Annotated in this window: 49 protein-coding genes (2 of these 49 only partly in view); 18 read left to right on the forward strand and 31 right to left on the reverse strand. The window is 67.8% G+C overall.

Features of this window, described 5'->3' with window-relative positions:
- Positions 1 to 1036 carry the 5' portion of an LCP family glycopolymer transferase gene (locus ACWGE0_RS11405; protein ID WP_452260783.1) on the reverse strand. Its footprint begins 749 nt before the window's first position, so the window shows 1036 of its 1785 coding nt (coding positions 1-1036); its start codon is at positions 1034 to 1036; the stop codon falls past the left edge of the window.
- 266 nt (positions 1037 to 1302) lie between these two features.
- Between ACWGE0_RS11405 and ACWGE0_RS11410 the strand changes: the two genes are divergently transcribed.
- Positions 1303 to 4233 carry a glycine--tRNA ligase gene (locus tag ACWGE0_RS11410; protein WP_452260848.1) on the forward strand — a complete coding sequence of 977 codons (2931 nt, stop codon included), beginning with the start codon at positions 1303 to 1305 and terminating at the stop codon, positions 4231 to 4233.
- A gap of 65 nt (positions 4234 to 4298) precedes the next feature.
- Here the strand turns inward: ACWGE0_RS11410 and ACWGE0_RS11415 are convergent, their stop codons facing one another.
- From ACWGE0_RS11415 to ACWGE0_RS11440, 6 genes are all read right to left on the reverse strand, one after another.
- Positions 4299 to 5087: a chitosanase gene (locus tag ACWGE0_RS11415; protein WP_452260784.1), complete on the reverse strand. Its 789-nt coding sequence runs from the start codon at positions 5085 to 5087 to the stop codon at positions 4299 to 4301.
- A gap of 240 nt (positions 5088 to 5327) precedes the next feature.
- Positions 5328 to 6116 carry a chitosanase gene (locus ACWGE0_RS11420; RefSeq protein ID WP_452260785.1) on the reverse strand — a complete coding sequence of 263 codons (789 nt, stop codon included), beginning with the start codon at positions 6114 to 6116 and terminating at the stop codon, positions 5328 to 5330.
- A gap of 177 nt (positions 6117 to 6293) precedes the next feature.
- Positions 6294 to 7079, reverse strand: coding sequence for a chitosanase (locus ACWGE0_RS11425; RefSeq protein ID WP_452260786.1), 786 nt, complete (start codon positions 7077 to 7079; stop codon positions 6294 to 6296).
- 114 nt (positions 7080 to 7193) lie between these two features.
- The gene (locus ACWGE0_RS11430) at positions 7194 to 8642 is read right to left on the reverse strand and encodes an alpha/beta hydrolase (protein ID WP_452260787.1); all 1449 of its coding nucleotides are present in this window, start codon (positions 8640 to 8642) and stop codon (positions 7194 to 7196) included.
- 64 nt (positions 8643 to 8706) lie between these two features.
- A complete protein-coding gene (locus tag ACWGE0_RS11435; RefSeq protein ID WP_452260788.1) occupies positions 8707 to 9423 on the reverse strand; it encodes a MerR family transcriptional regulator in 717 nt (238 codons plus the stop codon).
- Positions 9424 to 9594: 171 nt separating this feature from the next.
- Positions 9595 to 11301 carry a S8 family serine peptidase gene (locus ACWGE0_RS11440; RefSeq protein ID WP_452260849.1) on the reverse strand — a complete coding sequence of 569 codons (1707 nt, stop codon included), beginning with the start codon at positions 11299 to 11301 and terminating at the stop codon, positions 9595 to 9597.
- Between the two features lie 228 nt (positions 11302 to 11529).
- Here ACWGE0_RS11440 and ACWGE0_RS11445 point away from each other — a divergent pair, with 228 nt between their 5' ends.
- On the forward strand, positions 11530 to 12633 hold the full coding sequence (locus tag ACWGE0_RS11445; protein ID WP_452260850.1) for a sugar ABC transporter substrate-binding protein: 1104 nt from the start codon (positions 11530 to 11532) through the stop codon (positions 12631 to 12633).
- A 12-nt stretch (positions 12634 to 12645) separates the two neighbouring features.
- Here ACWGE0_RS11445 and ACWGE0_RS11450 read toward each other — a convergent pair whose 3' ends face one another.
- Both ACWGE0_RS11450 and ACWGE0_RS11455 read right to left on the reverse strand, forming a co-directional pair.
- Positions 12646 to 13350 (reverse strand): hypothetical protein, encoded by a 705-nt coding sequence (locus tag ACWGE0_RS11450; RefSeq protein ID WP_452260789.1) that lies wholly within the window; start codon positions 13348 to 13350, stop codon positions 12646 to 12648.
- 73 nt (positions 13351 to 13423) lie between these two features.
- On the reverse strand, positions 13424 to 13675 hold the full coding sequence (locus ACWGE0_RS11455) for a hypothetical protein (RefSeq protein ID WP_452260790.1): 252 nt from the start codon (positions 13673 to 13675) through the stop codon (positions 13424 to 13426).
- A 207-nt stretch (positions 13676 to 13882) separates the two neighbouring features.
- On the opposite strand from ACWGE0_RS11455, the gene ACWGE0_RS11460 reads away from it, so the two are divergent.
- From ACWGE0_RS11460 to ACWGE0_RS11480, 5 genes are all read left to right on the forward strand, one after another.
- Positions 13883 to 14089, forward strand: coding sequence for a cold-shock protein (locus ACWGE0_RS11460; protein ID WP_045310925.1), 207 nt, complete (start codon positions 13883 to 13885; stop codon positions 14087 to 14089).
- Positions 14090 to 14196: 107 nt separating this feature from the next.
- Positions 14197 to 15081: a glutamate ABC transporter substrate-binding protein gene (locus tag ACWGE0_RS11465; RefSeq protein ID WP_452260791.1), complete on the forward strand. Its 885-nt coding sequence runs from the start codon at positions 14197 to 14199 to the stop codon at positions 15079 to 15081.
- Positions 15078 to 15692: an amino acid ABC transporter permease gene (locus ACWGE0_RS11470; RefSeq protein ID WP_452260792.1), complete on the forward strand. Its 615-nt coding sequence runs from the start codon at positions 15078 to 15080 to the stop codon at positions 15690 to 15692. The genes ACWGE0_RS11465 and ACWGE0_RS11470 overlap by 4 nt, the downstream gene beginning before the upstream one ends.
- Entirely contained in the window at positions 15692 to 16459 is a 768-nt protein-coding gene (locus tag ACWGE0_RS11475; RefSeq protein WP_452260793.1) for an amino acid ABC transporter permease, read from the forward strand. The genes ACWGE0_RS11470 and ACWGE0_RS11475 overlap by 1 nt, the downstream gene beginning before the upstream one ends.
- Positions 16440 to 17342, forward strand: a complete 903-nt coding sequence (locus tag ACWGE0_RS11480) for an asparaginase (RefSeq protein WP_452260794.1) — start codon at positions 16440 to 16442, stop codon at positions 17340 to 17342. The genes ACWGE0_RS11475 and ACWGE0_RS11480 overlap by 20 nt, the downstream gene beginning before the upstream one ends.
- Here the strand turns inward: ACWGE0_RS11480 and ACWGE0_RS11485 are convergent.
- Positions 17336 to 17788: an ester cyclase gene (locus tag ACWGE0_RS11485; RefSeq protein ID WP_452260795.1), complete on the reverse strand. Its 453-nt coding sequence runs from the start codon at positions 17786 to 17788 to the stop codon at positions 17336 to 17338. The two genes, ACWGE0_RS11480 and ACWGE0_RS11485, sit on opposite strands and share 7 nt — an antisense overlap.
- A 68-nt stretch (positions 17789 to 17856) precedes the next feature.
- Between ACWGE0_RS11485 and ACWGE0_RS11490 the strand changes: the two genes are divergently transcribed.
- Positions 17857 to 18492, forward strand: a complete 636-nt coding sequence (locus ACWGE0_RS11490) for a TetR/AcrR family transcriptional regulator C-terminal domain-containing protein (RefSeq protein ID WP_452260796.1) — start codon at positions 17857 to 17859, stop codon at positions 18490 to 18492.
- Here ACWGE0_RS11490 and ACWGE0_RS11495 read toward each other — a convergent pair.
- Positions 18489 to 20501 carry an NPCBM/NEW2 domain-containing protein gene (locus ACWGE0_RS11495; RefSeq protein ID WP_452260797.1) on the reverse strand — a complete coding sequence of 671 codons (2013 nt, stop codon included), beginning with the start codon at positions 20499 to 20501 and terminating at the stop codon, positions 18489 to 18491. The genes ACWGE0_RS11490 and ACWGE0_RS11495 overlap by 4 nt on opposite strands.
- Positions 20502 to 20618: 117 nt before the next feature.
- Positions 20619 to 22328 carry an acyl-CoA dehydrogenase family protein gene (locus ACWGE0_RS11500; RefSeq protein WP_452260798.1) on the reverse strand — a complete coding sequence of 570 codons (1710 nt, stop codon included), beginning with the start codon at positions 22326 to 22328 and terminating at the stop codon, positions 20619 to 20621.
- Positions 22329 to 22448: 120 nt separating this feature from the next.
- On the opposite strand from ACWGE0_RS11500, the gene ACWGE0_RS11505 reads away from it, so the two are divergent.
- Both ACWGE0_RS11505 and ACWGE0_RS11510 read left to right on the forward strand, forming a co-directional pair.
- The gene (locus ACWGE0_RS11505) at positions 22449 to 23528 is read left to right on the forward strand and encodes a WD40/YVTN/BNR-like repeat-containing protein (protein WP_452260799.1); all 1080 of its coding nucleotides are present in this window, start codon (positions 22449 to 22451) and stop codon (positions 23526 to 23528) included.
- A complete protein-coding gene (locus ACWGE0_RS11510; RefSeq protein ID WP_452260800.1) occupies positions 23525 to 23809 on the forward strand; it encodes a MoaD/ThiS family protein in 285 nt (94 codons plus the stop codon). Before ACWGE0_RS11505 ends, ACWGE0_RS11510 begins: the two co-directional genes overlap by 4 nt.
- 522 nt (positions 23810 to 24331) lie before the next feature.
- Here the strand turns inward: ACWGE0_RS11510 and ACWGE0_RS11515 are convergent.
- Both ACWGE0_RS11515 and ACWGE0_RS11520 read right to left on the reverse strand, forming a co-directional pair.
- Positions 24332 to 25309, reverse strand: coding sequence for a zinc-binding dehydrogenase (locus ACWGE0_RS11515; RefSeq protein WP_452260801.1), 978 nt, complete (start codon positions 25307 to 25309; stop codon positions 24332 to 24334).
- A gap of 106 nt (positions 25310 to 25415) precedes the next feature.
- Positions 25416 to 26882, reverse strand: coding sequence for an aromatic amino acid ammonia-lyase (locus ACWGE0_RS11520; protein ID WP_452260802.1), 1467 nt, complete (start codon positions 26880 to 26882; stop codon positions 25416 to 25418).
- 30 nt (positions 26883 to 26912) lie between these two features.
- Here ACWGE0_RS11520 and ACWGE0_RS11525 point away from each other — a divergent pair, with 30 nt between their 5' ends.
- Both ACWGE0_RS11525 and ACWGE0_RS11530 read left to right on the forward strand, forming a co-directional pair.
- Positions 26913 to 29888, forward strand: coding sequence for a DEAD/DEAH box helicase (locus ACWGE0_RS11525; protein WP_452260803.1), 2976 nt, complete (start codon positions 26913 to 26915; stop codon positions 29886 to 29888).
- A complete protein-coding gene (locus ACWGE0_RS11530) occupies positions 29881 to 30717 on the forward strand; it encodes an SWIM zinc finger family protein (RefSeq protein ID WP_452260804.1) in 837 nt (278 codons plus the stop codon). The genes ACWGE0_RS11525 and ACWGE0_RS11530 overlap by 8 nt, the downstream gene beginning before the upstream one ends.
- Here the strand turns inward: ACWGE0_RS11530 and ACWGE0_RS11535 are convergent.
- The 6 genes from ACWGE0_RS11535 to ACWGE0_RS11560 all read right to left on the reverse strand — a co-directional run bounded on the left by ACWGE0_RS11535 (position 30714) and on the right by ACWGE0_RS11560 (position 37387).
- Entirely contained in the window at positions 30714 to 31046 is a 333-nt protein-coding gene (locus tag ACWGE0_RS11535; RefSeq protein WP_452260805.1) for a hypothetical protein, read from the reverse strand. The genes ACWGE0_RS11530 and ACWGE0_RS11535 overlap by 4 nt on opposite strands.
- An 11-nt stretch (positions 31047 to 31057) precedes the next feature.
- On the reverse strand, positions 31058 to 33142 hold the full coding sequence (locus tag ACWGE0_RS11540; protein ID WP_452260806.1) for an esterase-like activity of phytase family protein: 2085 nt from the start codon (positions 33140 to 33142) through the stop codon (positions 31058 to 31060).
- Positions 33143 to 34186: 1044 nt separating this feature from the next.
- Positions 34187 to 34462: a GlsB/YeaQ/YmgE family stress response membrane protein gene (locus tag ACWGE0_RS11545; protein WP_452260807.1), complete on the reverse strand. Its 276-nt coding sequence runs from the start codon at positions 34460 to 34462 to the stop codon at positions 34187 to 34189.
- Positions 34463 to 34525: 63 nt separating this feature from the next.
- Complete coding sequence (locus ACWGE0_RS11550) at positions 34526 to 35008, reverse strand: hypothetical protein (RefSeq protein WP_452260808.1); 483 nt, start codon at positions 35006 to 35008, stop codon at positions 34526 to 34528.
- A gap of 50 nt (positions 35009 to 35058) precedes the next feature.
- Positions 35059 to 36303, reverse strand: a complete 1245-nt coding sequence (locus ACWGE0_RS11555; protein WP_452260809.1) for a TolB family protein — start codon at positions 36301 to 36303, stop codon at positions 35059 to 35061.
- A gap of 40 nt (positions 36304 to 36343) precedes the next feature.
- Positions 36344 to 37387 (reverse strand): DUF2786 domain-containing protein, encoded by a 1044-nt coding sequence (locus ACWGE0_RS11560; protein ID WP_452260810.1) that lies wholly within the window; start codon positions 37385 to 37387, stop codon positions 36344 to 36346.
- A 62-nt stretch (positions 37388 to 37449) separates the two neighbouring features.
- Between ACWGE0_RS11560 and folP the strand changes: the two genes are divergently transcribed.
- The 3 genes from folP to ACWGE0_RS11575 are packed head-to-tail and all read left to right on the forward strand — an operon-like array spanning position 37450 to position 39564.
- On the forward strand, positions 37450 to 38274 hold the full coding sequence (gene folP, locus ACWGE0_RS11565) for a dihydropteroate synthase (protein ID WP_319969126.1): 825 nt from the start codon (positions 37450 to 37452) through the stop codon (positions 38272 to 38274).
- A 15-nt stretch (positions 38275 to 38289) separates the two neighbouring features.
- Positions 38290 to 39231 (forward strand): hypothetical protein, encoded by a 942-nt coding sequence (locus ACWGE0_RS11570; RefSeq protein ID WP_452260811.1) that lies wholly within the window; start codon positions 38290 to 38292, stop codon positions 39229 to 39231.
- Between the two features lie 48 nt (positions 39232 to 39279).
- A complete protein-coding gene (locus ACWGE0_RS11575) occupies positions 39280 to 39564 on the forward strand; it encodes a hypothetical protein (RefSeq protein WP_452260812.1) in 285 nt (94 codons plus the stop codon).
- Here ACWGE0_RS11575 and ACWGE0_RS11580 read toward each other — a convergent pair.
- Positions 39521 to 40573 carry a cytochrome P450 family protein gene (locus ACWGE0_RS11580; protein WP_452260813.1) on the reverse strand — a complete coding sequence of 351 codons (1053 nt, stop codon included), beginning with the start codon at positions 40571 to 40573 and terminating at the stop codon, positions 39521 to 39523. The genes ACWGE0_RS11575 and ACWGE0_RS11580 overlap by 44 nt on opposite strands.
- Positions 40574 to 40657: 84 nt before the next feature.
- On the opposite strand from ACWGE0_RS11580, the gene ACWGE0_RS11585 reads away from it, so the two are divergent.
- The 3 genes from ACWGE0_RS11585 to ACWGE0_RS11595 are packed head-to-tail and all read left to right on the forward strand — an operon-like array spanning position 40658 to position 44393.
- Complete coding sequence (locus tag ACWGE0_RS11585) at positions 40658 to 42931, forward strand: helix-turn-helix transcriptional regulator (protein WP_452260814.1); 2274 nt, start codon at positions 40658 to 40660, stop codon at positions 42929 to 42931.
- Positions 42932 to 42963: 32 nt separating this feature from the next.
- On the forward strand, positions 42964 to 43878 hold the full coding sequence (locus tag ACWGE0_RS11590) for a 3'-5' exonuclease (protein WP_452260815.1): 915 nt from the start codon (positions 42964 to 42966) through the stop codon (positions 43876 to 43878).
- Positions 43875 to 44393, forward strand: a complete 519-nt coding sequence (locus tag ACWGE0_RS11595; protein ID WP_452260816.1) for a hypothetical protein — start codon at positions 43875 to 43877, stop codon at positions 44391 to 44393. The genes ACWGE0_RS11590 and ACWGE0_RS11595 overlap by 4 nt, the downstream gene beginning before the upstream one ends.
- On the opposite strand, the gene ACWGE0_RS11600 is transcribed toward ACWGE0_RS11595, so the two are convergent.
- The 10 genes from ACWGE0_RS11600 to ACWGE0_RS11645 all read right to left on the reverse strand — a co-directional run.
- Entirely contained in the window at positions 44377 to 48156 is a 3780-nt protein-coding gene (locus ACWGE0_RS11600) for a TIGR02680 family protein (RefSeq protein WP_452260817.1), read from the reverse strand. The genes ACWGE0_RS11595 and ACWGE0_RS11600 overlap by 17 nt on opposite strands.
- Complete coding sequence (locus ACWGE0_RS11605) at positions 48149 to 49228, reverse strand: TIGR02678 family protein (RefSeq protein ID WP_452260818.1); 1080 nt, start codon at positions 49226 to 49228, stop codon at positions 48149 to 48151. Before ACWGE0_RS11605 ends, ACWGE0_RS11600 begins: the two co-directional genes overlap by 8 nt.
- Complete coding sequence (locus ACWGE0_RS11610; RefSeq protein WP_452260819.1) at positions 49225 to 50625, reverse strand: TIGR02677 family protein; 1401 nt, start codon at positions 50623 to 50625, stop codon at positions 49225 to 49227. The genes ACWGE0_RS11605 and ACWGE0_RS11610 overlap by 4 nt, the downstream gene beginning before the upstream one ends.
- Before the next feature lie 55 nt (positions 50626 to 50680).
- Positions 50681 to 50887, reverse strand: coding sequence for a hypothetical protein (locus ACWGE0_RS11615; protein ID WP_452260852.1), 207 nt, complete (start codon positions 50885 to 50887; stop codon positions 50681 to 50683).
- Positions 50841 to 51128, reverse strand: coding sequence for a DUF2397 family protein (locus ACWGE0_RS11620; protein WP_452260820.1), 288 nt, complete (start codon positions 51126 to 51128; stop codon positions 50841 to 50843). Before ACWGE0_RS11620 ends, ACWGE0_RS11615 begins: the two co-directional genes overlap by 47 nt.
- Complete coding sequence (locus ACWGE0_RS11625; protein WP_452260821.1) at positions 51125 to 54370, reverse strand: type ISP restriction/modification enzyme; 3246 nt, start codon at positions 54368 to 54370, stop codon at positions 51125 to 51127. Before ACWGE0_RS11625 ends, ACWGE0_RS11620 begins: the two co-directional genes overlap by 4 nt.
- 652 nt (positions 54371 to 55022) lie before the next feature.
- The gene (locus tag ACWGE0_RS11630) at positions 55023 to 55463 is read right to left on the reverse strand and encodes a DUF6346 domain-containing protein (RefSeq protein ID WP_452260822.1); all 441 of its coding nucleotides are present in this window, start codon (positions 55461 to 55463) and stop codon (positions 55023 to 55025) included.
- On the reverse strand, positions 55460 to 56758 hold the full coding sequence (locus tag ACWGE0_RS11635; protein WP_452260823.1) for a WXG100 family type VII secretion target: 1299 nt from the start codon (positions 56756 to 56758) through the stop codon (positions 55460 to 55462). The genes ACWGE0_RS11630 and ACWGE0_RS11635 overlap by 4 nt, the downstream gene beginning before the upstream one ends.
- The gene (locus tag ACWGE0_RS11640) at positions 56755 to 57063 is read right to left on the reverse strand and encodes a hypothetical protein (RefSeq protein WP_452260824.1); all 309 of its coding nucleotides are present in this window, start codon (positions 57061 to 57063) and stop codon (positions 56755 to 56757) included. The genes ACWGE0_RS11635 and ACWGE0_RS11640 overlap by 4 nt, the downstream gene beginning before the upstream one ends.
- Positions 57060 to 57287, reverse strand: the 3' portion of a protein-coding gene (locus ACWGE0_RS11645; RefSeq protein ID WP_452260825.1) for a YbaB/EbfC family nucleoid-associated protein. Its footprint extends 225 nt past the window's final position; the window shows 228 of its 453 coding nt (coding positions 226-453); its start codon lies beyond the right edge, outside the window; it ends in the stop codon at positions 57060 to 57062. The genes ACWGE0_RS11640 and ACWGE0_RS11645 overlap by 4 nt, the downstream gene beginning before the upstream one ends.

Raw genomic sequence — 57287 nt, forward strand, 5'->3', positions numbered from 1 at the left:
GCCGCTGCCGGACGAACGCCAGCGCGTTGCGGCCCTCGATGGTCTGCGGGCCCGCCTTGAAGTTCGCGCCGGAGAAGCTGTCGCGGACGTTCTTGTTGAGGCAGACGTCGATGCCGCCGATGGCCTTGGTGATCTCGTAGAAGCCCACCAGGTTGACCTCGGCGTAGTGGTCGATGTTCGCGCCGGTCAGGCCCTGGATGGTTTCGATCAGGTTCTTCGCGCCCGCCTTGCGGGTCTCCATCTCGAGCTCCTGCGGGCTCTTGCCGCTGCCCTGCAGCTTCTCCGCGGCTTGACCCTTGGCGTAACCGTAGGCAGAGTTGATCTTGTGCCGCCCGAAGCCGCCCGCGATCTTCACGTAGGAGTCGCGGGGGAACGACACCGCGAACGCCTTGCCGCTGTCGTTCGGGATGTGCAGCAGGATCAGGGTGTCGGTGTTGAAACCGCCGTCGTCGCTGCCGCCCGCCTGCAGTTCGTTGAGGATGTTCTGCGGCAGCGGGTTGCCCTTGGAGTCGGTGCGGCTGTCCATGCCGACCAGCAGGATGTCGATCGCGCCGTCGGCCGGCTTCTCGCCCGCGTCGGCCAGGCCGAAGTCCTGCGTGGTCAGGTTGTCGGTCAGCGCGGTGTAGTTCTGCCAGCCGATGCCGGTGACCAGCAGGATCACCGCGGACAGCATGCTGACGAAGATCTTCGTGCCGGTGTACGTGCCGCGCTTGGCCGCGCTGGGACGGCGGGCCGCGGCGGGCCTCGGTCGCGGCCGGGCCGGTGCGGGCGTCTTCGCCTTGGCCGGGGTGGTGCGGACCGTCGGGCGGTCGGCCACCGGACGCGGGCGCGGGGCGGACGACGTGGCGCGGGCGGGCTGCTCACGGCGCGGGGACTCCCGGCGCGGGGTTTCCCGGCGGGGTGGCTCGCTGCGGCTCGCGGACTCGCGGCGCGGGGTCTCCCGGCGCGGCGGTTCGGCGCGCTTCGGGGGCTCCCGCCTCGGCGGTTCCTGCTGGCGCGGTTCGCGGCGCGGGGGCTCTGCGCCGCGCGGCGGCACCTGGGGACGGCGGGGTTGCCCCGTCTGGGGTCGCGGGGTGGCGGAGGGTCGCCCAGAAGGAGACCGACCAGGAGATCCACTCGGGTCTCCAGGCCGCGGCGGCCGGTTGTCCACACCCACTCCTCTCAGCACTTCCGGGTACACCAAGTAGACGTGCGGGAACTCCACTCGGTTGTGCAAAGCGTGACACAGTGGCGAACGCCACCAGACGCAGGGGCCGTGACCAGCGGTTTTGCCGGTTTCGTAGACTCTTGGCCGTGTTGACGATGCAGGACGCGCTGCTCGCGCTGACCAAGTACTGGACCGACCGAGGTTGCATCGTGGTGCAGCCGTTCAACACCGAGGTCGGGGCGGGAACGCTGAACCCGGCCACCGTGCTGCGCGTGCTGGGTCCCGAGCCGTGGCGCGTCGCGTACGTGGAGCCGTCCGTGCGGCCCGACGACGCCCGCTACGGCGAGAACCCGAACCGGCTGCAGACGCACACCCAGTTCCAGGTGATCCTCAAGCCGGACCCGGGCGACCCGCAGGAGCTCTACCTCGGTTCGCTGGAGGCGCTGGGCATCGACGTCCGCGGGCACGACGTCCGGTTCGTCGAGGACAACTGGGCCTCACCTGCGCTCGGCGCCTGGGGCCTCGGCTGGGAGGTCTGGCTCGACGGCCTCGAGATCACCCAGTTCACCTACTTCCAGCAGGCCGGCGGCATGACGCTCGACCCGGTGTCGGTGGAGATCACCTACGGCATCGAGCGGATCATGATGGCGCTGCAGGGCGTCGACCACTTCAAGAAGATCGCTTACGCGCCCGGCATCTCCTACGGCGAGGCGTTCGGCCAGGCCGAGTACGAGATGTCGCGGTACTACCTCGACGACGCGGACGTGGAGGCGAACAAGCGCCTCTTCGAGGAGTTCGCCGTCGAGGCGCGGCGGATGCTCGACGCCCGCCTGCCCGTGCCGGCGCACAGCTTCGTGCTGAAGTGCTCGCACATCTTCAACGTGCTGGACGCGCGGGGAGCGATCTCCACGACCGAGCGCGCCCGCGCGTTCGGCCGGATGCGCGGCCTGGCCAGGGAAGTCGCCGGTCTGTGGGCCGAGCGTCGTGCCGAGCTCGGGCATCCGCTCGGCGTGGCCGAGCTTCCGGCCGCCGTCGCGGCCCCTTCGTCCTTCGAGGACGTGGTGGCGCCGGCGACCCTGCTGTTCGAGATCGGTACCGAGGAGCTGCCGCCGCACGAGGTGCTGCGGACCGTTGACGCGGTGCGTGAGGCCGTCACCTCGAAGCTGGGTGCGACTCGCCTGACGCACGGCTCGGTGACCGTGCACGGGACGCCGCGCCGGATCGTCGTGCTGGTGCCCGCGGTGTCGCCGCGTGAGCCGGATGCCGAACGCACTGTGCGTGGTCCGCGTGTTTCCGCCGCGTTCGACGGCGACGGCAACCCGACGAAGGCCGTGCAGGGCTTCGCGCGTGGCCAGGGCGTCGACGTCGCCGCGCTGGGACGCGTCGAGGAGAACGGCGTCGAGTTCGTCGCGCTGACCAAGACCGACGCCGGGCGCGGTGCCGTCGAGGTGCTGAGCGGGCTGCTGGGTGAGGTCGTCTCGGACCTGCGCTCCGAGAAGAACATGAAGTGGAACGACCCGAAGCTGTCGTTCACCCGGCCGATCCGCTGGCTGCTCGCACTGCTCGGGTCCACGCCGGTGCCCGTCGCGGTGTCGTCGCTGGCTTCCGGCACCGTCACGCGCGTGCACCGCACGGCTGACGCGCCGGTCGTCGAAGTGTCCACTGCGGACGGTTACCTGGAGTTCCTGGAATCGCACGGCATCCAGGCCGATGCCTCGGTTCGCTCCGCTTCGATCGTGGCCGCCGCGCAGGAGCTCGCGGCGTCGGTCGGCGGTGTCGTGGAGGTCGACGGGCTGCTGGACGAGGTCACGAACCTGGTCGAGTGGCCGACGCCGATCCTCGGCTCGTTCGAGGAGCGGTACCTGGAGCTGCCGGGCCAGATCCTCACGACCGTCATGCGCAAGCACCAGCGCTACCTGCCGGTGCGGTCGTCCGACGGCGCGCTGCTGCCGCACTTCGTGGCCGTGGCGAACGGTTCCATCGACGCGGACCTGGTGCGGGCGGGCAACGAGGCCGTGCTGCGCGCGCGGTACGAGGACGCGGCCTTCTTCTGGCGTGCGGACCTCAAGACCCCGCTGGAGGAGATGAAGTCGGGCCTCGCGAAGCTCACCTTCGCGGACAAGCTGGGCTCGATGGCGGACCGCGCGGCTCGCATCGCCACGCTGGCCGGGCGGTTCGCTTCGGTCGTCGACGTCGACCGCGAGACGCTCGGCCGCGCGGGTGCGCTGGCCAAGTTCGACCTCGGCTCGCAGATGGTGATCGAGCTGTCGTCGCTGGCCGGCGTGATGGCGAAGGAGTACGCGGCGCGGGCGGGGGAGACCCCGGAGGTCGCGCAGGCGTTGTGGGAGATGGAACTCCCGCGCTCGGCCGGTGACGCGCTGCCGTCGTCGGTGCCGGGTGCGCTGCTCTCGCTGGCCGACCGCTTCGACCTGCTGGCGGGCCTGTTCGGCATCGGCGCGCAGCCGACCGGTTCCTCTGACCCGTTCGGCCTGCGCCGCGCGGCTCTGGGCGCGGTGACCGTGTTGCGGGCCTTCCCCGACCTGCGCGCGATCACCCTGCCGGTGGCGCTTTCCCTTGCGGCTGAAGGTCTCGAGGTGACCGCCGAGGCGCTGGAGACAGCGCGGGAGTTCGCGGTGCGGCGCTACGAGCAGGCGTTGCTCGACGCCGGCCACGAGCACCGGTTCGTGCAGGCGGTGCTGCCGCTGGCCGACTCGCCGGTGCTGGCCGACGAGACGTTGGCGCAGCTGGAGTCGTTGGCGGGCAACGAGTCCTTCGACGCGCTCGTGGCCGCTCTGCAGCGGGTGCGGCGGATCGTGCCTGCTGACGTCACTGCTTCCTACGACGCCTCGGTGTTGTCGGAACCGGCGGAAGTGGCGCTGCACAAGGCGTTCGACGGTGTTTCGCGCGATGTGGCCGGGCTGGCGGCATTCGTCGCCGCTGCCGAGGGTCTGACGGCACCGATCAACACCTTCTTCGAAGAGGTGCTGGTCATGGCGGAGGACCCGGCGGTCAAGGCCGCCCGGCTCGGGTTGCTGGCGTCGATCCGCGACTTCGCGGCGCCGGTGCTGGACTGGACCCAGCTGTAGGACGAAGGGGCGTCTGCAAGTACCGCCAACTCGGTTGTTGGTAGTACTTGCAGACGCCTTTCCAGCTACTTGATCTCGAAGCTCTGGCCGTAGACCTTCCACTTGAGCGGTGTGTTCAGGTCGAGGTTGCCGGCCTTGAGCCACACGCGTTGCGCGGTGTCGACACGGGTGGTGTCCTCGTGCGCGGGTTCCTGCTTCATGGTCCACACGCGGGCGTCCATGAACGCGTTGAGCCACGTGGTCTCGTTACCGCCCTGCGACGGCGGCTTCGCCTTGCCCAGCGCCCGCTTGCGGATGCCGGTGAAGTCCAGGCTGCCCCAACCGTCGCCGTGCATGACGATCGCGTCGTAGTAGGCGAACTGGCCGAGCGCGCGCACGCCGTCGGCCTTGGCCTGCCGCAGCGCCGGGTTGAAGTACACCCGGTCGCGTTCGGACTCCTGCGCGGCCTTGAAGACGGAGTCCTTGGCCGCGGTCTTCCAGTCCTTGGTGTAGTTGGGATCCAGACCCGAGTGGGAGTCCGTCCCGTTCACCCTGCGCAGTGCCGGCAGGTACTTCTCCAGCACGTTGCCGGGTTTGCGCTGCTGGTAGAGCTCGACGAGGTCGAGCATGTCACCGGTTCCGCTGCAGAAGCCGATGATGCCGGCGGTGTAGCCGCGGCCGTCGTCGATGTCCTCGATGTAGCCGAACTGGGCTTTCCAGTTCGTGGAGGAGTTCTCCGCGCTGGACACGATCTGCATCGCGATGTCCTTCATGCGCGGGTCGTTCAGGTCTGCTGCGTGAGCTGTGCCGGTGGTTGTGGCGATGAGTGCGACGCACGTCAGAAGCGCGGCCGCGAGGCGGCCTGGGATCTTCACGTATGTCCTCCGGGGTGTCCCGGGCGGCAGTGAGGCAACGGTAAGGGGTCCGTACCACTAGCGACAAGACTGGTTACCGGATTGCGGGTCAGGCGTACCGTGGCTGGTTCAATCAGCTCAAAGTCTTTGTCCTGCAAGGCTTTTCATTGGAATACGATGTTACTGGAACTCATCGCAATCGAAGAGGAGGGCGTCCCCGAGCGGGGACGCCCTCCTCTTTCGGCTGTGCGCGCTAGGAGATCACTTGATCTCGAAGCTGTCGCCGTAGACCTTCCACTTGAGCGGCGTCTTCAGGTCGAAGTTGCCGGCCTTCAGCCACACGCGCTGCGCGGTCTCGATGCGGGAGACGTCCTCGTGGGCCGCTTCCTGCTTCATCGCCCACACGCGGGCGTCCATGAAGGCGTTGAGCCACGTGGTCTCGTTGCCACCCTGCGACGGGGGCTTCGCCTTGCCGAGTGCGCGCTTGCGGATGTTGCTGAAGCTCGTCTTGTCGCCGCCGTCACCGTGCACGACGATCGCGTCGTAGTAGGCGAACTGACCCAGGGCGCGCACGCCGTCGGCCTTGCCCTGCTTCACGGCGGGGTTGAAGTACACGCGGTCGCGTTCGGACTCCTGGGCCGCCTTGAAGACGGAGTCCTTGGCCGCGGTCTTCCAGTCCTTGGTGTAGTTGGGGTCGAGGCCGGAGTGCGAGTCGGTGCCGTTCACCTTGCGCAGTGCGGGGAGGTACTTCTCCAGCACGTTGCCGGGCTTCTTCGACTTGTAGAGCTCGACCAGGTCGAGCATGTCACCGGTGCCGGAGCAGAAGCCGATGATGCCCGCGGTGTAGCCACGGCCGTCGTCGATGTCCTCGATGTAACCGAACTGGGCTTTCCAGTTCGTCGAGGAGTTCTCCGCGCTGGACACGATCTGCATCGCGATGTCCTTGAGGCGCGGTTCGTCGAGGTTGGCCGCCGAAGCGGTGCCGATCGTGGTGGTGAAGAGAGCGGCGCACGTCAGCAGTGCGGCCGCGATGCGACCAGTGATTTTCACGTATTTCCCTCCGGGGCAGGGATGTCGAGTTCCCGGGCGGCGTGAGAGCCACGGTAAGGGGTCCATACCTTTATTGGCAAGTGTCTTTACTAATTCGCGAAACGGACATTTGCCGTCACTGGGCGCATTCCGGCGGAAACGCTTGTCCCGCAAACGTTTCCGCCGGAACCCTTCGTGTCACCTGATCTCGAAGAAGTCCCCGTAGACGTGCCACTGCAGCGGTCGTTCGAGGTTGAGCTTGCCCTCGTTGAGGAACCGGCGCTGCGCGGTGTCGACCCTGCTGGTGTTCTCGTGCGCGGGCTCCTGCTTCATCGCCCACACGCGTGCGTCGAGGAACGCGTGCAGCCACTGCACCTCGTCGCCGCCCTGGGCCGGCGGACGGGCTCCGGTGTTGAGCGCGCGCTGGCGGATGCTGGAGAAGTCCAGGTCACCCCAGCCGTCGCCGTGCATGACGATCGTGTCGTAGTAGGCGAACTGGCCGAGTGCCTGCACGCCGTCCTGCTTCGCGCGGTTGACGGCGGGGTTGAAGTAGACGCGGTCGCGCTCGTGCTCCTGCGCGCCCTGGAAGGTGCCGTCCTGGGCCGCGTTCTCCCAGTCGGACGTGAAGTTCGGGTCGAGGCCGTCGTGGGACGGCGTGCCGTTCACCCGTTCCAACGCCGGCAGGTACTTCTCCAGGACGTTGCCGGGCTTCCAGTCGCGGTAGAGGCGGACGAGGTCGAGCATGTCACCGGTGCCGCTGCAGAAGCCGATGATGCCGGCGGTGTAGCCGCGGCCGTCGTCGATGTCCTCGATGTAGCCGAACTGCGCGCGCCAGTCCAAAGAGGAGTTCTCCGCACTGGACACCAGCTGCATCGCGATGTCCTTGAGCTGCGGGTCGTTCAGGTCCGCCGCCTGGGCGGTGCCGGGCGTGACGAGGGCCGCCGCGCACAGAACCGTTGCCGCGAGCCGTGTAAACGTCTTCATGCCGCTCCGTTCCACAGTGGAATCGGCGGCGACGTCGTGCGGGGACAAGCTAGCCCTGGGAGCGTTCACATGGCAAGGGCCCAGCTCGCTCGCGAGCCGGGCCCCCACCTGTCATCAGCCGTTCTCAGCTGCGCACTTCTGGTCGTTCGGACGCTGTCCGCCGAGCAGGTACTCGGTGACCTTGTCGTTGGCGCACTTGTTCTTGCCGAAGATGTAGGCGCCGTGCCCGCCCTGGTCGATCGTGATCATCGCGGCCCTGTCGCCGAACGCGCGGCGCGTCGACTGGGCGCCGACCAGCGGCGTCGCGGGGTCGCGCTCGTTCTGCACCAGCAACACGTTGCGCGGGCCTCGGTCGGACGGCAGAACCTGCTTCTCCACCGGCTTCGGGAAGAAGGCGCACGGCTGGATGTTCGCCGCGGCCGCGCCGAACATCGGGTTGCGGATGCGGTCGATCGCCACGTTGCGCTCGTACGTGCCGACCGACGACGGCCAGGTGGAGTCACCGCAGATCACGTTCAGGCGGCCTGCCAGCAGGGCCTGGACGCGCGGGACCTCGGGGTACTCCTGTGGCGGCTGCGGCTGGCCGGTGTCGAAGGCCTTCCAGGAGGCGGCGAGCTTCGAGAAGGCCTTGTCACCGGTGTCGTAGAGGGCCGTGAAGTTGATGAAGCGGAACAGCCTGCCGTCGTAGCCCTCCACCGAAGGCTTCTCGTCGAGCCTCGCGGCCAGCTCGAAGAACTTGGTGCGCACCTGCTGCGGCGTCGTGCCGAGGTTGTACTCGGGGTGCGCCGCGGCCCACTTCGCGAAGTCGGGGAACGTGTCCTCGACGCCGCGGCCCATCAGCCGGCCGCCCTCGACGTCCCAGCCGCCCTTCGGCAGGTTGCTGTCGATCACGACGCGCTCGGAGGTCTTCGGGAACAGCGTGGCGTACACCGAACCCAGGTACGAGCCGTACGAGTACCCGAGGAACGACGCCTTCTTCTCGCCCAGCGCCGCACGGACCGAGTCCAGGTCACGCGCGATGTTCGCGGTCGTGTTGTACGGCAGCTCGCCGGCCGAGGACGACTTGAGGCACTGCTCGGCGATCTTCTTGACCTCGTTGGCGCGCTGGCGCACTTCGGAGGAGTTGTTGGCGTACGGAGGCACGCTGCCGTCAGCCATCTGCTCCTCGGTGAGGTCGCATGTGGACGGTGAGCTGTAGCCGATCCCACGCGGGTCCATGCCGATGATGTCGTACGCGTCCTGCACGTCCTGTGGCAGTCCGACCGCCTTCAGCACGGCCGGGAACGTCAGTCCCTCGCTCGGCCCGCCGGGGTTGGTCAGCAGGATCCCCTTGCGCTTCGCGGGGTTCTTGCTGGCCAGCCGGGTGATCATCACCTCGGTCCTGCGGCCCTCCGGCTTGCGGTAGTCGAGCGGCAGTCGGAGCTTTCCGCACTCCAGACCGGGCCGCGCCACGTCGGCGGGACAGGTGACCCACTGCACCTCGGGCTTCGGCGTGGCGGCGGACGACACCCCCGGTACCGCCACCAGTGCTGCGGCAGCGGTCACGACCGCGGCCAGTGACATCGTATTTCGCATTAGCAAATACCTCCCCGACGACGCGCTCCCGGCGCGTCGAACCAATGGAATGTCAGTCGTTCATGCGGACGAGAACGTCCAGCTGCGCCTTGTTGTAGAGCTCGACCAAGACGTTCACGACAGTCCGCCGCGCGTGCTCCACACCTCGCGGGGCGTCGCTCCACAGACCGGCCGGATCCGGGAACGCGGCGCGGATCTGAGCCATGTACGGCATCTCGCGCATGGCGTCCGCCACCCGCTGCCGAGTCTCCTCGTCCGCGTCCTCCGGCAGGTTGTCGAACGCCACCACCGCCGGATCCCGCGAGTAGTCCTTCAGCGTCCCGGCGTACCTGGCCAGCGTCTCCGGCGAGAGCAGCTGGGCCAGCACGACGGTGAACGAACGGTCCTGCGGAGACAGGTTCGCGTTCTCGATCATCGCCGCGACATCCGGCGGCAGATCGGTCGGCGTCTCCTGGCGCAGGACCAGTGCCAGCTCGGCCCTGATCCGTTGCAGCCGTTCGATCGTCGCGGCCAGCTCGGCGTCGAGCTCGCGCAACGCCTCACCGGGATGTTCGTCCCCGTCACCGAGGTCCGCGATCTGCGTGAGCGACATGCCGAGATCGGTGAGACGCTTGATCCTCATCACCCGCACGAGATGGGGCACGCCGTAGCTCTTGTAGCCGTTGGCGCGGCGTTCCGGCTCCGCGAGCAGGCCCACCTCGTGGTAGTGCCGGATCGTGCGCAACGTCGTGCCGGCGAGATCGGCCAGCTGGCTGGTGCTCCACCCCACGACGTTCCCCTCCGTTCGGCCTTCTGACACGACCAAGTTGAAACTATGCCGCTACGGCACGGTCAAGGCAGACCGGATCTTTCAGACGAAGGTGGCGGGGAGAGTCCACTTTCGTCGCATGCGAAAGGCCCCCGTCAAGAACCCGGGGGCCTTTCGTTGTCCTACAAGGACTTAGATGAACTGACCGCCGCGGGTGACCGCGCCGTAGGCGTCCACGATGCCGTGACCGTAGAAGCCGTTGAACTTCGAGTCACCTTCACAGGTGGCGTCGAACTCCGGCGAGCGGCCCACGTTGACGTACGACACAGTGCGCGGGTTCGGGCACGCGCGCTGGATCGCGGTCTTGTAGAGCACCTTCTCGACCTTGTCCGGGTCGAGGGTCAGACCGGGGTTCTTCTTGTCCTTCTTGCCGTACTGGCTGACGATCAGCGCGGCGACACCAGCGGCGTGCGGGGCGGCCATCGAGGTGCCCTGCAGGAACTGGTAGTAGCCGACCTTGTCGCCCTGCACGGCCTTCTTCACGCCCGCGGCCAGACCGGCGGGGGTGATGTTGCCGGCCTCGTCGATCGCGCCTTCGGCGAGAGCGACGTTGCGCGGGTAGGTCGACAGGATCAGGTTCTCGTTGGTGCGGTACCACGGCGTGCCGAGGCCGTCGCGGAAGTAGCCACCGGGAGCCGAGATCGCGGTCTGCTCGAGGCCGTAGTTCGAGTAGTCGGCCTTGGCGGTCGACGGGCCCAGCGAGGAGACCGAGATGACGTGGTTGCCCTCGGTCGGCAGGTTGAGGCAGGTGGCGTTGTCGACCGGACGCGGCCGGTTGTGGCCGGGCGGGTAGTTCGGGCTGACGGTGTCAGTCCGCGGCTTGCCCAGGTCCTCGTGGTTGTTGCCACCGGCACCGATCAGCGTGACGCCCTTGCGGTGCGCGTAGTTCAGCGCGCGCTGCACGGACGCGATGATCGTGCGCTGCTCCAGCTGCTCCTCGGCCGACGCCGTGGAGTCGTTGATGCAGTTCATGTACCAGGGGTCGACGTAGAACGACATGTTGATCACGTCGAGGCCGATGTCGGCGCCGTAGGTCAGCGCGTCCACGACCGGCTGCAGGAAGAACGAGCCGGCGTCCTGGCCACCGCGGATGTTGACCAGCGACACGTTCGGCGCGACACCGGAGATGCCGAAACCGTTGGCAGCGGCGCCGATGGTGCCGGCGACGTGCGTGCCGTGGCCGCCGTCGTCCCAGTTGCCCGGGTCGACGCAACCGCGGAACTCACACGGGCCGTCGAACACGCCACCGTCGGAGTCGTTGGGGATGTCGACGGTGAAGTTGCGCGAAAGCTCGTTGTTGAAGTTCGGCGCGATGTCCGGGTGCGAACCGTCCACGCCGGTGTCGAGAATGCCGACGTACACGCGCTTGTCGCCGGCCTGCTTGGCCCGCGCGATGTTGGAGCGAACGAGGTTCAGGCCCCAGAGGTCACCGTCGAGCGGGTCCATGCCCGCCGTCGACTTCGACTCCGCGGGCGCCTTGTTCGCCTGTGCGGCCTTGTTCTCCTTCTCGACGTTCTCCCGCTTGGCCTTCTCGGCCTGCGCCACGGGAGCGTGACCGATCGGCTTGGTGCGTGCGGCGCCGACGATCTGGTCCGAAGCGGAAACCTTCTCCACGAACCCGTTCGCAGGAGCCTTGACGGTCAGCACACCGATGGCCTGGTTGTCCCGCACGACCTCGCCGCCCGCCGCGTGCACGGCGTCGATCGCGAAGTCGCGGTTTCCGGGGTCCTCGATCAGGACGGTGTACTCCGTGTCCTGCTGGCCCGCGGCCGAGGCCGGCGCGGCCCCCGCCGCCGAAGTGCCCGCGGCGATCAGCGACACCGTTGCCGCCACCGCCATCACGGTTCTGCGCGTTCTCACCTAGCTGTCTCCTCACACCCGGTCAGGGCTGGATCCAACAACACAGCGCGGCCCCCGATTGCCGCCCAAGTCAGACACACTGACACGAAATTTCGCTGCGCATCAGCGCCTTTCGTACGGAATCGAACTGTAGCCGATCGGAAGCGGAGCGTAATGGGTGGGAAGAAATCTTGACTTAACAACATTCAAGCGATGAACTTCGCGATTATGCGAAGACGGGTAATGGCAACGTCGGCGTGCCTGCTCTTTCTCCTCTCTGCCTGCGGTGACGCAGGTCAGGGCTCTCCGACGCTGCCCACGCGTGGACCCAAACCAATCGTCGGGGTAATCCTTCCCGACCGAACGACTTCCACGCGCTGGGAAGAACAAGATCGCCCCCTGCTCACGCAGGCGTTCAACTACGCGGACATCGAACCGTTCATGGAGAACGCGGAGGGCGACGAAGCGAAGTTCGCGCAGATCGCCGACGAGATGATCCGGCGCAAGGTGAAGGTCCTGATGATCACGCCGTTGTCGGCGGCGGGCGGTCTCGCGGTGCAGAAGAAGGCGAAAGCCGCGAACATCCCGGTCATCGACTACGACCGCGTGACGCTCGGCGGCCAGGCGGAGTACCACGTCGGTTTCGACAGCGTGAACGTCGGCCAGCTCCAGGCCGACGGCCTGCTGACCTGCCTCGGCGACAAGCCGGGTGCCCAGATCATCGAGATCGAGGGCGCCCCGACGGACCACAACGCCACGCTCTTCACCCAGGGCCAGAAGTCACGGCTGTCGACGAAGTACGACAGCGGCGCGCTCAAGCTCGTGAAATCCCAGCCGGTCGCCGACTGGAACAACGACCTCGGCGGGCAGCTGTTCGAACAGATCCTGAACGACAACGCGGGCAAGGTCGACGGCGTGGTCGCGGCCAACGACGGCCTGGCCGGCGCGGTCATCGGGGTGCTCAAGAAGAAGAACCTCGCGGGCAAGGTCCCGGTCACCGGGCAGGACGCCACTGTGGACGGTCTGCGGGCCGTGCTGCGCGGCGACCAGTGCGTCACCGTCTACAAGCCGGTGCGCGACGAGGCCGAGGCCGCGGCCAGGCTGGCCATCGCGATCGCCCGCGGCGACCTGGAGGGTGCCGATGACCTCGCCACCGGCAACCTGCGGGATCCCGTCGCGCGGCGCGACATCAAGTCGGTGCTGCTCGGCGCGACGCTGATCAAGAAGGAGAGCGTGCGCACGCTGGTGACCGAGGGCATCGTCAAGCCGGCGGAACTGTGCGCCGGAGACCTCGCTGCCGCTTGTGCACAGCAGGACATTCTCGGAGGGTGATTCGGACCCGCGTCACGGCCTGTCTTGATCAGGTAGGTCGTGGCGTCCCGAGATGAACTCCTGCACGGCGATCTTCGCGCGGATGATGGGCTGCCGGATCCGCGCCTCCCTGCGGTATGCCCGCGCGAGCTTGCGCGTGCCCTCCTTGTAGCGCCAGCGCGCCCACGGCGAACCGGGCCGGGCCAGCCGCACGGCACCCACCGCGGGCACCACCGGGACGAGCAGGCCGAGCAGGCCCGTCCAGATCTTTCCCTTGAGCAGCGCCACGATCGCGAAGCACAGGTTCACGCCGATGGTGATCACCCTGAGCGTGAACGTGTCGGTCGGCGTGGTCTCCGGGTTGAGCTGCAGCACCTCGTCGTAGCCGAGCGGGCGTGCGCCGAGCAGGAACGTCCCGGTGAGGCCGATCGCGAGGAACACGGCGTCGACGGACAGCCGGCCCGCCTTCATCCAGTACACGTCCCGCAGGTGCAGGATCAGCGCGAACTCGTCCAGCACCAGTGCCGCGCCCACCCCGAGGCCCGCCGCGGCGGCCAGCCTGGCGCCGTGCATGTCGTCCGGGATGACGAGGTTCGTGACGCTGGACAACAACAGCAGCACCGTGCCGAACACGACGTGATGCACGTGCGTGTCGCCGTGCACGATGTTGCGTGGCCACCAGCGCACCTTCGCCCTGATCAACCGCACGCTGATGCGGATGAACACGAACGTGGTCACCAAGCCTACGAAGAAGAAGAGCAGTCGTTCGCTGCCGGTCAAGCACGGCCCCCTGGGTCAACGACCCACCAGGTTACCGGCCCCGGTTGTCGTTGACCTGTCCGTGCACCTTGCCGATCTGGATCACAGTGCCGGAGGAGGTGCCGGTGTAGGTGTTCGTGATGACGTCGCCGGTCCGCCGCTGGTCCTCCCGCCCGGCGTTCGCCAGGTGCTTCTCGGCGAGCGAATGCAGGCCACCAGCGACTTCTGGCGCGATCGCGGCCTTGATCGACAACGTCGGCTGCTCCGGCACGAAGACCTCCGCGGGGGTCGTTTGGCATCTCACGGTAGCAGCGAGATCGAGTGCTCGACTGGGAGCGGGAGGTCGTGGTTCACTGTCCAAGGTCGTACGTTTCGTGTTCGTGGATCAGCCCCGCTCGCGGAACGAGGTCGCGAGTGAGTGGTTTCTCCAGGTTCCGGAGAAGGCGCCGCTGGTGACTTGACCCGGTGGTCGCGAGCGCGATCCGGCACCTGTTAGAGGAGAAGTAGCAAGATGGCAGTACAGGGCACCGTCAAGTGGTTCAACGCGGAGAAGGGCTTCGGCTTCATCTCCCCCGACAACGGTGGCGCCGACGTGTTCGTCCACTACTCGGAGATCCAGGCGAACGGCTACAAGTCGCTCGAGGAGAACCAGCGGGTCGAGTTCGAGATCGGTCAGGGCCAGAAGGGCCCGCAGGCCCAGGGCGTTCGCGCCGTCTGAGTCTGACTGATCAGCGCATCTGATCAAGACAAGCCGCCTGTCCACTATTGGACAAGCGGCTTTGTCGTATCTTGTGCCCGCTTGATCGCGCTCAGTAGCTTCGGGGCATGGGGAGACTGTTCGTAGCAGCGGTGTTGCTCTTCGTGGCCGGATGCGCCGGCGGTGAGTCCGCGGTGCCGGGCGCCGGTGGCACCAAGATCGACGCCCTGCTCGCCAAAGCGCCCGTTTACACAGGTCAGGTGACTCCCGGCTCGGCCGTGGACCGCATCAAGAAGCGCGGCAAGCTGCTCATCGGCGGCTCCCAGGACGCGCCGTTGCTCTCGCAGCTCGACCCGATCAGCGGCGAGCTCACCGGCTTCGACGCCTACCTGGGCAAGCTGCTGGCGCACTACCTCGTCGGCAAGGCGGAGACCGAGCTGCTCAGCGCTACTTCGGAGACTCGCGAACCGTTGCTGGCCAACGGAACCGTCGACGTGATCATCCAGACCTACACGATCACCCCGCAGCGGGCGGAGCGCGTCTCGTTCGCCGGCCCGTACTACGAGTCCGGGCAGGCCATCGCCGTGCGCAAGGGCACGTCCGGCATCGCGAAACCCGCTGACCTGGCGGGAAAGACGGTGATCGTGGGTGCGAACACCCCTGGGGTGAAGGCGGTGCGCGATGCCGCGCCCACCGCGAAGATCGTCGAGTTCGGCTCGGACCCCGAGTGCCTGACCGCGTTGAAACAGGGCCGTGGCGAGGCTTACGTGCAGGACCAGGCGATCCTGGTCGCCGACGCGTCGAAGGACAGCGAGCTCCAGCTGGTCGGTGAGCCGTTCACCGAGGACCCGTACGGCATTGGCATCAAGCACGGTGACGCCGAATTCACCAAGGTGGTCAACGACTGGCTGCGGGAAATCGGCAAGTCGGGGCTGTGGCAGGACGTCTGGAAGCAGACGATCGGCACCGTGGTCACCGGCGACGCGCCGGCGCCACCCGCGATCGCCTCATGAGCCTGGTCCTCGAAGGCTTTCTGAACACCATCGCCCTGACCCTGCTGTCGTTCGCCGGTGCGGTGACCGTCGGTCTGCTGGTCGCGGTGCTGCGGATCGTGCCGGTGCCGTTGCTGCGCGGGGTCGGCACGGTCTACGTCGAGGTGTGGCGGAACATCCCGTTGCTGGCCTGGCTGGTGCTGTTCGTGTTCGGGTTGCCCGAGGTGGGGCTGAAGATGCCGTTGTTCTGGACGGCTTTCACGGCGATCGCGCTGTACGAGGCCGCTTTCGTGGCGGAAGCGCTGCGGTCGGGCGTGAACTCGGTGGCCTCCGGGCAGGGTGAGGCCGCACGGGCGTTGGGGCTGTCAGTCCGGCAGTCGATTCGGCACGTGATCCTGCCTCAGGCCGGACGCCGGGTGGTGCAGCCGTTGGCGAACATCGCGATCGCGTTGACGATGGCGACGGCACTGGCCGGTGTCGTCGGGGTGGTGGACATGACCCGTGCGGCGCAACGGATCAACCTGGAGCTCGCCCAGCCGTTGCTGGTCTTCACCGGTGTCGGGCTCTGCTATCTGGTGCTCGCGGCCGGGATCGGGTTCGGTGCACGGGTGCTGGAACGGCGGCTGGCCTGATGTTCGACGCTCCCGGACCGCGGTTCCGGCGCAGGGTGTTCTGGGTCTCGGTGGTGTCCGCGCTGGTGCTGGCCGGGCTGGTGGCCTTGGGGTTGCGGCAGTTCGCGGCGAACGGACAGCTGGACCCAGTTCGGTGGAGGCCGTATCTGACCTGGCCCGTCTGGCGTTATCTGCTCGGGGGCCTGTGGTCGACGGTGGTGGCGGCGTTCGCGACGGGGGTGCTGGCGATGGCGGGAGGGTTGCTGCTCGCGTTGCGGCCCAACCGGTTCACCCGCGCCTACGCCGAGGTCATGCGCACGGTCCCGGTGCTGCTGCTGGTGTACGTGATGCTGTTCGTGCTGCCGTCGTTCGGCGTGAACCTGCCGCTGTTCTGGAAGCTCGTGGTGCCGCTGGCGTTGTCGCACGCGGCGTCCTACGCGGTGATCTTCCGGGCGGGCGTGGAGTCCGTCGATCCCGGGCAGCGCGAGGCGGGGTTGTCGCTGGGCATGGCGGACGGCGTGGTGACGCGGTTCGTGGTGCTGCCACAGGCCGTACGGCACATGACGCCGTTGCTGGTGACCCAAGCTGTCAGTCTGTTGAAGGACACCTCGCTGGGGTATGTCGTGTCCTACACGGAGTTGTTGTTCAACGGGCGGGTGCTCGCGAACTACAACGGTCTGCTGATCCAGACCTTCATCGTCGTGGCGTTCATCTACCTGGTGGTCAACCTGGCGTTGTCCAGGCTGGCGCACCGCCTGGAGGTTTCCCGTGCCCGCACTGCTCGCTGAGGTCACGCGGAACGGATTCGTGGAGAGCCTGCACCACGGCAGCGTGGTCGGGCTGCTGCCGTCCGGCGAGGTCGGAGTTTCCGTTGGGGCCGCGAAGGATCCGGTGCTGCCGCGGTCGTGCATGAAGCCGTTCCAGGCGCTGGCGTGCCTGTCGGCCGGGGCGCCGCTTGCGGGACCCGCGCTGGCGATCGCGGCCGGGTCGCACACAGGGGAGAACCGGCACGTCGAGCTGGTGATGCAGCTGCTCGGCGGGTTGCCGGTGGGGTTGCTGCGCTGCCCGCCGTCCTGGCCGGAGGACGAAGCGACGCGGCAACGGGTGACGGAACCGTCTCGGGTGCGGATGAACTGTTCCGGCAAGCACGCGTCGATGCTGGCGGCGTGCGTGGCCGCCCGGTGGCCCACCCAGACCTATTTGGAGCCGGCACATCCGTTGCAGCAGCTGGTGTTGCGGACGGTGGAGGACCTGTCCGGCGAGTCCGTCGCGCATACCGCGATCGACGGTTGCGGTGCGCCTGTGTTCGCGTTGTCGTTGCACGGCTTGGCGCGTGCGATGCAGGGCTTGGTGCGCACGCCCGTTGCCGATGCCATGCGCAAGTTTCCCGAGTACGTCGGTGGAACCGGGCACGTGAACACCGTGGTGATGCAGCTGCTGCCGGATGTGGTGGCCAAGGGCGGCGCCGAGGGGGTGCTCGTGCTGGCGACGGCGGCCGGGCACGCGGTGGCCGTGAAGGTGCTCGACGGCAACCCCCGCGCCACGACGGCGATCGGGCTGACGGCGCTGGCGCAGCTCGGCTACGACGTGTCACCGGCCAAGGAACACCTGTCGGTGCCGGTGCTCGGCGGCGGTCAGGTCGTCGGCGAGGTGCGCGTGGTGTTTCAGTAGGGCCCGGTGTATTCGTCGGGGGCGGCGAGCAGTCCGAGCTGACTCATGACGGTCGCGCTGTCGCCGTACACCCGTTCGCAGATCAGGACGTCCTTCTCGAACAGGAAGAAACCCACCATCCTGACCTTGAAGGACTTGTTCGTCGGTTCCTCACCGAGGAGGCTGCCCAGGTGCGTTCCCGACAGTTCGAACTCGACCACCACCGCGTCATCGGCGTGGTGGATGTCGATGACCTTGTTGCGCTGGTCCGGGAACGTCGCCATGGTGCGCTGCCAGTACGCGCGGACCTCGTCCACGCCGTCCAGCACCTGGCCGGACGCCATGATCTCGTACCGCGGGTGCGGAAACGCGTTCAGGGAGGTGTCGAAGTCGAAATCGTTCTGGCATTCCATGTGCTCCAGGACGATCGCCTCGCGCAGCGCTCTGAGCGCCTTGGATTCGGTCATGCCGGCCGACCCTCCTACGTACGCCGTACGTCGCAGGGAAGCTACTCCACGTCGTATGGTCTCCGCCAGTGTCCTCGTCACGTGAACCGTTGACCCGCGCACGCATCGTGGATGCGGCCGTGCGGTTGATCGAACGTGAGGGCGTGGAGGCCGTCTCGATGAGGCGCCTCGCCGCCGAACTGGGCGCGGGCACGATGTCGTTGTACAACCACGTGCCGAACAAGGCCGTGCTGGTCGACCTCGCCGCCGAGCGGATCATGGCGGAGGCGCGGCCGTACCACGTCGACAGCGACGACTGGCGTGACCACATCCGGGCCCACGCGCGGGCGGTGCGGGAGCTGGCGCTGCAACACCCGCGGGCGTTCGTGATGCTGGCGACGCGGCGGCTGAGCACCGAGGCGGGGTTCCGGACGATCGAGGCCGCGCTGATGAACTTCGACCGGGCGGGCTTCCGGGGCAAGATCGCCGTCGGGATGATGCGGGCGATGGTGTCCTACCTGCTGGGCACGCTGATGAGGGAGGTCGCGACCTCGCCGGAGCTCGGCGGGATCGCGTTGTCGCCGTACGAAGACGTTGACACGTCGGCGTTTCCGTTGTCCGCCGAGGTGATCGACGAACTGGGCGCCTACGACCACGACCATGAGTTCGAGTTCGGGCTCGAACTCATGATCGCGGCTCTGGAGCGTTATCAGTCCCCGGACTAGCAGGTGATCTTCAGGTCACCCCAGTTGGCGTGGTCGTAGGACTTGCCGTTGCCGCCGTCGAGGACGACCAGGCGCGTGACCGTCGCGCCGGAGACGTTGGCCTCCAACGACTTCGCGGCGTCCGTGCCGCTGACCGGTCCGCTGTCGTAGACCCTCTTGTCGTCGGCCCACACCTCGTAGCTCACGAGGCTCAGCGGGTTCACCTTGTTGTCCTGGATGCCGATGGTCGCGGTGACCTTCGAGCAGTTGCCGCCGGTGTAGTACTCGATGTGGGCGGGGGCGTGCGTGCCGAGGCCCTTCGTGAACACCTTGCCGCGGATGGTGATCGGACCGCCGTCACCCTGTTTGGCCTCGCCGTTGGTGGTGTTGATCTCGACCGGGCCGTGGCCGTTGGCGCTGCGCAGCCATTTCAGGTCGCTGACGAACAGCTCGCCCTTCGGTGCCGCGCCGGGTACCAGTGCCTCGGTGGAGTACTGCCTGGTCACCGGGTTGTTCTCGTGCGGGCTGTGGAAGGTGAAGCTCGCGCTGACCGGGAACCGGCCTGAGGCCGCGTCCTGGGGGACCGTCACCTGCCAGGTGGTCCTGAAGGCCTTCTCGCCGGGCAGGATCGCCTTGAAGCTGCTGGACGTCGCCTTCGCGGTCCAGCCCAGGGGGACCTGGAGGGCGGCCTGGACCAGGGCGATCGGCAGGCGGCCGGTGTTGGTCACCGACGTCGTGTAGGTGACGGACTTGCCGGGCTGCACGATCGGCAACGCGCCGGGATAGAGGACCTGGCCGTCCGCGGCCGTGGTGATGGCCGGTGGGTAGAGGTACCAGTTCTGGGCCGCGCTGACGCGGAACATCGCGGAGCCGTGCGGCGGGAGTGCGGCGCTGATCGAGCCCGCGGTGTGCGTGGTGGTCTTGGCCCACAGGTCGCGGACCTTGTAGCCGCTTGCCTTGGTGAGGCCGAGTTCCTGTGCCGGCACGGACATGTTGGCGGCGCTGTCGTTCTCGTTGAACAGCAGCACGGCCTTGTCGCCGTTGCTGAGCGGCTTCACCAGGACGTGGTTGCCGCCCTGGTTGCGGACGACCTTGCCCTGCACGCCGAGCTTGTCCTGGTTGACGGCGATGACCTCGCGGTTCTCCAGGATCTCGAACGTCTCCGGGGTGACCTTGCGCAGGTCCGCGCCGATCAGCAGCGGTGCGGCCATGATCGACCAGAGGCTGAAGTGGCTGCGGTACTCGAGGTCCGTCATGCCGCCGTTGCCGACCTCCAGCATGTCCGGGTCGTTCCAGTGGCCGGGGCCCGCGTAGTCGGCGAGCTCCATGTTGCGCTTGGCGATCGACACCATGGAGTTCCAGTTGTCGCTGATGTCGCCGGTGGTGCGCCACAGGTGGCCGACGTCCTTCGCCCACTCCCACGGCTTGTTCTGGCCCCACTCGCAGAGGCTGAACACGATCTTGCGGCCGGTGGCGTGGAGGGCGTCGCGCATCTTGGTGTAGCGGAGCTTCGCGTCCACGCCCTGGTTGTTGCAGTTGTCGTACTTGAGGTAGTCGACGCCCCAGCTCGCGAACAGCTTCGCGTCCTGCTCCTCGTGGTTCAGTCCGCCCGGGAAACCGCCGTCCTTGTTGCAGGTCTTGGTTCCCGCTGACGTGTAGATGCCGAACTTGAGGCCCTTGCCGTGCACGTAGTCGGCGACGGCCTTGATGCCGTTGGGAAACCTGGTCGGGTGGGGGACGAGGTCGCCTTGCGCGTCGCGTTCCGGGAGGGCCCAGCAGTCGTCGATGTTGACGTACTCGTAGCCGGCGTCTTTGAGGCCCTTGTTCACGAAGATGTCGGCGATGCCCTTGACCATCTCTTCGTTGAAGTCGTTGCGGCAGTGCGTGGTGTTCCAGTTGTTGAAGCCCATCGGCGGCGTGAGGGCGAGGCCGTCGTCTTTGAGTGCGGTCTGGGCTTGGGCAGGCGAAATGAGGGTGCCGGCGGCGATGAGGACGGCTACTGCTGCGGTACGCCATCTGCGGTGGTCCACGTGCACGCGCTCCCTTGGCTGTGGAGTGCGGCGGCGTCTCATGTAAACGTTTGTGGAACACATACGTCAAGGGGGCAAAGCTCGTCGCTTTGCCCCCTTGTGTCCTGATTGGCTGTGCTAGGGGCGCATCTCGTACTGGCCGGAGAGCGCCACGACCTGCTGCCAGACGGCGTCGAAGCGGGCCTGGTCGACGTTGGGCTTGCGGATCTGCGAGAGCGCCCACTGCTGCTGGGCCTCGGTGCTGCTCGGCTTGCCGTGCAGGGCGGTCGCGTAGCCGGCGAAGTCGCGGACCAGCACGTCGAAGATCTGGTCGAGCACGCTCTCGTCGGTCTTGGTGATCTTGGCCTGCTCCAGTACCAGCTGGCCGTAGACGACCAGGGTGAAGAGATGGCCGAGGTTCAGCAGGAAGTCGAGGTCCTTCTGCTGGTCCGCGTCGGGAGCGGCGGTGGCGAGCAGGGTCTTGATGGCGTTCGCCTGCTCGTGGAACAGCCGCACGTTGGGCAGGTGGGCGTGCTCGGTGTAGATCGGCTCCCAGTCGTGGAACTGGATCTTGCCGAGGCCGCGCGCTGGGCCCTGGTGCCAGAAGAAGTCGTCGTCCGCCGCGTCGTGGCGGGTCGGGACCTCTTCGTAGGCCTTGGGGTTGAACAGGTAGTTCGGCATGAACTTCAGCACCAGAGCCAGGTTCACGTGCACGGTGCCTTCGAGCTTGGGCAGTGCGCGGATGTCGGCGGTGGCGCGGGTGAAGTAGGTGTCCTTCTCGAAGCCCTTGGCCGCGATGACGTCCCAGAGCAGGTCGATGACGTTCTCGCCCTCGCTCGTGACCTTCATCTTGGTGATGGGGTTGAAGAGGAGGTAGCGGCGGTCGTTCTCGTTGGCGCTGCGGAAGTAGTCGACGCTGCGGTCCGCGAAGAGCTTCATCGCGGTGAGGCGCGCGTAGGCGTCGACGAAGTTCTGGCGCACGTGCGGGAAGTCGGTGACCGGGTTGCCGTAGAGGATCCGGTTGTGGGCGTGCGTGATCGCCTCGTAGAAGGAGTGCTCGCAGATGCCGATGCTGGCCGTGCAGAGGTTGAACTTGCCGACGTTGACGGTGTTCAGCGCGGCGGAGAAGGCGTCGGGGCCGCGGTGCAGGACGTCCTTCTCGGTCAGCGGGTAGTCCTCGAGCCGGAACTCGCTGACGAACATCTGGCTGTCGACGACGTTCTTGACCAGCTTGAAGTTCTCGTGCTGGCTGTCGACGGCGAAGAAGACGTACTCGTCGGAGTCGGCGAGTTTGCCGAACACGCTGACCATGCCGGCGACGTTGCCGTTGCCGATGTAGTACTTGCTGCCGGTGGCCGTGTAACCGGTCTCCGTCTTCGTGAGGATCATGTCGGTGCTGTAGACGTCGGCGCCGTGCTCTTTTTCGCTCAGGCCGAACGCGAAGACCGCGCCGCTGTCGAGGAGGGCCGCCGCCTTCTGCTTGGCCTCCTCGTTGCCGCTCATCCAGATGGGGCCGAGGCCGAGCACCGTGACCTGCCAGGCGTACCAGTACTGCAGGCCGTAGAAGCCGAGCACCTCGCTGAACGCGGCGTTGCGGGCGGCGTCCCAGCGCTTGGTGCCGTCCACGCTCGCGGGCGTGCAGAAGGTGGCGAAGAGCTTCTCCTGCTTCACGAAGTCGAGGAACTCCGTGTACCAGACCTTGTCCTGCGCGTCGGCGATCAGCTGCCGCTTGCCGCGGGCCTCGAACCAGTCGACGGTCGCCCTGAGCAGGCGGCGGGTCTCGTCGTCGAGGTGGGCGGGGTCGTAGTGGTTCGGGTCGAGCAGCACTGGCGCCTCCTTCGTCTCCATTCGGACGCTACCAGTGAGTAACTTGCAGGTCTACGTGGGGATTCTTTGGTGGCCGGAAATTGTCAGACCCCCGGCGTAACGTGCTCCGCATCACATTCTTCGGCAGGAGGCTGCGTTGCGATGACGGTGGTTGTGGCGATCGGTACGCGCAAGGGACTGTGGCTCGCCCGCAGCGAGGATCGGGTCAACTGGCAGCTCGACGGACCACACCACGCGATGCAGGAGGTGTACGCGGTCGCCTTCGACACCCGCGGTCCTTTGCGGTTGCTCGCGGGCGTGGCGTCACCGCACTTCGGGCCGGGCGTGTCCATTTCGGAAGACCTCGGAGCCTCTTGGGAGGAGTCCTCCTCGCCGCCGATCGCGTTCCCGGTGGACGAAGCCGCGCTCGAACGCGTGTGGCAACTCCAACCGGCCCCCGCCTCCCAGCCAGGCGTCGTGTGGGCGGGCACCCAGCCGTCAGCGCTGTTCAAGTCCACGGACGGCGGCCGCTCGTTCGAGTTCGTCGAGGGCCTCTGGAACCACCCGCACCGCCCGGAATGGGAAGCGGGCTTCGGCGGCCAGGCAGTCCACACGATCGTGCCCGACCCGGTGGACCCCGACCGCGTGCTCGTCGCGATGTCGACCGGCGGCGTCTACCGCACCGCCGACGGCGGCAAGTCCTGGGAAGCCCGCAACAAGGGCATCAAGGCCTACTTCTTCCCGGACCCGTGGCCCGAATTCGGCCAGTGCGTCCACAAGGTGGCCCAGCACCCGGCCGCACCCTCCCGCTTCTACGCCCAGAACCACCACGGCGTGTACCGCAGCGACGACGGCGGCGACTCCTGGCAGTCCATCGCCGACGGCCTGCCCACGGACTTCGGCTTCGCGATGGTCGTGCACCCCGCCGACCCGGACACGATCTTCACCTTCCCCATCGAGGCCGACGGCCGCCGCTTCCCACCCGAAGGCAAGTGCCGCGTCTACCGCTCCCGCGACGCCGGCTCGTCCTGGGAAGCCCTGGGCACCGGCCTGCCCGACGACTTCTGGACCGCGGTGATGCGCGACGCGATGTGCACCGACGACGCCCCCGTCCCCGGCGTCTACTTCGGCTCCCGCTCCGGCGAGGTCTACGCCAGCCCGGACGAGGGCGAGACCTGGCACCAGGTGGCCGCCCACCTGCCGGACGTGATGTCGGTGCGAGCGGCGGTGATCCCCACGTGAAGGTGACGGTCCTGATCCCAGGCGTCCTGCGCACCGCCACCGACGGCGCCTCCCACGTGGACGTCGACGTCCCCGAGCCCGCCACCCTCGGCGGCGCCCTGGACGTCCTGGCCGACACCTATCCGGGCCTCGACCGCCGGCTGCGCGACGAACGCGCCGTCCTGCGCCGCTACGTGAACTTCTACGTCAACGGCGAGGAGTGCCGCCGCCTGTCCGGGCCCGCCACCCCGCTGCCGGCCGGCGCCGAGATCCAGATCCTGCCGTCGGTGGCGGGCGGCTGACGTGGGCTGAGCCATGCCGCGCCAGGTCGGCCGGGCTGCGCCGTACCGGGGATGGCGGCGCAACCCGGCCGTCCGGCAGGGCCTGGTCGTCCGGCGGGGCCTTTGGGGTCGACAGGCCCTTGGTGCCGGCGGTGTTTCTTCGGTTCGCCAGCCCGCGCGCTTCCTCGTTATGCGAGGGATTGGTAACGCTGTTTCAGGACGTCTCGATCGGGTGAAACTCGGCCTTTGGATCATCACCGCCCGTGTTCCTCTCGGTGTCCGCGGGGACTGCGTCGTGAACTAGAGGGGCGAGGAAGCGAATCAGGACAACCAATCTCTCGGCCCTGGTGAAGGGCAGCGGGCGGACGACGTGGGTTGAGCCGGTCGCGGCGGGTTGTGCCAGGTCGCCGGGTTGAGCCGAGCCGCGTCGGACTGGGCTGGGCCGCGCCGGGCTGGGCCGCGCCGGGCTGGGCCGAGTCGTGCCTGGCTGCGCCGTACCGGGGATGGCGGCGCAACCCGGTGGCCTGGCTCGGTGAGCCTGCGCTAGATGAGCAGCAGCGACTTGCCGAGGGTGGCGCGTTCCTCGAGCGACCGGTGCGCCTTCTCGGCCTCTGCCAGCGGATACGTCGCGCCGATCACCGGACGGATGCGACCGGCAGCGGCGAGGGTGAGCGCCTCCGTCAGGACTTCGCGCACGGTCGCCGGGTCGGGAGCTCCGGCCCCCAGCACGTTGTCGACGTGCACGCCGGCCGCGGCTGCCACGTCGGGGTCGATGTCGGCGAAACCGTCCGAGCTGCCATAGGTGACGAAGGTGCCCCCGGTGGCCACTGTCTCGAACACGGCCTTGCCGAGTGGTCCTCCCGCGCCGTCGAAGGCCACGCTGACGCCCGCCGCCTCGCCGACGCCGCCCGTCGCCTCGCGGACCCGGTCCTGCCAGCCGTCGACCGAGTAGTCGAAGGTCAGTTCCGCGCCCAGTTCGCGGGCCAGTGCGAGCTTGCGTTCGCCGCGGGCCGCCGCGACCACTCGGGCGCCGGCGTCGCGCATCAGTTGCACCAGCAGCGAACCCGCGCCGCCTGCGGCCGCCGCCACCAGGACCCAGTCGCCTTCGGCGATCTTCGTGCGGCGGGAGAGGAGTACCGCGGTGGCGCCGTCGTGCAGCATGGCCGTCGCCTCGATCGAGCTCAGGCCTTCCGGGACCTCGACGATCTCGTCGGCCGCGAAGACGACCTGCTCGGCGTAGCCGGAAGGGCCGCGGCCGACGACGTGGCGGCCCAGCCAGGCCGGGTCCACGCCCTCGCCGACCGACAGCACGTGTCCGGCGCCGCCTCCGCCTGGGACGTAGGGCGGGTGCCGCGGGAAGAACTCGCCGCCCCAGCCCCGGCGCAGCAGCGTGTCGAGCAGGATCACGTCGGCGACCGCCAGGCCGACCACGACCTGTCCGGGGCCGGCCACCGGTTCGGGCACCTCGTCCACGCGAAGTGCCTCTGGCCCACCGAACTCGTGCACACGGACAGCACGCATCACGACCACATCCCCACCTCGATCAACTTGGTCACGCTCACCGTAAGAGCTCAAGTAAGGTGGAGATCAAGGCCGGGATTTCCGGCGATGGCCCTAAGTCGATCGCCTAAAAGGTGGCGAAGTCGTCGAGCAGGGCGGAGGCCACCTCGACGTCCGGGCTGAGCTGGCGGTCGGACATCTCCGGGTTCAGCTTCGACTCGGCGGTCTCGAAGGCGGCGCGCAGCGACGGTGTCTCCGGGGCGATGCCGCGCAGGCGCAGGGCGCGGACCGCGGCGACGACCTCGCAGGCCAGCACCAGGCGGAACGCGGTCAGCGATCGCAGGGCTTGGGAGGCGGACTGGAAGGCGAAGCTCGAGTTCTCCTCCTGGCCGCGCGACACCACGGCGTTGCCGATGCTCGCGGGTTCGGCGAGCGTGCGGACCTCGGCCAGCGCGGAGTTGGCGCTGTACTCGAGGATCATCACGCCCGAGCTGCCGGGCACGCCCTCCGCCAGGAACGGGCGCAGGCCGGTGAAGCTCGGCTCCACCAGCGTGGTGAGGCGTGCCGTCGACAGGTGGCCGGTGTGCAGCATCGACAACCGGAGCCGGTCGAGGGCCTGGCCCAGGTACGCGCTGTGGAAGGCGCCGTGGTGGTAGGCGGCGTCGTCCTCGGGGCCGAACTGGTCGGCGACGATCAGCGGGTTCTCGGCTGCCGCGTTGAACTCGACGTCGAGGACGCGGCCGAGGTCGGTGGCCGCGTCCACGGCCGGGCCGTGGATCTGCGGGAAGCAGCGGTAGCCGAACGGGTCCTGGATGCGGGCCGGCGGGCGGGACGGCTCTGCCAGCAGGCGGCGCATCTCGGCGGCGACCGCGACCTGGCCGGGGTGCGGGCGGCCGAGGTGAACGCGTTCGTCGTAGGCCTCGACCGCGCCGTCGACGGCCAGGAACGACAGTGCCGCGACGACGTGGGTGGCCTTGAGCAACTGGTGCGCGTCCTGCCAGGCGAGGCCCGCCATGCCGATGGTGAGGGCGTTGCTGCTGATCAACGCCAGCGCGTCGCCCGAGTCGAGCTCGATCGGATCCGGGGTCTGCGTCGAGCCGAGCCAGTAGCGCTCGCCGAGCAGCGTCAGGCCGGTTTCGGCCAGCGCGGTGAGGTCACCCGTGCCGATCGCGCCGTACTCGTGCACGCCGGGGTAACAGCTGCTGTTCAGGGCGGCGAGCAGGGCGTCGGCCACCGCCGGGCGCACCCCCGCGCCGCCCGCGAGGAGCTGGTTGAGGCGCACGACCATCATGGCGCGCACCTGTTCCTCGGGGAGCATGCCGCCGAGGCCGCCCGCGTGGCTGCGCAGCAGGCGCAGGCCGTGCTCGGCCCAGCCCTCGGTGCTGATGATCTGGTCGCGGTTCGCGCCGACGCCCGTCGTGCGGCCGTACACCTGTCGTCGCACCACCAGGCGCTGGCTGGCGCGCCACGACGCATCGAGGCGTGCGAGGCCGTCCGCGTGCAGAGTCACCGGGGCGTGATATCTCGCCACGCGCACCACGTCGTCGGCGCCGAGGGACTGACCGTCCAGCACGACAGGGGAGTCTTCGACCATGGCACCAATGTGAGCACATAGGGTTCGAAGGTGCTCGTATTGCATGGCCTGTGCACGACCGACGGCGTCCTCGCGCTGTGGGCCGAGGACTCCGGGCTGCCCGCACGCAGTGAGAGCGCTCGACGGGACGCACCGCACCCGTTCGCGGCGACGGCCGAGTCGCTGGCCGCCGCGCTCGGTCAGGAAGCCCCCAAGACGATCACCAGGGCGTTGCTGCTGCCGTCCTTCTCATCAGGGCCGATGGCCTCGCCGGAGCTCGTCCGCGACCCGTTGGCAGCCGGACGGGCACAGCGCGGCAAGGTGCAGCTGCGGCAGTGGGGCGTGCCCACGATCAGGTTCACCACCAGGCCGGAGCCCGTCGCCGAGGTGCGGCTGAGCGACTCCGCGCGGTTCGTGTTCGACGTGGCCGGGTTCGCCGCCGACCTCGTCGACCGCGGTCGTGTGCTGCCGTCGGTCGCGGCTGACCAGGCCGTCGCGCGGTGGGTGCCGGTGCTGTCGGGCACGGACTCCGCGCGGTTCGCGGCGTTGCAGGCCGCGATGCCGCCCGCCTGCCGGTGCGAGGAGATCGTCAGCGACCCGGCCGAACTGGTTCGCGCCGCGCTCACGACCGCGGTCGACGAGCAGGTGCGGGACCGGCTCGACGGCACGGGGCTCGCGCCGAAGCGGCGTGGCCGGGAGACGACCGCGGAGGCGTGGCTCGCCGCGCTCACCGGCGAGCCGGCGTTCGACGCGGACCCGGTGGAGCTCTACGAGCTGCGCGAACAGCTCGATCGGTGGCGGCACAGCGCGGGCAACGAGAGCCCGGTGCGCACGTGCTTCCGGTTGCGCTCGCCCGAACAGCGCGACGAGGACGAGTGGGCGATCGAGTTCCTGCTGCAGGCCGTCGACGAACCGAGCGTGCTGGTGCCCGCCGCTCAGGTGTGGTTCGCCGACGACGGCGTGCTGCGGCGCTGGATCCCGGCACCGCAGGAGCACCTGCTGGCAGACCTGGGGCGGGCGAGCAGGCTGCACCCCGACCTCGACGAGGCGTTGCGCGGCTCGCATCCCGCCGAGATGGAGGTCGATGCGGAGGGCGCGTACCGGTTCCTGACGGCGGCACCGGTGCTGGGGCAGGCAGGGTTCGGTGTGCTGCTGCCGTCGTGGTGGCAGCAGACGACGAAACTGGGGCTGAAGCTCAGCACGAAGAGCCGCGGCACAGCCGGAACCGTCGCCAAGGAGAGCGAGATCGGCTTGAAGTCCATTGTGGACTACAAGTGGGAGCTCGCCCTCGGCGAGGACGCGCTCACCGACGCCGAGCTCGCCGAGCTGGCCAGGGCGAAGGTGCCGCTGGTGAAGGTGCGCGGCCAGTGGGTGCAGGTCGACCAGAAGCGGCTCGCCGCCGGGCTCGCGTTCCTCAAGCGCGGCGGTGGCCAGATGACCGCTGCCGAGGTCATGCTCCACAGTGGACTCACCGAGGAGGACGAGAGCCTGCCGCTCCCGCTGATCTCCGTCGAGGCCGACGGCTGGCTCGGCGACCTGTTGTCCGGCAAGGCCGACGAACAGGTCGAACCCGTTGAGCCACCGGCGACCTTCCTCGCGCGGCTGCGTCCGTACCAGCAGCGCGGCCTGGCCTGGCTCGCCTTCCTGGACAAGATCGGCCTGGGTGCGTGCCTCGCAGACGACATGGGGCTCGGCAAGACCGTTCAGCTGCTGGCACTCGAAGCGCTGAACCGCTCACACGGCAAGCGCCCGCCGACGTTGCTGATCTGCCCGATGTCGGTGGTCGGCAACTGGCAACGCGAGGCCGCCCGGTTCACCCCGGAGCTGTCGGTGCACGTGCACCACGGCGCGGACCGCCTGGACGGCGACGCGTTGCGCGAGGCCGTCGAGAGCCACGACCTGGTGCTCACGACCTACGCCCTGGCCGCCCGCGACGCCGACGCGCTGGGCGACCTCACCTGGGACCGCGTGGTGCTCGACGAGGCGCAGAACATCAAGAACAGCGCGACCCGCCAGTCCCAGGCCGTCCGCCAGCTCAAGGCACGTCACCGCGTCGCGCTGACCGGCACCCCGGTCGAGAACCGGCTGGCCGAGCTGTGGTCGATCATGGACTTCGCCAACCCCGGCGTGCTCGGCACGGTCAACACGTTCCGCGCGCGCTTCGCCGTGCCGGTCGAGCGCCACAACGACCAGGACGCCGCCGCTCGCCTGCGCAAGATCACGAACCCGTTCGTGCTGCGCAGGGTTAAGACCGACCCGCGCATCATCAGTGACCTGCCGGACAAGGTCGAGATGCGCCAGTTGTGCAACCTCACCACCGAGCAGGCCTCGCTCTACCAGGCGGTCGTCAACGACATGCTGGAGAAGATCGAGGAGGCGGAAGGCATCGGGCGCAAGGGTTTGGTGCTCGCGACGATGTCGAAGCTCAAGCAGGTCTGCAACCACCCGGCGCACTTCCTCGGCGACGGTTCCAGGATCGCCGGCCGTTCCGGCAAGCTCGCGCGCCTGGAGGAGGTGCTGGAGGAAGTGCTCGCCGAGGGCGACAAAGCGTTGTGCTTCACGCAGTTCACCGCGTTCGGCAGCATGCTCGTGCCCTACCTGGCCGCGCGCTTCGACACCGAGGTGATGTTCCTGCACGGTGGCACGAACAAGGCCGCCCGTGACCGCATGGTCGAACGCTTCCAGGACAGCAAGGGTCCGTCGCTCTTCCTGCTGTCGTTGAAAGCAGGTGGCACGGGCCTCAACCTCACCGCCGCCAACCACGTGATCCACCTGGACCGCTGGTGGAATCCCGCGGTGGAGGACCAGGCGACCGACCGCGCGTTCCGCATCGGCCAGCGCCGCAACGTGCAGGTGCGCAAGTTCGTCTGCATCGGCACCCTCGAGGAACGCATCGACGCCATGATCGAGGAGAAGCGCGCGCTGGCCCAGCTGGTCGTCGGAGCGGGCGAGAACTGGCTCACCGAGCTGTCCACGTCCCAGCTGCGCGACCTGCTGACGCTGTCAGGGGAGGCCATCGGTGAGTGAGCACTGGTCCGGCGAACGCCCCCGCTATGGCAAGACCATCAAGGTGGACAACGGCATCAAGGCCACGAGCAAGCGCGGCGATATCGGCGTCACCTGGTGGTCGCGCCGTTTCATCGAGGTGCTTGAGTCGTTCGGCATGGGCGGCCGGCTGACCCGTGGCCGCAACTACGCGCGCCAGGGCCAGGTGCTGTCGCTTTCCTTGTCCACCAGCATGGTCATCGCCCTGGTGCAGGGTTCGCGCCCCACCCCGTACAAGACGCGCATCGCGATCAAGTCGTTCACCACGCCGGAATGGCAGCGCATCGAGCACGCTCTGGCCGGGAAAGCCCTGTACGCGGCCAAGTTGCTGGCCGGCGAGATGCCGCCGGACATCGAGACCCTGTTCGCGTCGCTGGGGCTCCAGCTCTTTCCCGCCACGCAGCGCGAACTGACGATGGACTGCAGCTGCCCGGACTGGGAAGTCCCGTGCAAGCACCTCGCCGCCACCTGCTACCTGCTGGCCGAGTCGTTCGACAACGACCCGTTCGAGATCCTCGCCTGGCGCGGGCGCAGCCGTGAGGACCTGCTCGAACGCCTGCGGACCTTGCGCGGTACGCACGCTTCGGTGACGGCTCGTGCCCGCGATGAGGCGCCGCCGCTGACGAAGTGCCTGGACACGTTCTGGCAGCGCCAAACCACGACGGGTCTGAGCTTGGGCGACCCCACCGCGGTGGTGCGCACGGACGCGGTGCTCGACCAGCTGGACGCCGTGCCGATCACCGTGCGCTCGTCGAACCTCGTCGACCTGCTGCGGCCGGCCTACCTGTCGCTGAAGCCTTCCGCGGACTAGAACAGCTCGCTGATCGTCTTCCAGGTGAAGGGCTCGGCCCAGCTGTCGTCCTCCCGCAGCCAGCCGGTGAAGGCGGCGTTGACCTTGGCCGCGGACACCGTGATCGTCCGGAAGTGCTCGATGGGCGAGCCTTCGCGGTGTTCGAGCTGGTAGAGGCCGTCGGGGCGTTGCCACACCTGGATGTAGCTGTTGTCGTCGCGGTATTCGGACAGGACGACGGTGTTCTCGCTGGCCAGGTCGAGGACTGCCGCCTCGACCTGGCTCGCGTCCGGATTGGTGGTGCGAGGGATCCGGGTGCCCTCCAGAACGGTGTGACGACGTTCAGTCATGCCTCATGACATCAGATCCGGCCAAGGCGCAGGAACACCGACTCACCGGGAGCGTCGTCCACGCCGTCGTTGTCCACCACGCCGACCAGCCGCTGGAACGGCCAGGAGCCGATCACGGCCAGGCCTTCCGGCTTGTCGTGCGTGGCGGCGCCGTCTGCCTGGAGCGCGGGCAGAAGGTCCTTGGCGACCTTCTTGGCGACCACCGGCTTCTCGGTGCCCGCGGGCACCGGCGTCACACCGCTGATGTCGACGCGGTAGACCTTCTTCGTCCTGGCCGCGTCACCGCGCTGGTTGTCGCGTTCGAGGATCAGCAAGGTGCGGTCGTTCAGCGCGGTCACCTCGGACAGCCCGATCCACGCACCGGCCTGCGGAGCGTCGAGCGGGTACGCGACGAAACCCCACTCGCCGGTCGCCGGCGTGTACCGGGCCAACGTGGCCTGGCCGGGTTTGTCGGCCTTCCACTCCCGCTGCACGGCGAGCCAGACCTGCTCGGACGTGCCGCTGCCGATCACGGTCACGCCTTCGTACCCGTTGCTGGTAGCGGTTTTCGCAACCGACTCCGGCAGCGGGATCTCCCGGACGACAGCGCCACTCGCGGCCACTTCCAGCAACAGGTTCGGCTTCTGCTTGCCGTCGCCTTCCACCGCGATCCAGTAGCCACCGCCCCTGCGCGCGGCGATGCCCTCGCCGTCGTACCCGACGGGGTGGCCGTCCTTGGTCAGCGTGAGCTCTTCGCGGACCCGTGCGGGCGCTTTGACGGTGTCGATGGTCAAGATCTTCGTCGGGCTGTACGCCGCGTCCGTCACGGAAACGACGTCACGGTAGTTGCCGGGGATGCCGGAAAGCCCCGACAGCGCACCGAATCCGATGCCGTCCGACACGATCGACGGCGTGCCTTGGTTGTGCGCCAACGACAACGCCAGCGGCGCGCGAGTCAGGCGGTATCCGCTGAGCGACGAGCGAATGCCGTCACCCGCCGCGTCCTCCTCCGCAGCGACCACGAGCGTGCCGGTCGCGGGGATCGGCAGCAGACCCTCCGGCGCGACACCGGTCGGCAACGCCTGCACGAAACGCGGCTTGCGCGCGTTGCTCACGTCGTACACCGCAACGAGGTTGGCGCGTTCCATCCCGACGAACGCGTACCTGTGACCACCGAACGTGGCGACCGCCAGGCCTTCCGGCTCGACGCCCTTGTTGTCCGATCGGCCGTCCGGGTACTGCCCCTGCTTGATGGCGATCTGCTCGAGCTCGTTGCCCGAGGAACGCACCACCGCGCCGGACTCGGCGTCGAAGATCGTCCACGTGCGCGAACCACCGCGGTAATCACCCTCGTCCGCGGTGCCGAGCGTGCGGTCGTCCAGCCAGGCGATGGAGTCCGGCTCGCGGGCGGCCGTGATGGTCTCGGTGGGCGAGATCTTCCCGTCGTCCTTGGTGTCGACGCCCTCGACCGTGGCCGTGCCCGCCGAGAAGTGCTTCACGATGCTGCCGGACCGCAGATCCACAATCGCGATGTGGTTGTTCTCCTGCAACGTGACGGCCACCTGGTCGCGGCCGTTGATGCTGATGTACTCCGGCTCCGGGTCGGCCGGCGCGACCTGCGCGATCCCGGCCAGCTCGACCTTGCGCAACTGCCACGCCGCCGGCGCCCGGCCGACCAGATCGACGATGGTCAGGTACCCCGCCGGGAGCTGGGGGATCTCACCTTCGTTGACGTCTTCGTCGCGCTCGTTCTCGATCGCGATGGCCGCGAACCGGCCGTCCTTGGAGATGTCGATCGAGTCCGGCTGGCCGCCCAACTCGTGCGTGGCCACCACCGCCCTCTTGCCCAGGTCGACCACCACCAGCACGCCCGACGGCTCGGCGCGCGACTTCGAGGTGTTGACCGCGACCAGCGCCAGGTTGCCGATGATGTCGACGGACGTCGGCTCGCCCGGCATCGGCACAACGCCGTCGGGCGTGAGCTTCTGCCCCACCTTGGCGAACCCGATCCGGCGCGCGGGCGAGTCGGTGTAGACGACCAGCTTGCCGTCCGCGGTGGCGGCGGCGATCTCGGCAGCCGTGTGCTCACTCGCCGAACTGTTCCGGAACACCGACATCGTGTCGAACCGCTGGAACCGGGCCGACGCCGACGCTGACGCTGGTGCTGAGGCCGGCGCTGGTGCTGACGACGCGGCGGGCGCGGCAGACAGGACCAACGCGAAGGCCACCAGGCCTGTGCACAACCGGACCACTGGTCCTCCTCAAAGTGCTTGGAGGCGCGCATTGTGGCTGACCGAGTCGTCCGCTGGATGAACGTTCGCTGATCTTCCGGGGTGAAGTGGGTTCTGGGGAGACCGATTCTGCTGGGAGGCGGGGGTTGGGGGCGGCTTGGACGAGTTCTGGCGTCGGGTCGCGAGCCGCTGAAGGTGGGCAGCGGCGAGCGAGGTGGTGCTCGCCAGTGCGGTGAGTCGGCTGGAAATGGTGGGGCGGGCGCAGACTTGTTGGGTGCTGAGGGTGTGAAGCGTGTTGATGGTGCGGGAGTGCAGCTGGGCTTAGGACGTGTGTGGTCGCGGGGGCGCGGCAAGACAGCCCGGCTCGGGTCGCGAGCAGCCGTGGGCGGGCAGCCGCAGGCGAGGTGGTGTTTGGCAGGGCCGTGTTGGTGACTGGAAGCGGTAGTTGTTGGCCGGGCCTGCGGTTGCCACGGGCCAGTTGGGCGCTGAGATCCGGCGTGTCCAGGACACGGGACGGCAGCGTGGCACGGGTTCCGAGTGGCCGTAGGCGAACAACAGCGAGTGAGGTGGTGCTTGGCAGTGCGGTGAGGCGGTTGAGGTGGTCGCTGTTGCTGGCCGGTGGGCTGCGGATCCGTTGGGGCGCTGGGGTCCGGCGCGTTGACGGCGCGGGAGGGCAGCGCGGCTCGGGTCGTGGGCAGCCGTGGCTGGGCAGCCGTGGGCGAGGTGGGATTGCCGGCTCGGTTGGATGGGCGGGCGCGGGTTGGTGTCGCCTGTGGCTGGGTGGGCCGCGGGCCCGTTGGTTGCGGTGCGGTCCGGCGCGCGGTGGTGACGCGTGGAGGCACGGCGGGCTCGGGTCTGCGGCGTGGCGGGTGGGTGAGTGGAGTGGTGGGTGCGGGCGCTGGGGGTCGGCCGCACCCACCTGGCTTGGGGTTAGTGGTGGGAGAGTTTGTGCTTGGAGCGGTTGGCCAGGAGGGTTACGCCGGCGCCGGCGAGGCCTACTTGGAGGGCCAGCTCGATCCAGTCGATGCCCGGGGTGTTGGCCACGCCCAGGACGGTGGCGGCCGCGGTGCCCAGCAGGGCGGCGGCGATGCCCACCAGGATGGTGGCCAGCCACGAGAGGTGTTGCCTGCCTGGGATCACCAGGCGGCCCAGGCCGCCGATGATGGCTCCGAAGAGCAGCGCGGTGAACAAGCCGCCGATTTCCACTGTGTACCCCCTGAGACTCTGGTGCTTGCTACTCCAGGGTCCGCCGGGCTGGCGGTTGGCGAATCAGGTTTCGCCCTGAGTGGCCCCTGACTTTCCCCCTAGCAGGACGGCCGCGGCCGCGGAGAGTTCGCGGCCTGGGACGTCCGGGTCGCAGCCGACCCTGGGCAGGCGGGCTCGGATGGCGGTGGCGGAGCGTTCCATGGTGTCGGCGATGGAACGGATCAGGGCGGGTGCCTCGGTGGTGGTGGGGGTGAGCCAGGCGGTGCGCAGGTCGGCGTCGAGGGATTCGGTCCAGGGCTGGTTGGCGTTGCGGTGCCGGGACGGGCGGGTGCGCAGGCGCGTGTGGGCGCCCAGGACGCGGGCCAGGAGTTTGCCGATCGTGGCGCCGCCCTCGACAGGTAGCCGAAGGCGGCCGTCCGCGATCACCTCGCCCGAGTCGAGCGACCCCAGCAGGTCCAGCACCAGGGACTCGTCCGAGTCCGTCGTCGCGCTCAGCCGGTAGTTGACCTCGCCGAGCTTGATCTCGTTGTGGAAGGTGGATGTCATGGGGTCGACGTTAGGGAGGGGGTCTGACTCTTTTTTCGCTTTGGGGTCCTTCAGATGCGGTTGTGAAGGAGGAGTTCACTCGAAGGGGTGGGGTCCGCGGGGGAGAGGTTCGTCGCGAGCGTCGCGAACACCACCGTGCGGCCGTCCGCGCTGATGGTCGGCGCCACCGAGAAGTTGTTGCCCTGCCTGCCGAATCGCTCGCTCAACCGCGTGACGGCGCCCGTGGACATGTCCTTCAAGAACACGTCGTCGACGTTGTTGGTGTCACGACGCACGAGGTTCGACGCCAGCGACGAGTACACGACGTAACGGCCGTTCGCGCTCACCGACGGTTGGTACGGCTGCGCGTCCGACATCGTCCCATCAGGACGTGTGTTCACGCGCGTGATCGCCTTGGTGCGCAAGTCCTTCATGAAGATGTCCGGCGTGTCCTCGGTGTCACCGGGCACCAAAGTGTCGCCCCACGCCACGAACAACACGCGCGAGCCATCAGGCGTGATAGCGGGCATCAGCGTGTACGAGGAAGTCTGCACACCCGCGGCAGACACGTTGACCCGTTCCACCGCACCGGAAACGACGTCCTTCACGAACATGTCCACGCTGCCGTTCGTGTCGCCCGGCACCAGGTTCGTTGCGGCGGAAGGGAACACGACGAGCCGCCCGTCGGCGCTCATCGCGAGGCCGTGGTGCACCAGCTTGTCGCCCTGCACCCCGGAGGCCGACGTGCTGATCCGCGTCACCGCACCCGTCGACCGATCCGCCAGGAACACGTCCGCCACGCCGTTGGTGTCACCCTCCACCAACGTCGACGCCTCCGACCGGAACGCCACATAACGCCCGTCAGCACTGATCGCCGGACTGCCGAACGCAGGACCGTTGCCGCCACTCACGCGTGAGACGCGCCCGGTGCGCATGTCGGTCACGAACACGTCGTCAACGCCGTTTGTGTCACCGGCCACCAGGTTCGCAGCGGACGACACGAACGCCACGAACCGCCCGTCCGCGCTCAAAGCAGGCGGGTCGAACGAAGGCCCGTCACCACCACGCGACGCAGAACGCACAACACCCGTGCGCAGATCCTTCACGAAGACGTCGGAGACGCCGTTCCGATCGGAGTGCACGAGGTTCGACGCGAGAGAGGGAAACGCGACATAACGTCCGTCAGCGCTGATCACCGGGGTCGTGGAGTCGCCGTCACCCCGCGTCAGAGGTCTGAGCAGCGAGAACGACGCGGACGCCGGAGCTGTCAGGCCCACCACGAGCACAGCGGCAACGGCGAGAGACTTCCCGAACATGGACGTGCACCACCCTAGGTCGCGGGGCGGCGGCGTCAGCCTATCCCGATGTCACGGTCTTCCGGCCGGTACCGATGTCCGCCGCGTCCGCGGCAGCACGGCCCGCACCCCACCCAGCCGCCGAACGCACCGTCACGCGTGAGGTGCGCGTGCGCGTGAACATCTCCTCGAACAACGTGTCCACGGCCTTCTTGCGGTCCGCGAGCACCGGCAGCAACCGCTCGTCCGAGACGACCTCGTCCGGCGTGTCGGTCAGCCGCTCGCTGATCCGCGACGCGAAGGCCACCAGGAACGACTTCCGGAACGGCCGCGAGCGCGCCTCACTGCCCTTCCCGGTCTTCCCCCCGACCGCCACCATCGCCCGCGTCGCCTGCACCAGCAGCGACGTCGACAGCAGCTCCACGCCCTCCAGGTCGACCTCGTCACCCACCAGCGCGATGAACCCGAACGCGTCGTAGGCCACCGCACGTGACCGGAACGCCGTGGCCACCACGTGCACGAGCTGCGATTTCTCCTTGAAGTAGCTCTTGTCCAGCCACATCCGCCGCGACGTCGCCAACGCCGGCAGGTCCGCGTCGAGCATCGCCCGTTCCAGCGCGTGCCGGTTCATCAGCTCCTGCGCCTTGCCCGACAGCGCCTCGGCCTCTTCGGGGAACGACGTCGACTCGGCCTTGGCGAGCAGACCACGCACACGGTTGAGCACCTTCGGGTCGAGACCCGCGCGCACGGCCGACATCAACCTGTCGCCCGGCAACGGCAGGATGACCGGCAACGAAGGCAACCGCCCGAGGAACGCCAACAGGTCGGCGGCCGTGCGAGACGCATACGCCCGTGTCTCGATGTGGCGCGTTGCCCACGCCTCCAGCAACGGGCCTTCCCACCACACGGTGGCGCCGATCTCATCGAGCTGACGCCGCCACCGCGGGTGCACCGTCGCCTCGACATGAGGCGAACAGGACAAAGCGATCACGTCCACCACGAGAGAGGCAGCCGACTCGTCGAGCGAACGCGACACGATCTCGCGGACGTCGTACGGCAGCCAGCCTCGCTGCCAGAGAGCGTCGACCGCTTTCACCAGTTCCACGCCACGCAGTATGAGACGTCCGCCATGTGCACAGGTCGGGGACCACCTGGTAGACACGGGATGTGATCGAGCTCCAGTTCCGCGGCCGGACCGTCGTCCGTGACCACGCACTGGTGATGGCGATCATCAACCGCACCCCGGACTCGTTCTACGACAAGGGCGCCACCTACGCCGAGGACGTCGCGATGGAGGCCGTGCACCGCGTCGTCGACGAGGGCGCGGACATCGTCGACATCGGCGGCGTGAAGGCGGGCCCCGGCGACCTCGTCGACTCCGGTGAGGAAGTGCGCCGCGTCGTGCCGTTCATCGCACGCGTGCGCGACGCCTACCCGGACCTGATCATCAGCAGCGACACGTGGCGCGCGGACGTCGGCCGGCTCGCCTGCGAGGCCGGTGCCGACCTGCTCAACGACACGTGGGCGGGCGCGGACCCGAAACTGGCAGAGGTCGCCGCGGAGTACGGCGCCGGCTACGTCTGCTCACACACGGGCGGTGTGAAGCCCCGAACGCGTCCGCATAGGGTTAGTTATCCGGACCTGGTGGCGGACGTCGTCGCGGAGACGACCTCGCACGCGGAGAAGGTGGTCGCGCTCGGTGTGCCTCGCAAGAGCGTGCTGATCGACCCCACACACGACTTCGGCAAGAACACATGGCACAGCCTCGCGCTGGTGCGGCACACGGACGAGCTGGTGGCGACCGGGTGGCCGGTGCTGATGGCGTTGTCCAACAAGGACTTCGTCGGGGAGACCCTCGGCGTGGAACTGCACGAGCGCGTCGAGGGAACCCTCGTCGCGACCGCGATCGCGGCGTTGGCGGGCGCCGCGGTCTTTCGCGCGCATGAAGTGGCGCGAACCAGACGAGTACTCGAGTCCGTCGCTCGACTGTGAGCTGGAGGTATTCAGGTGGACGACGTCTTCGCCCGGTTCTCGGATGACCGGTGGGACGACTTCCTCGACGAACTCGACAAGATCCGCGTCAGCGTGGTGGCGGATCCCGCGGAACGGCAGCAGATGAAGGTCACCGCACGGCGGGACGCGCGTGAGGCGGGCACTCAGCCGTTGCTCGTGCGGATGGCCATCGCGGATCACTACCTCAACCTGCTCGCCATCGGCGTGTGGGCGGGCGACGAGAGCTGGCGCGCGGATCTGCGTGACCTGGCGGCCACGCTCGTGCCCGAGAACGACGAGTCACGTGACGACGCTCTCGTGAGCTCTGTCATCGCCGTGGTGCTCGCACAGCTGCTGCAGGACGCACGGCTGCGCGGCGGTTCCGAGGCCGATGTCATCGCACGGTCAGCGTGGGAGAAGGCCCAGGAGTGGGCGGCCTACGCGGAGGACCGTCACGTCGAACGGCTCCTGCACCACTCCACGGAGGCCGGCGCGCGGGTGGTGACGGCCTCAGAGGTCCAGGAGGTCGTCGAACTGGCCACGGCCGCCGCGGACGACCAGTACGCCGAAACGATCGCCGCGCTGGAGACGGAAGGCTTCACCGCGGAGATCATGAACGGCGTGTGGGTGGTGGAAGGGGAGTTCCGGAACGCGGTTCGGGCGGCTGCGCGCGCGATCACCCTCACGGGTTATGGATGTGTTCTCGCGCGCAACATCAAGCAGTCCGCGGTGATGCTGTGGCACGAGAACACACTCGCGATGGCGGACTCGAAGGTGCCGCGCTGGCGCGTCTACCCGATCCTCGCGCCCGTTACCCCGCAATCGAAGTTTTCGGGTGGTGAAGGCTTGCCGTTCACCCGCGAGACACACCCGCTCGCACCCGCTCCAGAAGTCGTGCGCCGGTTGGCGGACGCCGTTGGTGTCAACCTGTCTCATCTGCTGGCGGCATTGCGGTGAAAGGGTGATCTTTGACTTTCCGCAACCTTCACTCGTTATCTTGGTGTCATGCCCAGATTTGCCGAGTTCGATGTGGAAGGCCTGCGTAAATCCAGCGCCGTAGCAGACTTTCCCTGGTCAGAGACGTGGGTCACGTTGATCCGCGTCGATGCCAAGGGAGTTGTGCGGCAGGCGAAGTCGTTGACGGAGAAAGTTTCTTTGCTGACTGTCGCGTCAGACAAGGACCTCGTCATCGCCTCCTGCCCGGAGATTTACGCCGTCGACGACCTGTCGGCAGCCCGTGCCGCCGTCAAGGCTTCGGTCGCACGCGAAATGACGCCAAGCCTCGGATGAATGCCTCCCGCCACTCGGGCTCAGCGGCGAGCGCGAGTTCCGGGAAACGCCGAAGAAGCGTTCCGAACGCGATCTCTCCCTCGATGCGAGCGAGCCGCGCGCCCACGCAGTAGTGGATCCCGTGCCCGAACGTGACGTGTGGGTCTCGACCCAGCTGCAACACGTCCGGATCCGGAAACCGGGACGGATCCCGGTTCGCCGCCCCAAGTGAGACGGTGACCTGCGAAGATCGCGGAATCGTGACCCCTCCGATCTCCACGTCGGACGTGGCGGTGCGAGCGATCCCCCATGCGAACGGCCCGTCGTGGCGCAGGAGCTCCTCGACGGCCTCCGGAATCATGATCGGATCGTCGACCAGCTTCTGCTTCATGGCGGGATCGCGCAGCAGCGCGAGCAGACCGTTGCCGATGAGCTGCACGGTCGTTTCGTGCCCTGCTGTGATGAGCAGCACAAGGGTGTTCACGAGGTTCGGCTCGTCCCGCAGCTCGGTGATGACGTCGTCACCGGGCTCCTTGGTGTCCAGGAGGCGCTGCACGTACATCGCGAACCTGCCGTAGGCCTCCGCCATGGTCTCTGGTGCGAGCAGCTCCGCTGTGAGGTTGCGGACCTCCTTTCTGTCCCTTTCGGGCACACCCAGCAGTTCACAGATGACGGTGATCGGCAGCGGGTAGGCGAACGTGTCGATCACGTCGACCTCGTCCTCGGTCTCCCACGCGTCCAGGAGCTCGTTGGTGATCTGCTGGATGCGCGGCCGTAGGGCTTCCATCCGCCGTGTGGAGAACGCGCGCGCGATCGGCTTGCGCAGCTGTGTGTGCTCCGGCGGGTCGGTGTGGTTGAGCATGCCGCCCGGGATGATCGCGCTGCTGAGGCCGGGGTGGCTGAGCGCCTGCACGACGTCGTCGTAGCGGCTGATCATCCACGACCTCTGGCCGTCCGGGGTCTCGACCAGCGCGGGGCCCTGCTCGTGCCACCGGTCGAAGTACGGTTTCGGATCCTTGAAGAAGCTCATGGGCTCAGCGTGACGTTTGCGCTGGTCGAGGGCATGAGTAAGTGATCACGCATGTTGGTCTCGCGGATCACCTAGCCTGAGGGCATGGGGTGGCCGTTCGTGGGGAGGGACGCCGAACTCATCGCGGTCCGGCGTGCGGTGCGCGGTCCTGGGCTGATCGTGGCGGGCCCTGCCGGCGTGGGCAAGACACGGCTGTTGGACGAGGTCGCGTGCGATGTCCGGGTGCGGGCGACCTCCGCGATGTCGGACATTCCACTCGGCGTGCTCGCACCTTTCTTGCCCGAGGTGGAGCCCTCGCCGTTGGCCATGTTGTACGCCGCACGGACTGCGTTGCGCGATCGCGTGCTTGTGGTCGATGACGTGCATCTGCTCGACGACGCGTCGGCGGGTTTGTTGCACATGCTCGTGCAGCACCGTGAGGCCGTGGTGGTGGCGACGCTGCGTTCAGGCGAGCGCGCGCCCGATCCCGTTGTGGCGCTGTGGAAGGACGAGCTGCTGCCGCGCATCGAGCTCGCACCGCTCGGGCGGGGTGCGGTGACCGAGGTGCTGGAGACCGTGCTCGGCGGCGCCGTGGACCGCACTTCCGCGGACCGGCTGTGGACTGCTTCTTCTGGCAACATGTTGCTGCTGCGAGAGATGCACTTCGCCGCGCGGTGGGTGTCGCACGACGGTATGTGGTCGTTGGACGGGCCGTTGCCGCTGTCGCCGCGGTTGGTGGAGCTGATCGAGGCGCACCTCGCCGCTGTGCCGGCCGAGGAACGCCGGGTGCTGGAGCTGCTGGCGTTCGGTGAGCCGCTCGACCTGGCCGCGTCGGAGGCGTTGGACGGGCTCGTCACCGTGTCGTCGGACGGGCTGCGGCTCGCGCATCCATTGTACGGCGAGGTTTTGCGTGCGCAGTGCCCTCCTCTGCGCAAGCGCAACCATCAGCGCCATCTGGCGTCCGTGCTCGACGATCCGTTGCGCGTAGCCGTGTTGCGTCTGGACAGCGGTACGGCGGACGATCCGGCGGAGTTGGTTAACGCGGGGCGTCTGGCCAGTGCGACGGGTGGTGTTGTTCTGGCGGAACGACTCGCACGCGCCGCATGGGCCGTCGGTGGTGGTGTGGACGCCGGACGGTTGTTGGCCGAGGTGCTGGTCTTCACCGACCGCGCGGAGGAAGCAGAAGAGCTCTTCGCGATGATCGCCACCGATGACGACCCGATCGAAATGCGCACCATGCGTGCCCTGAACCTCGGCTGGGGTCTCGGACGCAGCGAGGAAGCCGCACCGATGCTCGAGGACCACATCGCACGGTCCGTGCTGCTGTTCGACGCGGGCAAGTACGACGAGGTCCGTGCGATCCTCTCGTACGACGCGCCGGACCAGGCCGCGATCCTCGCGATGGTGGACGCGGTGCAGGGCCGCTACGTGGGGCCGTTCCCGGTCATCCCGCCGGACCCCAATGCCGGGATGGGCGTCGAAACGACCATGTTCGCTGAGGTGTTCGTCTACTCCGTGCACGGCGATCTGATTCGTGCGGAACGTCTTGCCGTGCAGGCACATCGCGAGAAGGCCGAATGGGATTCCATGCGGACCACTTGGGCGGTGTCGCTGGCTGGGCTGGCACGCGCGGGTGGGCGGCTGCTTGAGGCACAGCGGTTGCTGCGAGAGGCACGGCCGGTGCGCCCGTTCGTGAAGTTGTGCGAACTCGCGCACGTCGAGGCATTGCTGGGCAACGACGCACGCTCGTTGCTCGCTGACGCGGAAAAGCTGGTGCCGCAAGGGCAACGACCGTATCGGTTCGTGCTGTGGTTGGCGCGGATCTGGGCTGGTGGCACGTCGCCTTTCGAGGCGGCGGCGGATGCACGTGCGCACGGTGAGCTCGCTGTTGAGGCGTTGTTCCTGCACGAGGCTGTACGGCTCGGGTACGCGGCAGATGCACTGGAACGGTTGCGTGAGCTCGCCTCAACGACCACGGGGCTGCTGGTGCCGGTGTTCGCGGCACATGCGGATGCGTTGGTGCGCAACGACTCCGCTGCGCTGGTGGAAGTGGCCGCACGGTTCGAAGAGGCCGGGTTCATGCTGCTCGCGGCGGAAGCTGCTGCCGCGTCAGACAATCGTGGGTTGTACGGACGGTTGATCAGCTTCTGCGAGGGCGCGCGCACGCCTGCGTTGGCTCGCATCACCGCAGCGCCACTGACCCGTCGTGAGCGCGAGATCGCCGTGCTGGCCGCACGAGGGTTGACCAACAAGGACATCGCTTCGGCGTTGGTGATCTCCGTGCGGACTGTCGACAACCACCTGTCGAACGCTTACTCGAAGCTCGGCATCACGACCCGTGGCGAGCTCGCGTTAGTCCTATCGGATGACAGCGGATAACGGACGGCACGGGTCCGAACGACAGCCCCGGCATGGGCAACGGGTACGCGGTCGTCGACGTCGAGACCACCGGGCTGTCACCAGGTCAGCACCACCGGGTGATCGAGGTCGCGGTCGTCCACGCCGACTCGTCCGGCCGCCGCACCGACGAGTGGTGCACGCTGGTCGACCCGCGCCGCGACCTCGGTGCTCAGCACGTGCACGGCATCAGCGCCGCCGACGTCCGCCGCGCGCCCGACTTCGCGGGGATCGCGGGCGAACTCGCCGCACGCCTCTCTGGCCGGGTGATCGTGGCGCACGACCTGTCGTTCGACCTGCGGTTCCTGCACGCGGAGTTCGCCCGGCTGGGTCACGAGTTCGTGGCCACGGGGCTGTGCACGATGGACCTCGCCGGCAGGTTCCTCGGCGCTTCCTCACGCTCGCTCGCCGCGTGTTGCTCGGCGGCCGGCGTGCCGATGGGTACCGCGCACTCCGCGTTGCACGACGCACGGGCGTCCGCGGGTCTGCTGTCGCGATGCCTGGACCGCGTCGGGGACGTTCCACCCGTGCGCCTGGACCTGCCGCGGACCAGCGTTTTCGCCGTGCAACGCAGTCATCGTCATCCGCTTGAGCAGCACTTCCTGGCCAAGCTCGTGCGACTGCTCCCGCGCGTGGAGACACCCGGCGGCGACGACTACCTCGCCGTGCTGGACCGGGCGTTGGTCGATCGGCACCTTTCGGTGGAGGAGCAGGAGGAACTGCGTGAGGCCGCTTGCGCGCTCGGCCTGGGCCTGCCCGAGGTGATGGGGCTGCACCGCGGCTATCTCGGCGCGCTGGCAGAGGCCGCGTGGGAGGAAGGCGTGGGGTCCGCCGACGAGGAGGCCGACCTCGGGCTGGTCGCGTCGCTGCTCGGGGTGGACGTGAGCGACGTGCTGCGAGGTTCGGCTTTCGTGAGAGGAGTGCGATGAACGACGTGAGGTGGGTGGCCGGGTTGATCCGGGAGCGCAACCGCATCGACGCCGCGCTGTCGGCGTGCATCAGACGGCCCGCGCTGTCCGGGCACCTCGGCGACTGGATCGCGGCGCAGGTCTTCGGGATCGCGCTGGACGAGCACGCGGCCAAGTCCGTCGACGGCCTGTTCGCGGACGGCCGGACCGTGAACATCAGGTGGTACCTGAAGCGCGAGAACCTGGTGGACCTGCACGAGGACGGGCCGGACCTCTACCTCGTGCTGACCGGTCCGAAGGCGCCCGCGGAGAGTTCACTCGGCACGGCCAGGCCCATGGTGATCGACGCCGTGCACCTCTTCGACGCGGCGGCTCTCAAGGCCGAGCTTCGGGCTCGCGGACTCAAGATCGGCACCGCGTCCAGCGTGCGCGGACAGTTGTGGGAGGACGCGGAGATCTACCCGCGGCGCAACCCGGCGTTCGTCCTCACCGAGGAGCAGCGGGAACTGCTGGCGTTGTTCAGTCATCAGCCTTGAGGCTGTGGCCGTCCCAGGTGAAGCGGACCGTCGTCACGGCGTCGTCCCCGTCGGTGCCGGTGGTGAGCTGGTGGATGGCGATGCCGGTCAGCTCCTGGTAGTCGCACCACTCGTGGTCCGACGTGAGCACCAGGTCCAGGTCGAAGTTGACCAGCAGTTCCAGCAACTGGCCGCGGTTGGTGGCGTCGACGCCGACGAAGACCTCGTCCAGCAGGATCAGCCGGGGTGCGTGAGGCGTGGCCTGGTAGTGCGCGGCCGCCGCGGCGAACAGCGGGAGGTGCAGCACGATGGCCTTCTCGCCGCCGGACAGGGCGCCGTGGACGCGTTTGGTGACGGGGACCCAGCCTTCGCCGCGGTCCACCTTCACGACGAACTGGTGCCACGTCGTGTAGTCCAGCACCTGCGCGAGTTGTTGTTCCCAGCCCGTTGCGGTGTCGTGGGCTCGTGCTTCTTCCACGCGCTCGCGGAAGAACTGGTGCAGCAACGCGCGTTCGGCCGCGTCGAGGTCTGAGCGCAGCAGGAGATCACGCGCTTCACGAGTGCCTGGCGGTAGTTGGGGATCTACCTGCCAGTCGAGTTGCACGCGGATGCCGGACGCGGTTTGGACGCGCTCCAAGCGTTGGTTCATGGTGGTGACGAGCTCGGCGGCGCCCTGGATGCGTTGCGCGATGTGCCTTCGGGTGTCGCCGGTGAGGGTCTGGTCGAAGAGGTCGCGCTCGCCGTCCGTGATGTGCGTGCGCACGCGGTCGCGTTCGGCTTGCAACGTCTCCAACAGCGCGTGCGCGCCCATCCGTGCGCCGTCGAGCGTCGCGCTCAGGACCATGACGTCTTCGTCGGGGTCCAGAGAGAGGTCGATGCTGCCGGCCAGTTTCTGCCGGGCCTCGTGCACTGTCATGCCGAGACGCGACTCGAAGTCGCGGATCAGCCTCAGGTCCACGACGTCGTCCGGCACGTCACCGGCGTCGGCGGGCAGGTGGCCGCTGGTGAGGTGGCGGTAGCGCTCGTCGGCCGTGTCGCGGACGATGGTGGCTTCCGTCGCGCGTGCGGTGTCTATCTTGCGCTTCTCCTCCAACGTGCCGAGGGTGCGCGCCAGGCCTGTTTGCTTGTCTTGCAGCATTTCGCGTTGCTCGGCCAGAGAGAGTGCCTTGGTGCGCAACGAGATGAGCTGCTGGTCGAGGGCGTGGAACTCGGAGCCCGCGGACCGTTCGACGGTGTCCAGCGTGATGGCGAGGTCGGCGGCTTCCTGCTGACGGGCTCCGGCGGTCTCTTCTGCCTCATCGGCGAGCGAGCTGCTCATCGAGGCCCGGTTCAGGGCGTCGTGCGACAGCGCTTCCGCCGCGAAGGCGTCGTGGCGGTCGTCCAGCCAGCGGTGGCCGGCGGTGCGGAACGCCGACACCGCCTCCGCGTCGGGTACGTCGGTGTCGATGCCGCGCAGGGTCTCCGCCACGGCCAGTTCCGCGTCCGACAGCCGCCGGGTCGCGGCCGCGACGGCGTCCTTCCGCGCCGCGCACCGCAGCTGGGCCTTGGTGCGCTGGTCCTCGGCGATCTCGAGCGGATCGGTGGAGGGCTGCCTGGCGAGTTCGCCGGCCAGGGTCGCGCGGCGCACGGCGATCTGGTTCAGGGCGGCGTCCACACCGGACAGATCGGTGGCGAGCTGCTCGATCAGGCCGGTGAGCTCGGCGATTCGGCCCGCCCGCGCGCGTTTGCGTGAGTCCGAGCCGATGTAGGTGGGGAAGGGTTTGCTCCAACGGCCGTGTGAGTTGGCCAGACGCCACGTGCCGTCTGCACCGATGGCCGCGATGTGGCGTGGAGCCGTTTCCCCGAACGCGATGCCTTCCAGGACGCGGTAGCAGCGTTCGTCGTCGGTGACGAGCACTTCCAGCAGCGTCGGGCCGGGCGCGGGGCCGGCGAGCAGCGGTTCGGCGAAGCGGTCGTGGTCGGTGAGGCCGAACGAGTTGCCCGGCGTGATCCACGCGTCGAGGAGTCCGGACGCTTCCAGCGCTGCCTCTACTGCGGTGCACACGGCTGGTGGCGTGTCCGGACGGAAGTTGACCAAACGCCACAGAGGAGCGCCGGCGGCAAGGGCACGGTGTTCGACGTCGCGGGTGTAAGGCGCGGGCGGTGGCACGTCGACCTGGTTGGCGAGCTTCTCGCGGATGGAGTTGTACTGCGAGAGTTGGTCGTTCAACGCCGTGCGTGTCTCGTGCAGGCGTGCCTCGATGCCGCTGAATTCCTCGCGGGCGATGGCGGCGGCTTCCGCGACCTCGCCCTGCGCGGAAACTTGCAGCTCAGAGCAGCCGTGAGCCCAGGTCTCGAAGTCCGCGCCGAACTTCGCAAACGCTTGCTCGAACGCCCGTTGGGCCGAGGCCTCCGCCTCCGTGGCGAGGTCGAGTTCCTCGTGGGTTTCCTCAAGCCGTTGGCGTGCGGCATCACGTGCGTCGACAGCTCTCTCGTGCGCTGCAACGGCACGCATGACCGCGCTGATCTCGGCATCTCGTGCGTCGACAGCGGCGGTGAGCAGCTGACGGCCCGCGCGTGCGTCGGTGCCGGCCTCGATCTCCTCGAACACCGACGGCATCCGCGCGAGCTCGGCGGCTTCCCTGGCGATCGTCGTCGACCGTCGCACCTCGTCGGCACGGGCGGCCGCGTCGGACTTGGCCTGCGCGGCCTGTTCCTCGTCCGCGACGGCGAGCGCCCGGAGTTTCGCGGCGTGTGCAGCGGCCTCCGTGGCACGGAGGTTCGCGGCGGAAAGCTGTTGCCGCAACAGGTCGAGCTGCTTGCCCTCCTGGTAGGCGGGCAGGTCGGAGATGCCGGCGATCTCGGCGTCGACCGCGCTCGCCTCCCGTCCCAGCGCCACGAGCTGCTCGAAGGCCTCGTCGGTCAGCGTCACCTGGCGCTGATAGCGCCGTTCGCTCATCCGTGCGGCACGCGTCGCGTCTTCAAGCTGTTCAGTAGACGACTCCAACGCGCGTGCTGCTGCACCGAGCACACGTTGGGCATAGGCGCGTTGGACGTCCGCGAGCCGTTCGGCGGTGAGGATCTCCTCGTCGAGCCGCCGCAACTCCTCGCGTTGGCGATCGAGCCGTTCGAAGCCCTCGGCGATCTCGGTGAGATCGGACTGGTCCAGCGGCGGAAGTGCCTTGGACAGCAACGAGGACAGCACGCTCGGGTCGAGGCGCTCGGACAACTTCGGCGTGCGCAGCTGCAACAGAGCGGTGATCAGCGAGTCGTACCGTTGCTCGCTCACGCCGGGGAACAACGTCGTCCGCACCGTGTGGCGGTAGTCGGCCGGTGAGGCGTGCACTACGCCGTGTTCACCAATCGCCTCAACGAGATCCGCCTTGGTCAACGGCCGTCCGGCCTCGTTCACCAACGCCAGATCGCCGACCCGCAACGACGTCGTGAAGTAGGTGGCCGTGACGTTGGACGTGTTCGTGGTGGCCTGCAACCGCGCACCGCACGTGAACCACTGCTCGCCGTGCTCGAACTCCAGCCACACGTACCCAACGCGCGTGCTGCCCTGGTTGCCCTCGCCCATGAGGTTCCAGTGCATGGTGCGATCCGCGCTGCCGAACGTCGACAGCCGGTGCGGACGCAGGTTCGCGTCGAACAGGTACGGCAACAGCAGCTCGAGCGCCTTCGACTTGCCCGTGCCGTTGGGACCTCTGAGCAACAGCCGGCCCTGGTAGAACGAGAAGATCTCGTCGTAATAGCGCCAGACGTTGATGATCCCGGCGCGACTGGGTTGCCACCGGTCAGTCATGTAGCTCCTCCACCGCGTACCTGGCTGCGGCGGGCAGCCTGCGAACGGTGCCGTTCTCCGTGCGTGCGAGCCCGAACGCTGCCAGCAACTCGAGCCCTTCCGCCGCGAGCCTGTCCGCGCCGCCGTCCGACTGGTAGGCCTTGCCCCAGTTGCGGAACTTCGTGAGCAGCTCGCGCGTTTCTTCGACCAGTTCCTCGAACCGTGCGGGACCTTGTGCCAACCGGTCGAGCAACAACAACGCGACGACCTTCGCGTTGCTGTCGTCGTCCGGAAACCTTGTGTCCGTGGCGACTGCGTCGGCGTCGATCACGAGAAACCCCTCGGCCCGTTCCTCCAGCGTGCAACCGGCGAGCCCGACACCCGTCTGGACGATCTTGCGGCCGCTCGGCGACGTGAGGAACGCGAGCTGGCTGGCGGTCAGATCTTCCTTGTACACCACGGGATCGTCGATGAGCCTGCGCATGGTGGAGTGCCGCTGCCACAGGCTGCGGTGTGCGTTCTCGTACCGGGTCTCGTGGGTCATGTCCGCGATCGTGTCCACTGTGGAGGCCGAGACCGGCGCGGCGAGCAGGCGCGTGATCAGCATCGGATCGGCACGCAGTTGCGGCTCGTTGTGCTCGATGATGCCGTGATCTTCGAGGAACTTCACCACGTCCGCGAACGCGTTGCGGTCGCTGCGCCGGCTCGGGTCGAACGACGGAAGGCCGTCCAACGCGATCGCCTGCTTCGTGCGTTCGGCAAGAGCTTCCGCTGTAGTCGTTGGTGCTGCTAGCAGTTCCGCACACACGACGCACAACAACATGTACCGCCGACGGTCGAACATGGGCCGTGTGCGGTCAGGCTGCTGCGTCGTCTTGAACAGGCGTGCGTACCCGGCACGTGGTTCGACGTGCACGCGCCACCCGCAGTAGTAGTCGAACCACTTCACGATCGGTTCGCGGCGCCTTCTGATGAGGTCGAAGCCATCGGGGTCCTGCACGGCGGTCAGCAACGGACGTGCGAGCAGCATCCGCACACCGCGCGCCACCTCCTCACCTTCCAGCCTGGCCAGCTGGTTCCCGAGCTTGCTCATCGGCTCTGCACGTCGATCACGTAGTCGGGCCCGCTCAGCCGGCCCTTCTGGGTGGTGATGGTCGCCCAGCCGCGGGCGTTGCGCAGGTTGATCTGCATCCGTCCGTCACTGGTGCCGGCCGTGCGCGTGCCGGTGCTGTCAGGATCGCTGCCCAGCGCCCGCCCGACCAGGTCGATCAGCCGGTGGAACGTGTCGTGGTCGAGGCTGGTGAGCGTGGAGATCCGAATCGCCCCGTCGGTCTGGATCTGCCGCCACGCGTGCTCGAGCTCCGCGCGTTCCTTCTCCGCCTGGATGCGCCGGTTGCGCCGCACCTCGTCGACGTTGCGGACCTTGCCGGTGCTGCCGATGTGCTCCTGCTTGCCCGTCTTGCGCAGCTGCGGCGACACCGGCACCGGCGGCGTGTTGTGCCACGGCTCGCCGCTCGGGATCAACTCGCCGTCGGCGTGCGCGAGGTGAGCGTGCCGCGCCGGCCACAACCCGAACGCGGCGCTGAACAGCTCGTGCGCCTCGTCCTCGGTCTCGGTCCTGGCGAACCACTGGGCGAGCGCCTTGAAGTCGGCCGCGGTGTTCGTCGGCTTCTTGCGCTCACTGATCCGGTCCAGCACCCGCAACAGCTGGACGATCGCCTTCCGCGCCACGTCCTGCAGTTCGTCGGCGCGCGCCGGGGTGTCGTGGAACCAGGTCTTGAGGCTCGCCCACTGCGCTCGACGGTCTGTCAGCCAGTTCTCGTCCTGGTAGAGGTCGGCGCCGTTGCGCGCGCGTTCGTGCAGCTTGCCGGGGTCGATGTCGGCGATCTTGTCGCGGATCCCGAGCTTCCGGGCGTCGAGGTCGGCGATGAAGTCGCGCAGGTAGGTGATCGTGGTGCGCTTGACGTCCTGGAACGTGGCGAGGTCGGCCTGCTCGTCCCTGAGGAGCCGCTGCAGGTCCGCGTTGAACCGCGTGGTGTTGGCCTGGAGGGCGTCCAGGTGGCCTTCGAGCTCCATCAACGCCGTGAACGTGCGGCGGTCGTCCGCCGGTTCTGCGAGCGCTTGCAGCCGGTCCGCGATGGCGTCGAGCACGGCGGTCTGCAGTGCACCGCTGCTGGTCAGCGTTCTGTGGGCGTGCTGGATGCCGGCGTGCGCCGCCTCGCCCGGTTTCGTCAGGCCGTACCGCTGCTGCGTCGCGTCGATCAGCCCCCACTGCCGCAACGCGGTGAGGGACGCCATCAGCTCGTCGTCCGTCACCTGCTCGGGCCAGCCAACATCCCTCAGCCGCTGATGCAGGTCGTCGAGAGTGAGAGCGGTCTCCAGCCGTTCGTTCGCCACGCCGAATGCGCGCAGCACTGCCGTGTGCAGCTCCGCGTGCTCGGTGGTGGTGAAGCGGAACAGGTCCGCCGGCACCCGTGGAAACGTCGTCACGGGGCCCACGGTAGCTGGTCGTTGTAGGGCTTTCGGGTGACAGGGCGGACGACCATCAGGCCGACAGATCATCCAGAAGGTCCTCCAGCACCAGTTCCTCCTCGATTCGGCGGTCCGCGCGGCTCATCGCCGGCGCTGGGCTGGCCGCTGGTGCAGACCAACAGCGGGCAGGACGGCCCGAGGCGGTCGGCGCGGACACCACGACCACCCGGTTCTCACAGACGAACACGTCCGGTGAGGCCAGGCGCAGCATCAGACCCACCGATGCCCAGACCTCTCGGCGCCAGTGCCGTACAGCAGACCACCGCGAGGTCCAGGTCCAGCTCCTCGGGGCGTAGGTGCACGACGAACCAGCGCTTGGCCCGGACGAACGCCCCCATCACGGCGCGATAGAGGTCGACGTTCGGCGCGGTCAGGTGCGCGAACGGCGGAAGTCCGGCATGCGACCCAGCGTGCCAGGATGATCTGACAGTTTCAGAACCGAACGGCTGTTCGCAGGTCACAGCAGCGGAGGCTCGCGTTCCTTTGGTGGCTTCCGGTACGCCGCGGGCGCCGGTAGGACTCCCTCTCGTTCGAGATCTGCCACGGTGACGAGCGGACCTCTGACTACCTCGTCGAGTAGTTCGTCCTGCTCAGGCTCAAGCCGGACGCACATGTCGAGCACGGCCAGCAGCTCCAGCAGCTCTTCGTCGAACTGGGCCGTCCATCGTTGCGGGTTGATGTTGTCCAGCTCTGAGGTGCGTCTGCGGTGTCTTGGATCGCTCTGCCGGTAGCTGAGCCACTTGCGGACGACCGGCATGCCGCCAGTGGAGTAGTTCCACACCGCGCGGCTGACCGGACGGATGCAGCCAGCCTCCTGGAACAGAGTGTCTTCACCGAGTATCAGGGTTTCGGTCGCTTCATCCAGCCGTGCTGAACGAGGGATCTCCCCGTCGCCTGACGGCACCGGCGAGACGGGGCTCGGTTTTGCGTCATCAGGGATTCCCTGCGGCCGTCCGGCTGCCGGATCGACCATCCGCTCACCGAACGTATGCAGCCAGATGACCTCGCGTCCGACCTCGACTGCTCGCCGCCACAGGCGAGTCTCCAGCGTGATCGGCACTCGGATTCCTGGCGTCTTCAACTGCTCGCGGAACCGCCTCGTGTAACCCGGATGCGCAGTGATTGCTGCGATGTAGGCCAGTAAATCCTCAGCACCAACAGACGTTCCGGTAAACCGCCGCAACGCCGTCAGCAGCTGAGGGACCACATTCGGGGCGGTGCCCTGCGGGTCCCGGTAGAGCGGGATTGCTCGTCCTCCACGGACGTTGAAACAGTGCATGTCAGGAACGTAGGCAGCAAAATGCAATGCCGTGCCCTCGCTCAGCGCATCAGCGTGCTGTTCAGTCACGTAGATCTGCTTCGGACCGCTCACCTGCCACAGCTCTGCCCTGGGAAAGTCGATCACTCGGCGATCGTGAATCATGACCTGGCGGTCGAAGCTGCGGAAGGTGAGACGGGCCAACCGCGGCTTGAGTTCTGTCTCGGCCGCGATGGTGGCTGCACCAGCCGGTACACCGGGCTGGGCTCGAACGTGATCAACAGTGGTCCGATCCCGCGTTTCCTTGAACAGCGCGGCCTTCTCGTTTTCGTTCGCGTGCACCAGGCGCGCCCATCGTTGCAGCAGCGTCTCGGCGTCAGGCGCGTACACCCAGTTCCGGTTCGGTTTCACGCCGGGTTGCTGCCACGGCAGCAGATCACCGAGAGCCGGGTAGGTTGCCCATGTGTCGTCGCTTGGCCGGAAAGCCGCCTGCCAGTCGGACGAACAGTTCGACCAGCCCGTGTCCAGGTCGAGGTCCGCCAAAGCCGCGAACTTCTCCGCTTGAGTGCCTGACAGGGCGCGATAGTGCACCGTCGCAGGCGTTTCCGGTTGTGGATCGCCCGCTCGGACGAAGACGCCGATGCAGATCTTGTGCTGGGTGATGGGGAAGATCCGGGTGTTCGTGCCTGCACGGTGCTCTTCCGGCGACAGGTCGATGATCCAGCCTTCATCGGCAGTCCGCCGAAGGTACTGGCGCATACCCGCGTACGACTTCGACGTGAGGTACGCGCTCGGCGTGATCAGCGCGACGACCCCTGCAGGATCGTTGGCCTCGAAGGCCTTCCAAGCTGACCAGCGCCAGAAGTACGTCCACATGTTGCTGAGGTTGAACTCGTGACGCCCCGCGCCGGGAATCCGGAACTCGTCGAGCGAAGGCCGGTTCGACGTGTCGACGGGTTTCCTCGGATCACGGCGCTGTTCCAGCCACGGTGCGGCGCCGTGGGCGTTCTCCCGCCACGGCGGGTTGCCGATCACCACCATCACCGGGACGTTTCGCTTGTGGTGGTTCGCCTTCTCCCTGGACTCCGTCAGCACCTCGTACAACTGCCCCAAGGGAAACGGCTGGTCATATGGGTTGTCCAGGGCGTTGGTGAGGAACCGCGGCTCGTCCTTCGGCAGCTCGACCTGATACCGGCTCTTGAGCGTGGCGTGCAGGCGCAGCTCTGCGACGGCGAACGGAGCGGCCTGCAGCTCGAAGCCGACGAGTCGGTTGGCGAAGAGTTCGCGTAGGTGGGCTGCGGGGACTGCGTCGGTGTTGCGTATGCGCCGCAGCGTGTTTGCTGCACTTTCCAGCACCTCTGCCAGGAATGTGCCTGCACCCATCGCCGGATCCAGCACTGTCACGTCGTCGGCGGCGAACCCGCGCTTCTTGTTCAGCCGCTTCTTCAGGATCTGGTCGACGAACACGACCATCGACCTGGCGACCGGCGCGGGGGTGTAGTAGGTGCCGCTCTGGCGTCGGAGTGCTGGGTCGTAGTCGTCGAGGAAGGACTCGTACAGCCGCGCGTAGGTGTCTGCATCGCCGAGTTGCACGTGCGTCCAGTCGACGTTGCCGATCACCCTCACCAGCGAGTCCACGATGTTGAGGTGTCCCACCCACTTCGGGTTCGCGAGCATGGCGAGCGCCGCACCGAGCAACGAGTGCTTCTTCGCGAGCTGCTCTGCGATCGCCCACGGTGTGCGACCTTCGAAGTTGATCCCGTCGACGCGTGCCAGCAGTAGGGCGAACGTGACCGCCTGTGCATAGGAGTCGGCGAAGTTGGTGTCGTTGTCGCGTCCGTCGGGGTTCGGGAAGAGGATGTCCCTCCACTCGCTCGCCAAGCCCGTGAACGGCTTGCGGCCAGGTGTGCTCTGTTCCTTCTGAAGGGTTTCCATCACCTGGTCGCGGAGCAGTCGGCACAACGGAGCGACCTCGGTGACGATCGCGCGTAGGCTTCGTGGCTCAGGCGGGCGCCAGAAGAGGAAATCGCGGATGAGCCGCTCAAACGCGTCGTCGGTGACCGTGAGGCGGCTGCCGGCTCGCGCGATGTCGCCATCCAACCGGACCGCGCGATCGACGAGCACGCCCTTCTTGTACAGAGCGAACGAACTTCCATCTGTGTAGATCAGATTAGGTAGCGCCTTCAGTTTTTCCCACTGCAAGCGGTCGTGTTTGTCCCCCCGCCACGTGCTTGTCTCCGGCGTTCCTTTGCCAGGTGCTTTGAGCTCGACGTAGCCCACCCGACCGCTCGGCACGTCGACCGCGATGTCGGGTCGAGAACGCAACTCGGTGATGGTCACCTCGTCGTGCACGTGGACGCGCAGGCCAACGATCTCGCCGAGTCGTTCGAACAGTTTGTTCACGGGGAGCCGAAGACGATCTTCGTTGCGACCGTCGCCGCGCATCCGGGGGAGGAGTGCCGAACCGTACGCGGACACGGCGGCCGCGAACTCGTCGCCGTCGACGGGAGACCTGCGTCGTTCTGGTCGCCCCATCGCGCCTCCTCGGCTGACTCCGACGTCCTTTCGAGATTCGTTCTGGCGTGGCGTGCAAGTCAAGCAATAAATGATGTAGATCGTTGTGTCACGCCAATGCGCGGAATTCCTCGGCCGTGTTTACTCGGTGCAATTTCGGATCATCGTGAACGATGGTCTGATCGAGTGTCGACTCACCCGTTCGGCGGCATGCGAAATTATGGTCGCTCGGAGTGGAATATTCCCTGCCTGCTCCATTGGGGTGCACCTAGTCAAAAATGACGAATGGGTAGCACACGCGCTTCTGCAACTCTTCGTGTCGACGATGCGACAGTCTGTCAAGGAGCAGGGTAGCGGTTGGCACGCAGCAGGTCTGATACTGGCCGCCGACCGCGACAGGGTGACCGAGTCAGATCGTCGGCGAGGTGCAGGAAATCCGCGACCTCGCCGCCCGCCGCCACAGATCAGCCAGTCGTCGCTGTAGTTGCGGGCGGCCCAGGAGAACAGGGAATCGCCGCTATTGCTGGGATTGCATCGGAGAAGACCTCGAAGAGGCCGATGCTCGGGCCCCGCTAGTGGCCTTTCACTTCGCCGGTTTCTTCTGGCGGAACAGGCGGAACGTCATGTACAGCGCGACAACAGGGATGCCCATGAGGGACAGCATGTACGCGACCTTGTTGGGCTCCCTGCGTTCGGCCAGCGCCCATTCCACGCTTGCCTGCGAAGACCTTCCGGACCGCACGCGGTTGTTGGTCATCGGTACGCGTTTGCCGATGTCCGCAGGTGTGAGCGAGGAGTTCTTGCTGCTGTACGGGTACTGCTTGCCGTCGTCGGCCGCGATGGTGGCGTTGCAGTGCCAGAGGGCGCCGAAGGCCCACCAGTTGCGGGAACAGGAGATGCTCTCCGCGTAGCCCTTGGGTTCTCCGCCTGAGCCTGCCTCTCCGTCGAAGAACAGCGTGCCGGCGTGAGCGGTGTAGAGAGCGACGATCCACAGGGCGGCCGCGATTGCGATGCGCTTTGTCATCGGCCTTCCGCCGGATCCTTGTGGCCGCCGCCTTCGGCCTTGTTCAGCTCCTTGGAGAGCTCCTTCGACGGGTGGACCAGGTCGCCCCAGTTCGGCACCAGGTGGGTGATGTCCCTGCTGGACACAGCACGCACCCAGTTCTGGCCGTCTAGCAGACCCTTGCTCAGCGGTGCGTCGACACGGTCGGCTGCGCGGCCGAGGCCGGACTGGGGGTCGCCCATGTTGTCCTTGCGGGTCGACAGTGGCGGCTGGTTCATCGACTCGTAGAAGTCCTTGACCTTTTGCTTGCGCGCTGGGCCGTTCTCCTTCACGCGAGTTGCCCAGTCGTCGACCTTCTGGCTCGTGCGCTGGGCGATGTCGTCGACTTTGTTCATGGCGTTGTCGACGCCGTCCTGGATGCGCCTGCTCGCGTTGCTGAGTCCGTCGCCCAGGTTGTCGAGCGAGTCGGCCCTGGAGACCTTCGTCGCGGAGTCGGAGGTGAGTTCCGCCGCGCGTTGGTTGCCGTAGCGGCTGTTCGGCATCTGCCTGCTCAGCGCGGCGAGGTCGTCGGCCTGCTTGCGCATTGCGGCGCCGGCCTTTTTCGCCAGCGAGCCGAGTTTGTCCAAGGCTTTGAACAGCTTGGCGACGAACCTTGCGATCTTCGTGCCGATTTCGACGGCCTTGGTGACAGCACGGGTGATGAAGGCGGCGATGGAGGCGCCCGCGGTCGGGATTGCCGACGCTGCGGCCGGTATGCCCCACATCAGCAGGGTTCCGGCCAGGTCGGCCAGCAGATCGCGGATCAGTGCCCTGGTCGCGGCCACGACCGCGCCGGCCACCTTGATCTTGTTTGCGGCTGACGATGCGGCAGCGGACGATCCGCGGAGGTGTTCGGCCAGACTGCTGCAGCGGGTGCGGTAGGCATCGGCCGCGTCGCCGGTCCAGTCCATGAGTGTCTTGGCGTGTGACTCGTAGTTGTTGGCCTCGTCGCTCAGGCGTTTGGAGATGTTCTCCCAGGTCGTGCCGATCGCCTCGATTGCTGGCGGGTCACCCATGAGTTTGTCGAACGGCTCGCGGATGAAGCCGACGTTCTCGATGATCCAGCCCACGACGGACGAGGCGAGTGTGCCCAGCGGGTCTGTGAGGAAGCCTGCGACGTCCAGCGCCAGTGCGGCGCCGTCGATGCCGAGGGCTACTGGATCGATGGTCTTGCCCTCGGCGAAGGGCATGACGAGGTCCTCGGCTGTGTCGAAGATGCCGGCACCGGCGAGACGCTTCTTGTCGTCCTCTTTCTTCGCGATCAGCGGGTTGCTCATCGGTCGCCCCCCTGCATCGCCGTGCGGTTGCCTTCCTCGACCTGCTGATAGCCCTCGGCCGTTGAGCAGAGCTCGTCGCCGGTCGACTCGAACGCCTTGGGCAGGGCGGCGAGGAGAGCCTTGGCGTCGTCGAGCTCCTCGTTGAAGATCCACGACCAGCCTTGGCAGAGTTCTCCCATCACGGTGGGGCCGAGATTCACCTGGGAGGCGGACACCGCCTCCTGCAAGGACGGGGCGAGCTGGCCCACGATCTGCTTGCCGTGTGCGGCGATGGCCTCGGACTGAGCAGCGAATCCTGAGCTCATCGCAGCACCGAGCTTCCGCCGAAATCGTCGTCATCGCCCTGTGGCGGAGCGGGACGGCCGGGTGCGGGCTTCGGCTCCTCGACGGTGCCTGCCGGGTCGATCACGGCAATGCCTTGGTCGATCTGCTCGCGCAGGAAGGTCATGCCTTCGCCGTCACCGAGAAGGGGCCGCATGGTTTCTTCGATCTTGCGGGCGGCTTCGACCTGGGCGCGACGGATTGTTTC

It is taken from the genome of Lentzea sp. NPDC054927, assembly GCF_053610285.1.

Bases quoted from the DNA above. Each gene is read 5' to 3' on its own strand.
- ACWGE0_RS11410 (WP_452260848.1), top strand. From the start codon at position 1,303: ATGCAGGACGCGCTGCTCGCGCTGACCAAGTACTGGACCGACCGAGGT.
- ACWGE0_RS11425 (WP_452260786.1), bottom strand. From the start codon at position 7,079: ATGAAGACGTTTACACGGCTCGCGGCAACGGTTCTGTGCGCGGCGGCC.
- ACWGE0_RS11430 (WP_452260787.1), bottom strand. From the start codon at position 8,642: ATGTCACTGGCCGCGGTCGTGACCGCTGCCGCAGCACTGGTGGCGGTA.
- ACWGE0_RS11440 (WP_452260849.1), bottom strand. From the start codon at position 11,301: ATGGCGGTGGCGGCAACGGTGTCGCTGATCGCCGCGGGCACTTCGGCG.
- ACWGE0_RS11445 (WP_452260850.1), top strand. From the start codon at position 11,530: ATGCGAAGACGGGTAATGGCAACGTCGGCGTGCCTGCTCTTTCTCCTC.
- ACWGE0_RS11460 (WP_045310925.1), top strand. From the start codon at position 13,883: ATGGCAGTACAGGGCACCGTCAAGTGGTTCAACGCGGAGAAGGGCTTC.
- ACWGE0_RS11465 (WP_452260791.1), top strand. From the start codon at position 14,197: ATGGGGAGACTGTTCGTAGCAGCGGTGTTGCTCTTCGTGGCCGGATGC.
- ACWGE0_RS11470 (WP_452260792.1), top strand. From the start codon at position 15,078: ATGAGCCTGGTCCTCGAAGGCTTTCTGAACACCATCGCCCTGACCCTG.
- ACWGE0_RS11475 (WP_452260793.1), top strand. From the start codon at position 15,692: ATGTTCGACGCTCCCGGACCGCGGTTCCGGCGCAGGGTGTTCTGGGTC.
- ACWGE0_RS11485 (WP_452260795.1), bottom strand. From the start codon at position 17,788: ATGACCGAATCCAAGGCGCTCAGAGCGCTGCGCGAGGCGATCGTCCTG.
- ACWGE0_RS11500 (WP_452260798.1), bottom strand. From the start codon at position 22,328: ATGGAGACGAAGGAGGCGCCAGTGCTGCTCGACCCGAACCACTACGAC.
- ACWGE0_RS11505 (WP_452260799.1), top strand. From the start codon at position 22,449: ATGACGGTGGTTGTGGCGATCGGTACGCGCAAGGGACTGTGGCTCGCC.
- ACWGE0_RS11515 (WP_452260801.1), bottom strand. From the start codon at position 25,309: ATGCGTGCTGTCCGTGTGCACGAGTTCGGTGGGCCAGAGGCACTTCGC.
- ACWGE0_RS11520 (WP_452260802.1), bottom strand. From the start codon at position 26,882: ATGGTCGAAGACTCCCCTGTCGTGCTGGACGGTCAGTCCCTCGGCGCC.
- ACWGE0_RS11535 (WP_452260805.1), bottom strand. From the start codon at position 31,046: ATGACTGAACGTCGTCACACCGTTCTGGAGGGCACCCGGATCCCTCGC.
- ACWGE0_RS11540 (WP_452260806.1), bottom strand. From the start codon at position 33,142: ATGTCGGTGTTCCGGAACAGTTCGGCGAGTGAGCACACGGCTGCCGAG.
- ACWGE0_RS11550 (WP_452260808.1), bottom strand. From the start codon at position 35,008: ATGACATCCACCTTCCACAACGAGATCAAGCTCGGCGAGGTCAACTAC.
- ACWGE0_RS11555 (WP_452260809.1), bottom strand. From the start codon at position 36,303: ATGTTCGGGAAGTCTCTCGCCGTTGCCGCTGTGCTCGTGGTGGGCCTG.
- ACWGE0_RS11575 (WP_452260812.1), top strand. From the start codon at position 39,280: ATGCCCAGATTTGCCGAGTTCGATGTGGAAGGCCTGCGTAAATCCAGC.
- ACWGE0_RS11580 (WP_452260813.1), bottom strand. From the start codon at position 40,573: ATGAGCTTCTTCAAGGATCCGAAACCGTACTTCGACCGGTGGCACGAG.
- ACWGE0_RS11585 (WP_452260814.1), top strand. From the start codon at position 40,658: ATGGGGTGGCCGTTCGTGGGGAGGGACGCCGAACTCATCGCGGTCCGG.
- ACWGE0_RS11590 (WP_452260815.1), top strand. From the start codon at position 42,964: ATGGGCAACGGGTACGCGGTCGTCGACGTCGAGACCACCGGGCTGTCA.
- ACWGE0_RS11595 (WP_452260816.1), top strand. From the start codon at position 43,875: ATGAACGACGTGAGGTGGGTGGCCGGGTTGATCCGGGAGCGCAACCGC.
- ACWGE0_RS11600 (WP_452260817.1), bottom strand. From the start codon at position 48,156: ATGACTGACCGGTGGCAACCCAGTCGCGCCGGGATCATCAACGTCTGG.
- ACWGE0_RS11605 (WP_452260818.1), bottom strand. From the start codon at position 49,228: ATGAGCAAGCTCGGGAACCAGCTGGCCAGGCTGGAAGGTGAGGAGGTG.
- ACWGE0_RS11625 (WP_452260821.1), bottom strand. From the start codon at position 54,370: ATGCGCGGCGACGGTCGCAACGAAGATCGTCTTCGGCTCCCCGTGAAC.
- ACWGE0_RS11630 (WP_452260822.1), bottom strand. From the start codon at position 55,463: ATGACAAAGCGCATCGCAATCGCGGCCGCCCTGTGGATCGTCGCTCTC.
- ACWGE0_RS11635 (WP_452260823.1), bottom strand. From the start codon at position 56,758: ATGAGCAACCCGCTGATCGCGAAGAAAGAGGACGACAAGAAGCGTCTC.
- ACWGE0_RS11640 (WP_452260824.1), bottom strand. From the start codon at position 57,063: ATGAGCTCAGGATTCGCTGCTCAGTCCGAGGCCATCGCCGCACACGGC.